Genomic DNA, 41,298 nt, shown 5'->3' on the forward strand with positions numbered 1-41,298 from the left:
ATAGAGATAGGTTGAAAAATCCTATTCCCTAACTTTTATTTACGCGTCCCTCACTGTAAAAAATATATGGAAAATCAATAAATTATTGTTGATATAAAATGCAATGGTGGGCGTGACAGGGATTGAACCTGTGACCCCTACGATGTCAACGTAGTGCTCTCCCGCTGAGCTACACGCCCATTCATTGATGTTGCATACACCATATAGAATGCCAAACGTCAATGCCTAATTTCATTTTCTCTTTCAACAGATGCAAATAACTTTAAAAAATACTTTTTAAGCAGCGATAAGGATTTTTTCAACCTCATTGACGAGTTCACGTAAGTGAAATGGCTTAGAGAGAACCTTTGCATCAGGAGGGGTATCACTATTTGAATTGAGTGCTACCGCTGCAAAACCCGTAATGAACATTACTCGTAAATCAGGGTCAATCTCAGTAGCACGTCGTGCGAGTTCGATTCCGTCCATCTCTGGCATGACAATATCAGTCAGGAGAAGGGAAAATGGCTCTTCTTGTAAACGTTCATATGCGCTAATACCATTATCGAAATCGGCGACTTCGTAGCCTGCACGTTCTAGGGCTTTTACGAGAAAGCGACGCATATCGTTATCATCTTCTGCGAGCAGGATTCGTTTCATGATTATATTCCAATGGCTCCATTTGTCAGAGTTTTGCCGCATCAATTATACAATATAGAGTATTTATAAAAAAGATGGTAAAATGCTCATAATTGAAATGAATGGCAAAATGGTTAATTCTTACATTCTGATTCAAAATACAGCATATTCGTTGTGAGTTGGTTAAATTCGAAATATATGTGATTTTGAAAAAAGAAGGGGTTCTCTAAAACTACTAAGATGATTCATTACTATCTTTTCTTTTAAAGTTACTGATTATTATCAGAATTCCATTAAAAAACTTATGAAAACCGTTATTGTAGGGACTTCCTATATCGAGAAATTAAAAGAATATTATGTTAATTTATTGTTTTTAAAAAGTTCTCCTAAGAAATAGAAATTTTATAGTTATTTGTTTTTATAGAGATTTGTAATAAATATTATAAATGCGCTTTATTTCCAGTTTTTTCCTTAAATAGATGAAAACTATTGTTTTCCTAGATATAATATTAAATTATCACTTAATAACAGATCAAAAATAGTATTTTGATGCTTTATTTGTAAATATGTATCATGTTATATTAAGATAAATTTATTATTTATATAAATAGTTTTTTTATTAAGTTATTTTTTATGATGTAAAATAATATTGTTTAATGTAATGATATACTTTGTATATTATTTTTTTTATTAGAATGCATGGTGAATATTTAGGTCATGGCTTGTCTGTAGAGGCTAGAAAACGAATCATATGAGTGGTTGGAAAGAAAAATCTATTATATTTAAAAGTTTTTGTAGATCCAATGCTCGTAGAAAAATTCTTTTTTGATGGGGCGGAGCGGAAATTAAGGTTTAGTGCTATTTTACAGATACATTATCGGGAATAAATGCATCAAATGCAGCCCAAAATTGCTTTTTATAATCTTCGTTAACCATAATTGTATCCAGTTCAGCGCCTGTAATAGTAATACTTTCTGTTAGACGTGTGTGTTGGCATAATTGCCGCACTTCAATGTTGTTTGCAATATTGTTTTGATTGGCAAGAATAAAGAGTGTTGGGATTCGTAAATCTCCATGAAGTACATTTCTCTTCATAGAATCAATCGCATTAAATACTGAAGCCATCCATTGGGATGTTGGGGGCTTAATGGAAGGGAGCGGCACTTTATGTATGTGTCCCAATTGTATATTTTTTTGTTTTGTCTTGTTTAATTTTTTCCCATCTTTCACTGGTATAAAGCCAAGACCTATATCAGAAAGAAATTGTGTTAATTTATGTTGAAAACTATTCGTTTTATTGCCGAATGGAGCAAAAAGGGGAGAAACACAGAGCAATCTATTAAACTGATGATTAATGAGATCTAATCCGCTAAGTGCTATCAATCCACCTATGCCATAGGCGAGCATAGAATAAGGCGGCGGACAATTAGGATAAACAATACTTTTAAGAAATTTATATAAGTCATTAATATCATTATTTATATCAAAACAATGATGTCGGCTTTGTTTTCTTATCTTGAAGGATGTTTTTTCTTGATCAAAGCAGTCAAATATTGCTGTATGAAAACCGCGTTTAGAAATTTCATTTATTAATAAAAAATATTTTTCTAAAGTATTTGCGTAGCTTTTGAGAATAACAATTGTTCCCTTAGATTTTTCCATCTCAGGATATGTTATAGCAAAACGAATTTCGTGATCTATTGCTATTTTAAGAGTATCATGATGGATATTAAGAAAAGTGGAACCCCAGTCTATGGGATAAAGAGGTGTTTCCAATTGAAATCCTTTACAGTGTATTTGCCGCTTAGTGCTTTGACATTTATGTAATGAAGAAAGAGGATTAAAAAAGGGGTATATTGCTTTTTAGATAGTTTTTATCAATTTAGGTCCCAAAGAGTTGAAATAAAGAAAAACGATTACTAGATAATATAATGCGGTTGCCATGATGGGGCCGCAGGTTCACAAGTAAGTTTGCCATATGGGAACTTTGTGAATTAATTATAAATTATAGTCGCTCTAGAGGAGGGCAATATTATGCGTCAAGTAGATTTTTCACCATTTTATCGTTCCACAGTAGGTTTTGATCATCTTTTTAACTGGTTTGATTCTAGAACACAACCAGACGAAGTTTCTTCTTATCCCCCTTATAATATCGAGCGTTTAACTGAAGATTCTTATAGAATTTCTATGGCTGTTGCTGGTTTTTCTCAAGATGAAATTGATATTGAAACGCATTGTAACCAGCTGATCGTTAAGGGAGACAGAAAGTCTAAAAATGATGATGAAGAGCGAGAATTCCTTTATCGAGGTATTGCTTCGCGCGCTTTTGAACGGCGTTTTCATTTGGCTGATCATGTTAAGGTTATTGGGGCAGAACTTGGAGATGGGCTTCTTCATATTCAGCTTAAAAGGGAAATGCCAGCTGAATTAAAACCCAAAAAGATAACCGTACAGATGTCACCATCCATTACAAAAAATGATAACAGCGACGTTATCGTGTAAAGAAAATTTAGAAAATATGAGATCGGATAATTATAAATTTTTCTGAAAAATAAAAAACGCGAGGCAAAAGGTCTCGCGTTTCGTATGTGTTTTCCTAAGAACGAAGCGCATTTTAATAAAAAAGCTTATCTCGAATTTATGATAAAATATCATTGCACATTATTCTACGTTGAAGAAAAAGTTCATGTGTGTGCAATTGAAATGCATAATGATTCACTTTTTAAGTAAGCTTATTTATAGCATTTTAAAAATGGTCGGAGCGGCGGGATTTGAACCCACGACCCCTTGACCCCCAGTCAAGTGCGCTACCAAGCTGCGCTACGCTCCGAGTTCGTGTAAAACGATTAAATGACTGTTTCTTTAAAGGCAAGAGAAAAAATAAACAGAATAAAATCTAAAATGCTCTTGCACTTAGAGCTTTTGAAAGTAAAAATTTTGGACATCAATATTTTGTTGTTAACTCAAGATAAATAACGAATTTGTAAAATTCTTTGTGATCATTAAATTTTTAGCTCTATAGTTAATAGATGTATGCATTTAATTACTTTTGAGATTGTGAGGAGGGGGGTAAGATTGGTGTAGAGGTATGAATTGGAGCAAATGAGTGCTGAAGGTATATTTTTTTCTTACCTAATCGTTACTTTTCTAAAAAGATAAAGATTTTCAAAAGAAGAGGAGTGAATGTATGGTTTTGAAAAGTTTTCGTTTTTTAGAGTTTTATAGACGAGGTATTTTCATTTTATATGGATAAAAAATTGTAAGTTCTGGATTGTGTAATCACAAATCTCATTTTACGGGTATGTATTTTTATCCAAATAAACAAGATCAGAATGCTTTAATTTATGTTTTGTTGTTTTTTTTTCTAAAATATCAGATAAAATATTATAGAGGAAAAACTTTCAAAGTGTCTATTGAACTAAGAAAAGAGTAAAGGATGAGCCGTTTTTCGGTAATAAATTTGACGCAAGCAGCAGTGGATCGTGTTAAAGCGATTATGGATGCAAAAGATGCACAGGGTATTCTTGTTGGTATCAAAAAAGGTGGTTGTGCAGGGATGGAGTATACAATTACTCTTGTCAAAGAAAAGGGGATAGATGCGGATGTTGTTGAAGTGAAAGGTGCCCGTGTTTTTGTAGCACATGATGCGGTATTATTTTTATTAGGGACGCAGATGGATTATGAAGTGACAACGCTGCGGTCTGGTTTTATCTTTAAAAATCCTAATCAAGTTTCAGCATGCGGGTGTGGCGAATCGGTGGAACTTCGTCCTGCTACGCAGGATCAATATAAAACAAATTGAGCTGAGCTAAATTATAATTTAGTAATTTTAGAGGGGCTTGTTCTTTTAGGTAGAAGAAATCTACTATTTTTTATTGTTCATTTTTAGCTTTCTTCCAAAGTGCTTCCATTTCATTCAAGGATGCGTCAGTGAGTGTTTTAGATTGAGTGGATAGCTTTTCTTCAATATAGGTGAAACGATTTCGAAATTTTATATTCGTTTTTTTTAATGCTTTTTGTGAATCAATCGCTAAGTGGCGCGCGAGGTTAAGGAGTATAAAGTAGAGATCTCCAAACTCTGCTTCTATCTCTGAGTTTTGTTTATTTTTGATGGCTTCTTTGAGCTCTTCCAGTTCTTCTTCTATTTTTTCAAAAACTTTATCACTTTTTTGCCAATCAAAACCTACTTTAGCTGCTGCTTCTTGTAAAGCAAGTGCCTCTTGGTTTGCTGGCTGGATTTGTTTTACTGTTGCGAGTATGCTTATGGAGGAATTGTTGTTTTTTTCTTCGCACATTCTTTTTTGTTCAACCTGTTCTCTTTTTTTTATATATTCCCACTCCTCTTTTATAAATCCTCGTTTTTTTTGCTCGGCATTTCCAAAAACATGAGGATGGCGTCGAATCATTTTTTCCGTGATTGCATAAACAACATCTTCAAAAGTAAAGCTGCCTTCTTCTTGTGCTATGGTAGCATGATAGACAACTTGTAAAAGAAGATCCCCAAGTTCTTCACAGAGATCCTTTCGATTCTTTCGTTCAATGGCATCGATGACTTCGTAAACTTCTTCGAGCATATAGGGTATGAGGGATTCAAAAGTTTGTTTTTTATGCCAGATACAACCATTATCAGAGTTTCGTAATGCAGTGATAATTGCAGTGAGATCTTTGATATCTTTTGAGGCTAACATTTTGCACTTCCTTTGTAAGCAATAGAGCTTATGTTAGATGTCCCAACGTCTATGTAACCACATCCATTGTCCAGGATATTCACGGACCCAAGATTCAACAATATCATTTAATTTTTGCGTAGAAGCAGCTATATCGATATCATTTTTTTCATCACGTGGAAGTTCTACATGTTCATATAACTCTAAACGATGACGTCCACTAGGCAAACGAATACAACGTGCTGGATAAATATCACAGTCATATTGTCGAGCAAGTTTTATAATTAAGGGGTTTGTTTTAAGAGGTCTGTTAAAAAATGTTCCCATGATACCGCGGCGAAATTTTTGATCAACGAGCATACCAACATTTTCACCTTCTTCTAATTTGGCTGCTAATGCCCATGCGGCACCGGCCTTGGAGGGAACAAGATGTCCCATAGAAGTTTGTCGTGCTTTAAGGATTCGTTTGGCAACATAGGGATTATTGGGTGGTCTAAATAATACCGTAACATTAAGATCAAAACTTTGTGCACAAATAGGCAGAAGTTCAAAATTTCCAGTATGTGCGGTGAAAAAAATATGTGGTTTTTTTTCATTTTTTAATCGCTCAAATATTTCAATGCCTTTAACCTCAATGAAACCTGGCTCGTCTGCATGAGGATCAAAATCAAAAATTTTATCAAGAAAAATATATTCGGCTAGGAAACGTCCTATATTTTCCCACATTTCTATTGCAATCGCACGGAGTTCTTGCTCTGTTTTTTCTGGATATGCACTCCTAAGGTTTGCAAGTGTGATTTGATGACGATGTACAAGGGGACCAATTTTTTTTGCTAACCAAGCAAAAAAAGAAATTCCCATTTTGGCTGGAAAACATTTTAGAATAAATAAAGAACCAAAGAGTAGATATGCCCATAACAAGTAGGATATTTTTTTAGCTATAATTTTAATACGATATATGAGATTTTTAAGAGAAAGCTTCATCATGATTTAATCGATTTTAAGGATAATTTTACCAAAAACGTCACGACTCTCCATTCGTTTTAAAGCTGTATCAATTTCATCCAGCCCAACAATTGTATCAATGACAGGGTGTACGGCTTTTTGTGCCATTTTTTGCATGGCATTTTTCATATTTTCCATACGGCAGCCAAATGAACCGAATATCTTAAGCTGTTGCTGGAATAATTGCATGAGATTTATTGATGCTGAAACACCAGAGGTAGAACCGCAAGTCACTAAGCGTGCTCCTTTTTTCATACATAACAGAGAACCGTTCCATGTATCGACACCAACATGCTCAAAAACAACGTCAACACCTTTTTTTTGGGTTAATTTACGCACTACACCTTCAAAACGATCTTTACGATAATTAATCACATGATCTGCCCCAAGAGAGTGCGCTTTTGCAATTTTTTCATCTGAACCTACAGTTGTGATAACTGTACAGCCCATGTGTTTTGCAAGTTGAATGGCTGCAGAACCAATACCTGAGCCACCAGCCTGTACTAGGATTGTTTCTCCTGCTTGTAGTTTTGCGTTATCGAAAAGCATATGTTCTACGGTACCAAAAGTAATTGGAGCAACTGCTGCTTGCAATTCATCACATTGGGGAGGTGATGGAACTAATAAACGTGCTGGCAAATTGACAAGCTCACACGCAAATCCATCAAGGTGAAAACCATAGACTCCCTTTACATTACTGCAAAGATTATCCCGTCCTTCATGACAAGCTTGGCATACTCCGCAGGTTTGTGCACCATAAATTGAGACAATCTGTCCAAGTTGGAGATGTTCAACGCCATCTCCTATTTGTATAACCTCACCAGAGGCTTCTGCACCAATGATGAGTGGCATTTTTCTTTTCGCAAAAGCCATGCCACGCCATCCCCATACATCAATATGATTAAGAGCAACGGCTTTTATCCGCACAGTTACTTCACCTATACTAGGTGAAGATGGCGGGGAAATATTGGTGATTTCAAGCCGACGATCATCGAAGAGTTGCAGTGCACGCATTATCATCCCCCTTAAATATATTATTGGTTAGCGTTATAAAATTTTATTATTACAGGATTATCCTTTATATGCAGTGATAACAAGACTCATATTTTGACCACCAAATCCAAATGAGTTTGACAAAACCGCATTGACACAGGACTTACGGCTATGATGAGGAACAACATCTAAGGGGATAGTAGGGTCAGGATTATCATAATTTATTGTTGGTGGAAGTATTCCCGATTGAATGGTTAAAAGCGAAAAAACCGCTTCTATTGCACCAGCAGCAGTTAATGTATGCCCAATCATTGATTTATTAGAAGAGACAGGAATATGCTCTAAAAGATCACCGAATACTGTTGATAATGCAAGATATTCCATTTTCTCATTTTCAGGTGTTGAAGTTCCGTGGGCATTAATATAGTCAATTTCATTGATGGTTATTTTTGCATCGTCTAAAGCTTTGCGAACGGATTCAATTGCTGGTGATGCATCGGGTTTTGAACGTGTACGGTGAAAGTCATCGGCGGTTTCTCCACAGCCAGCTAAAATTCCTAAAACTGTAGCATTACGGTTTAATGCGCTTTGAAGAGATTCAAGAATAAGAGCGCCTGAGCCTTCTGCCATAACAAAACCATCTCGATCACGGCTAAAGGGTTTTGCTGCTTTTTCTGGAGGCTCATTCTGAGTTGAAAGAGCAGATAGTAGCGAAAAACGAATAAGAGATTCTGCTGAAACCGATCCATCTGTCGCAATTATGAGAGCTCTATTTGTCTCTCTCCGTCTAATAGACTCAACACCTAATTGAATTGCTGTTGCACCAGATGCACAGGCAGTGGAAAGTGTAACAGGAAGTCCTTTTGTGCCAAATGTTTTTTGAAGTTTTTCTGCAATTGCACCAAATTGTGTGGATTCAAAAAGCGTCTCATGGAGTTTATCCTTACAGACTTTAAGAAGATGTGCATAAGAAGGCTCATTATTGAATTCTTTCTCTTGATCAAGACTAAAACGTGCTTTCCATTCAAGTTCAACAGGAGGAGCAGCTAGAAAGAGTGGTCCATTAAAATTTTTTTTATCAATAGCAGCTTGTTCTAAAGCTTCTTCAGCAGAAAGATATGCAAGCTTCTCAGAGAGAGCTGAAGCACCAAGTGTACTTTCTTTAAGAAAATCAATTGTTCCAGCAATATATGTATTTAATCCCTCAACGGGAAAACGTGTTATTTTGTGGATACCACTTACACCACTTGTTAATTTTTGCCAATTTTCATGTTTCCCTTGTCCCAGTGATGTGACAATGCCTGCACCAGTTATTGCTACAAGTGGACGCCCAAAATGATCATGATATTTCACTATAGAAATTCCCCTTCAAACAGCAGTAAGACGCACAATACCTTCAGCTCTTTTTATACCAATCGTTGTAACAAATATTTCACGTACTTCTTTAGAAAAAGGTTTTTCATGAGGACTTAACGCTGGAAAACCGCGTTTTTTTTCAATTGAAAGTGCTGCAAGAGCTAGAGCTAGAGGAAATTGTGCTTCCCGCATATAACCAAATAATGTTGTAATGCCACGGTAAGATAGATCAGCATTATCAAGAGCATTTTGTTCTGCTTTTGTTGCTTCGTGAGCTCCTGAGGCTGCTGAAATGGCTAAGGCAGATTTAGCGCCAGCAGTTTTCAACATTGTTGCAATTGACTCTCTAAGTGGAATTTTGGTTCTATCTGTTTGGTCTGTAATAATTTGGCTAATTTCAGCATAAGCACGTGCGTTGCGTTTTTTGGCATGTTCTCCACTTTCAATAACTAGGAAGATACCACCAGAACCGGCTATGATACCGCCGCCGGGGTGGATTTCACGATCCCACACTGGGCTCCATCCATTATGGGTTAAAAGACCACCAAGCTCATGCGCCAACAACATATCATAACTTTGTGCATTATAGGAACTTCCTACAAGAGCATGGGTGCTTTGACCTGATTTAATACGAGCTACAGCAATTTGAAGTGCAGAAAGACCACTGCCTTCTTCTCCCATAAATGTACGAGATGATCCAGTGACTTTATGAACAATTGAAATGTTTCCTGCCAAAAGGTTTGAAAGTTGTGCTAAAAATAATGTTGGACGAAGTTCAGTTGAAAGAGCAACATTTAACATAGAAGCATGATCGGCAACTGCGCGCGCTTTAGAAAGAATCTGTGTATCAACAGTAATATCACGTTCTCCCCCACTTGCCGCTACGATCATATCCATTGTTGAAGTGAGTTGTTCATTATTTTTCATGCCGGCATCATCAAGAGCAAGACCAGCTGCATAGGTACCAAGACGCTGCCATGTTCCCATTTGCCGTTGATCACTTTTTTTAGGAATTTGTAAACTCCAATCAACTTCGGGCAATTTATGAACCGTGTAAGGTGAAAAAGTTGTATAATCTAGGTTTGGTGTACGGATTGGATCATTTAAGAGTTTCCAATGTTGATCAGTTCCTTCCCCCAGAGAGCTTATGAGACCTATACCAGTGATGAATACAGATTGATCATGCATGGCGAAAAAACTACTCCGCCTGTTTTAAGGCAACGAGATCATCAATTTTTGCACAAAGGTTTTTAAGAACAAAGTATTCTTCTGTTGCAACGGTACCTTCGTTGACTTCTTGTGTCCATTGTTCTAGAGGGACTTTTATTCCGAAAGCTTTATCAATAGCGAAAACAATATCAAGAAAATCAAGACTGTCGATTCCTAAATCGTCAATTGTATGACTCTCAGGTGTAATTGTATTGCGATCAATTTCACTGATTTCTGCAATGATATCAGCAACTTTATCAAACGTGGAAGGCAATGTACGGATTCCTTATTATAGAGTTAGTAAATTCAAAATACATTTAATATTATTCTTCTAGCCTTTTTTCTCTTTAAAAAAAAGACTTAATCCAGAATATAGCTGTCTTTATCTATAGAGAAAAGAGGTTTACAGTACATGAAATACTATATCTCAATATTTAAAAAACTTTGAAATTTTATTACGCATTTATTTTACGAGACTATTTTTTCTATTGGCAGCAAGGACAGCAAGGGCTGTTATATTAACAACTCCCCGGGAAGTTACTGAAGGTGTTAAGATATGGGCGGGACGTGCTGCCCCGATTAGAATAGGACCAACATGGAGTGCATTTGTGAGGCTTTTAACAGTGTTGAGCGTGATATTGGCTGAATCAAGTGTTGGAAAGACAAGCAAATTAGCTTCACTTTTAAGACGAGAATTAGGAAAAACACGATCACGAAAAACTTTGGAAAGGGCAGCATCAGCATGCATTTCACCATCTGCTTCTAAATCAGGGTGTAATTTGGCAAGAATTTCTGTTGCACGTCGCATTTTACGCGCACTTTCTGTGTTTTTAGAACCAAAGTTTGAGTGTGATAATAAGGCTGCTTTTGGTGTTATTCCAAATGCTTCAACTTCTTGAGCTGCCAACACAGTCATTTCAGCGATTTCTTCTGCAGAAGGATTTTCATTGACGTAAGTATCTGTAAGGAAAAGAGTACGTTGTTGAGAGATAAGCAAACTCATAGCAGAAAAACGGTGAACATGAGGATCAAGACCGATAATTTGTTCAATCAATTCAAGTTGGCGTTCAAAGCGTCCTTCTAAGCCGCAAATCATTGCATCTGCTTCTTCACGCATAACGGCAAGGGCAGCAATAGCCGTTGTTGATGTTCTCACTACTGTTTTTGCCATTTCAGGCGTAACTCCACGCCTTCCTGTATAATGAAAAAATAAATTAACATAATCACGAAAACGTGGATCATCTTCAGGGTTTGTTAATTCAAAATCTATACCGGGACGAATTCTTAAACCAAAGCGTTTTAATCTTGCTTCTACGACATGTGGACGGCCGATAAGGAGGGGCGTTGCTGTTTGTTCTTCAATGACAACTTGTGCCGCACGAAGGACGCGTTCATCTTCACCATTGGCATAGATGACGCGTTTACGTTTTGCTGTTTTTGCTGCAGCAAAAACAGGTTTCATTGTTAAACCAGAAAGAAAGACAAATCGATTGAGGATATCATAGTAGGCCTCCATATCTTCAATGGGACGAATGGCGACACCAGTTGTCATTGCTGCTTTAGCAACAGCGGGAGCAATACGCAGTATTAAACGCGGATCAAAAGGAGAGGGGATTAGATAGTCTGGTCCAAAATTGGGTGGTTCTTTCGAGTATGCACGTGCTACAACATCTGAAGTTTCTTCACGTGCAAGGGCAGCAATCGCATGAACAGCGGCCATTTTCATTTCTTCATTAATTGCACTAGCACCTACGTCTAATGCACCACGGAAGATATAGGGAAAACAAAGGACATTATTAACTTGATTGGGATAATCAGAGCGTCCTGTGCAGATCATTGCATCTGGTCGTATAGAGCGTGCTTCTTCAGGCATAATTTCTGGTACTGGATTAGCCAGTGCTAAAATGAGTGGATTTTGAGCCATTCTTTTAAGATATTCAGGCTTTAAAACACCACCTGCAGATAGGCCTAGAAAAATATCCGCATCATCAATAATATCAGATAAAGTTCGTGCGTCCGTTTTTTGTGCGTAATTGATTTTCCAACGATCCATAAGGGTCTTGCGACCTTCATAAACAACTCCCTCTAAGTCACTAAGCCAAATATTTTCAACTTTTGCCCCAAGACGAACCAAAAGATTAAGGCAAGCGAGGGCAGCAGCACCTGCACCTGAGGTAACTATTTTTGCATTTTCAATTTTTTTTCCTGAAAGATTTAAGGCATTTAATACAGCCGCAGAAACAATAATGGCAGTTCCATGTTGGTCATCATGAAAAACTGGAATTTTCATTTTAGCACGAAGCTTTTCTTCGATGTCAAAACATTCAGGAGCCTTAATGTCTTCAAGATTAATACCACCAAATGTAGGTTCTAAAGTCGATACCGTTTGTACCATTTGTTCTATATCGGATGCATCAATTTCAATATCAAAGACATCAATATTCGCAAATTTTTTGAATAAAACGGCTTTACCTTCCATAACTGGCTTTGAAGCAAGAGGGCCAATATTTCCTAAACCAAGAACAGCAGTTCCATTGGATATAACAGCGACTAAATTAGAACGGGAGGTATATTGAGCAGCAAGATTAGGATCTTCATGAATTGCAAGACATGGTGCAGCAACACCTGGAGAATAAGCAAGAGCTAAATCACGTTGGTTATCAAGAGGTTTTGTTGCTTGTATTTCCAATTTTCCAGGTTTAGGGTACTGGTGATAAAAAAGTGCGGCACTGTCAAGTTCAGCTTTTTGTGAACTGCAATCACTATTTCGTTCTCTAGACATTTTTATGATATCCAAGTTAGCGTATGTGTATATGAGATGTTCCATCTACGATAAGGTTTTGTCCACTAATAAATCCTCATTTCTCTGAATATCAAAATGCATGAGTATGAGAAAATTCTTCTGGATCGTAAAACCAGTTTGATGATTCTTTTTGTTTGTGTGCATGAATAATTTCATTGATAGCAGCACGATTAGTTTTTTCTTTCCTTAATAAAACCCGTAAAAATTGATTAGTCTACAAACAAATAAAATATTACTAATAATTACATTACCAAGCCATTATTTTTTTTGCAATGCTTACAACTTAAGGAAAGAAAAGAAGAGTGTTTTCTATTAACTTCATCTTCTTTATTTAAATTTCTATAGGGAGGTAGAAGAAATTTTAAATAACAATTTGCAATTTATAAATTATTTTTGCAGCTATTTAAAAGGAAATTGGAACTTTAAAAATGGGAGTTGTTTTGTTTATTATTCAATTGAACTCTTAATAATGCAAACTTTATAATTTATAATGAATCATCTCGTATGTTGAATGAGAAATTTGAATACAATAAGATTCTTTTAGCTCAAACTTATCTAATATAATAAAAAATATTTACTTACATAATTCAAACGAGAGTAATATGTGGATAAAAAACATTAAAAAAAATAAATAGAAGTGTTTCTATGAGCTATTTTAATACAAAAGCATGAATTTTTTTCACAATTAATAAAAATTTGATAAGCCATTACGCTTCTTTAGGGTTATTGCTTAGGATATCAAAGAAAACCGCATGCCAATTATCCCAACCTTTGAAGTACAAAGCTACAGTTGAAAAAAAAAGCATTCTATGATGAGCCATTAAAACAACTGGAGAGAGAAAGTGGAAAAAATATCTTTTTCCACTTTCTTATTTGTTATTGGATTCGACCACTTGCATGAGCAAGCATAGTATAAACTTTTCCGGTATCTGATATCAAGTACTTGCGAACTGAGTTGGAAGAGCCAGAACTGCGCGATATATCACGTAAGAGCTTTTCGAAATCTGTAACATATTGATTCACTGAACGTTTAAACCCAAAATCGCTCATATATTTTTTCTTAATCATTTCAAATATTTTTTGTCCATTTAAGGTATAAAGGCGTTCTGTTACGATGTTTTTTTGTCCACGTTGATAATGATCCCATAGCTCAACAATGGCATTGTGATTAATAGCTTGCACTATACCAGACGCTAATGAATTAAGAGAGCAGTTTGCAGGAGATGGTTTTGTTTGCACTGATGTTAAAACATCATCACTAGGGGGAGCATCATAAAATGTTTCTTCACGTGAAGCTCTTTCTAAGAGATTTGATACCCATTTATTTGGTCTTTTTTTGCTTTGATCTTGTTGCAAAATAGGCTTAGGTGGCACAATCTTTTTAACAGACTCAGTGGAACTGTCACTTTTTTGATTAAACATTGATGATGTAGGAAATGCTGATATTAGCTGTTTTTGTGCGCTCTTTTGATCATTTTGTATAACACTGACTAAATCTTGTAACGCTGTAATCTGTTCATTCAAAGCTGTGCGAATTGTTTGCGTTGTTTCTTTTGTTTTTTCTGGAAGTTTTTTTACATTTTCATTGATATCATTATTAATCTTTGAAAGCTCTAAACGAACTTCATCAGCGGAGCGACGTATATCTTCTGCTGCTTCTGAAAAACGCGTTGATGCTTCACTAACAAGCTTATTAAGTGATTGTTGGAATGAATTTGTGGAGTTACGCGCATTCTTATCAGAGCGTTCAAGTGCTAAGTTGAAGATTTTTTCATAATGCCCAATCATTTGATTAATTTCATGAGACTTTGAAACAAGAGCATCGCTTAATACAGAAAGCGTATTATGTTTTTCTTCAAGTGTTGCACTAAGTGAATTTTCAGACTGTTCAAGAACATGAATAGTTTGGGAAAGTGTCTTTGCATGTTCACCAAAACTGCTCGTTATATGATTAATTTGTTCAAAGGTACTCTTTGAAAGTCCTTGCAGAATTTCAACATTAGTATTGAGCGCTTGATTTGAGGCTGACAAACGCTCTGCTACTTGGTCCGTGTTGCGGAAAAAATTATTCGTACTCTCATTAAACTGCCCATCAATATTTTGAACAGCCGATAATAAAACATTACTATTTTCGTGAAAATTGTAAATTGATTGATTCAACTGTGTTAAGATGGATGAGACATTATTAACAAGCTCTTCCTTCATAATCGTTATTGTTTGAAGTGTTTCAGAGTTAGCTTTGGTTAAGCTATTCACTAAAGATTCATTATGTGCATAAATTCTTTGTTCAGCATCTTGTGTGGAAAGAGAGAGTTGTTCACCGATATGCTGTGTTAAAGAATCAATTGATTCTGTCGTATTTTGCGCTGCTTGATTTAAGTGATTTGTAAGCTCTGTTATTTTTCCAACATGTTGTGAAATTTGTGTTGTTGTTTGATTTCCAGCATCTTCCAGACGGCTCGTTACATCAGAGAGCTGATATCCTAAATTATTTTTAAGATTTTGCATAGAGTGATGAAGAACATCACAGCGTTCATTAAGAACTTGTTCTATTGCTGTTGTTGATGTGTGAATAGTTTCATTCAATAATGCTTGTGCATTATGGCTGGCTGTTGCGAAAGCTTCGACAGTATGCGCTGTTTGTTCAGACAGAACTGACAGAACTTTTTCACTGGTATCATAAACAGTTTTTTTGACATTTGATACAATGCGATTGCCTGATTCTGAGAGAATATTTTCTGCTTGTGCAGTAACATTTGTAACAGATGAAAGAATTTGTTCACTCGTAGAAGAAAGAATATCAGAAGCTTTTATAATCTTATTATGCAGGTTATCTGTCACTGTATTAACAGAGTCTTCTAAGGTTACACGCATATTGTCAACACTGCTTTCCAGCGCTTGTTGAATTATCTGACTTTGCTCATTACTAATCATGAGAGACGTTTTTAATGTGTCAGAACGTTCCTCAATAACAGATGTTTGCATATCAATGGCTTCACAGATTTGGCTAAATTTTTCAGATAATGTTTCCTCTAGCGTTGTTGTCCGTTCAAAAATTTTGTGTGCACGATCTTCTAGATCTGTATCGAATGATTCCATACGTGTTTCAAGGGTTTCAAAGAAAACACCACTCGATTGAGAGAGAGTATTCTTTAAAATTTCGGCATGGCTTTCAAGGTTTTTGATATGATCTTGAACCGTTTCAGTAATGTTTTTATTATTGGCGACAATTGCACTCTCAACTAAATCTATTTGTTGTTTCAATGCAACATCGACACGTATATCACTTTTTGCAATGAGATTATGGATTGTTTCCATGCGTTGTTCAAGTGTGCGTGCTTGATCGGCAAGAACTTCATTGAGAGAAAAACTATTAATCGCTAAAGAATCGCGCAGAGCATCGGCACGGATATCAATATTTCTCGCTTGTGCTTCTAAAGCATCTTGGGTTGTATTACAACTTTGTACAATGACATCTTGTAACTTTTCAGTGCATTGAATGATGTTTGTAATATGATTTTCAGCTTGTTTATCAACGACTTGAACATTATCAGCCAAAACTTTTTCAATATGAGAAGTATTTTGGGACAAAACATCAATTTGTTTTCTTAATGTATCCGCAATTTTATTTTTCTCGTTATCGAGCATGTCTGCCATAAGAGCTCGTTGATCAGAAAGTTGTACTTTAAAATCTTGTGAACGTTCTTGTATGATATCAACAATGGCATTGTCGACATATTGAATTTCTTCTCTCAGACTTTCCTTACTTTTATCAATTGCAGAAAGAATAGCTTCACGTCCATTTGTAAATGCATGGGTAATGTCTGCTGTTTTTTCTTGGAGGTTCTCATTTATTTTCAAGACATGAGCTTCCAAGAAGTTACCAAGTTTTTCAGCATTATCCTCTAAAGCCTGACTGCGTTCTATAAAGGAATCAATGATGGAATCACTATGTTCTTTAAGAGAAAGATCAACAGTTGCTAAACGTTGTTCAAAGGCTCCAATTGCTTGCGAGGTTACGTTATCAAATTTAGAAGAGAGTTTATGTGCTTGGTCGTCGAGCTTTAAGATCTTCTCATCAAAATTCTGTAGAGATTGATTATTACGATCAATAAGAGCTTTATCCAAGGCTTTAAACTTTTCATCGACAGCGTGCAAAGTTTGATCTGTTACTGCTTGTATATGTGTTGCAATTTTAGCAACATGTACTTCCGCTTTTTCAGCTGTTTCATTAAAGGTTTTTTCTATTTGTTTTTCATTATGATCAAATCGTTTTGCAAAACCATCAAAGTTTTTTCCTAATTCATGAAAAAATTCCGTGTTTTTCTGCTGAATTTGTGTTGTTGTTTTGTTAAATTTTTCAACAAGTTGATTTGTTACGCCATCACCGGCATAGGAAAGTTTTTCAACAAGGTCTTCACCTTGTTTTTGTAAAGTTTGAGAAAGGGTTTGTGCAAGCTTTTCAACATTGGTCACAATGTTAGAGGTAACCAAACCAAATTCATCACTCAGTTGTTCTTGGGTTCCTTTAATTGTTGATTGTACGCGATCTGCGTGATTCAAAATGGCTATGCGTTCATTACTCAATTCTTTGATTAATGTGTGAATGCGTGATTCATTCTCAGCATAGGCTTGTTCTAGATTGTGAACTTCACCTTGTATGATTGCTTCAAGTTCAACAGCACGTCCGAGGGTACGTTCAATACCTTCGTTCATTGCCGCTACTTCTTCACGAATGGTTTGCCCTATAGCAATAGCTTGTTTTTCAGATAGATGTTGTGGTTCACTAAGGCGCTGTGCAGCATTGGTCATAAGAAGCGCAATATTATGCAAGTCGTTTGAACGTTTTGTTAATTGAGCAACGCCCCAAGATATAAGGATAGGAATTGCTGTTCCGGCTGCTACAGCAAGTCCTGTTGGGGATGTAACAAAAGTGCTGATATTGGATAAGGAGCTGAGTCCGGTAGGTGCGAGTTTATGCGCAATAAAAGCTCCTCCCGTTGCCCATAAAGCACTAAGCGCTGTTGTATACCAGTAGACTCGAGAGGAAGAACGTTGCTTGAATGGTCCAAAATTTACAGGGGTTGTTATATCATCATTTGCAGGAAGAAGTTTTGTAGGCAATAATGTATTATGAACAGTTCCACCTGAAATATCAGGTGAAGGTTTTGGAGCAAAAAGCTGTTCAACAACGGATTTATCAACAACAGCTTCATCATGAATATTAGAAACAAAAGTTGACGTACCGTTTTCAGCAAAAAATTCTTCTTCTGCCATTGCAATTTTTTGAATCAGATCATCGACATTAACAACATTTTCAGAATTATTGGATGATATCGTTTCAAATCCTGTGTCATCGAAATCAAAGTTCATAGCTTTTGTGAGGGCTTCTTCAACTTCAACTTCAAATGTTTGCAATTTTGTTCTGCGTGCCATACTCGCCTCGTACTCTTACAGCCGGAAAAGGGATACGTCCTCTTCCACATAATTTCTACATACTAGCTGTTAATTATTTAGAAAGGAATATGCTTAGGGAAAAATTTTAAAAACTTATCAAGATAAAGTTAACGCGGTTTCTTGTACCCTGTTTAAAAATGTTATAAAATATAGTAAAAACAATTTATTATTTAAATCTAACTAAAACAAAAATACTGTTTACAACTTGTGTTTATAGAAAGCTTTATAAGCCGGCAGTCTTTGAAATAAGGACAATTTAATAGCGGTTATATATACAGTAAGGTGCGAATGTCTCTCTTTAATATCGATAATCGTTAATAAATGTTGTTGTCCGCTTACTTTTATTGATTCTAAACGAAGCAGATTCATCATCACATATAGTCTGTAATAGCTTAGGATGTATAAAAGTATGCCTTTGAATTGTAAGCTCATAAAAAAGTAAACGTGGAAAAATTTTTAATTTAATATAGCTTTTCGTAAGTTGTACTTTATTATTGTCTTAAAGAGCTGTTTTTTCTCTAATTTCAGTTGTTTGTTGCTGAATTTTTAAGCTTCTACGTTGACAATTGGATATTTTTCAGTCGATATGCATGCACGAATATTTTATGCAATCTAGATAAAGGTGTAAGAATAATGGCAGAGCGATCACAACACCTGCAAGATGTGTTTTTAAATACGGTGCGTAAGCAAAAAATTTCCCTTACAATTTTTCTTGTCAATGGCGTTAAACTCACGGGTATTGTAACTTCATTTGATAATTTTTGTGTTCTTTTGCGCCGAGATGGACACGCGCAATTGGTTTATAAGCATGCTATTTCTACGATTATGCCTGGACAGCCTGTACAGATGTTTGAGAGTGAAAGTCCTGAGTAAACATATCATTTTAAGATAGACCTCTTATCCCATTTAAAAGTACTTAGATTGCTATGATAAATGAAAATGAGAGATTAGGAGGGGTATTTTCGCAGAATACAGAACAGGTGCGCGCACTTGTTCTGATACCGATTTTTCAAGAAAATAGAAGTGAAAGCTCTTTGAGAGAGTGTTCTATATCTTCTCGTGTTAAAGAATCATTGGGGTTAGCGCGTGCTATAAGGTTAGAAGTTGTTAATTATGAAACGATTAATATTGCAACGCCTCGCTCTGCGACTCTCTTTGGAAAAGGTAAAGTAGATGCGTTAACCTGTTATATAGATGAATATTCTATTGAGCTTGCGATTGTAGATCACTTTTTAACGCCAGTACAGCAGCGTAATTTAGAAAAATTATGGAATTGCAAAGTTATCGATAGAACGGCTTTGATTCTTGAAATTTTTGGGGATCGTGCACGAACAAAAGAAGGAGTTTTGCAAGTAGAGTTAGCGCGTTTGTCCTATCAAAAAGGGAGGCTTGTACGGAGTTGGACGCACTTGGAAAGGCAACGGGGGGGGCGTGGCTTCCTAGGTGGACCTGGTGAGACGCAAATTGAAGCAGATAGGCGTCTTTTACAAGAGAAAATTATTCGTATTCGCCGCGAATTAGAAACGGTTATTAAAACACGTGCACTTCATAGAGCAAAAAGGAAAAAAACATCTTATCCTGTTGTGGCACTGGTAGGATATACGAATACAGGAAAGTCAACTCTTTTTAACCGTTTAAGCGGTGCAGATGTTTTAGCAAAGAATATGTTATTTGCAACGCTTGATCCGACTTTGCGCAAAGTTGTTCTTCCCCATGGAAAAACTGTTCTTTTGTCTGATACTGTAGGGTTTATTTCTAATTTGCCAACGAATTTGATTGCAGCTTTTAGAGCAACCCTTGAAGAAGTGGTTGAAGCAGATCTCATTCTTCATGTAAGAGATATGTCAGATCTTGATCATCGAGCACATGCCCAAGATGTTTTAGAAGTGCTTTCAAGTCTTGATATCGATATTGATGATATGGAGCATATCATAGAAGTTTGGAATAAGATTGATATGTTAGATGAGCAAGCATTGAATGTTTTACAAACAAGTGCAAAGACGCGATTAAATCCTGCTCTCATGGTATCAGCACTTAAGGGGGATGGACTCGATCAATTATTAAAAGCCATTGAAAAGCGAATTTTTGGAGAGGTGCAAAGCATTGAATATCTTTTACAACCTCATGAAATGTCGCTTATTGATTGGTTTTATGAAAACTCTGCGGAAATAGTGCAAGAAGGGCATGATGATGGGTCTATTACCATTAGAGCGGTTGTTACTTCTGAAGCAAAAAAACAACTAGAGAGCCTCAAAAAAATATGAATTAAGTTCTTTAAAGCTATTGTTGAACATTTGTGCTTAAATTTTATATTTTTATTATCCCAAAATAATATGACAGCAAGTTAAGAGGATAGTTACTACTTTCTCTTAATAAAACAATATGAAGAAGTATTTTGCTGGTTAAAATAAAGATGAGTCTTACATGTAATAAAAGACTATTCGTACGTACCGTATGGCGAAGCATTTTGATTGTTTTGCTATTACAAATGCTATGTGTATCTTTGATTTGGTTGTATTATTTTGTCCAGCCCCGTGGTTACCAAGCAACTTTAACATTTTCATTATCTGATTCTGTAGGAAAGGCATTACCAATTAAAAAGCAAGACAATGTTATCGCCTTTTTGTTTTCACAGCCTATGTTCTTCAATGATTCGAATTTTTCTTTAAGTGCTTCTTATAAGAAAAAAAATCATGAAAATATCCGTTTATCGCGTCATGGTGATTTTATCGATCTTACTTTTGAAGCCGAGACACTTGAAGCAGCTCAACGTGGGTTGGAAACTTGGTTTTCCGCATTTTCACAAGCAATCATAAAACAGAAACAATTCTTGTTAAATGATAAATTAGAAGACAAACAATATGATAATATTGCAATCCTTAATATCGTGCAGGAATTTCGTAAATCTATTGATTCTTTTATTCAGCGTGGTGTAAAACAAACAGAGCTTCATGATCTTTCGATGCAATTAATGCAAGCAACTTTAAAGCGTATTCATTTAACAAGTTTGAATTCAACGATTAACATGATGCGTGAAAATGGGCAGTCTTTACTGTCTTTATCGTTTATTGCAGGCAATTCAGCAATTGCTGCTCTGGAATCTAAACGTGATCTCTTGGAAACACAAAGAGCACATATGGCTGTGCAATTAGGGTGGACACATCCTCAAATTAAAGCGATGACTGCAGAATTAGAGACAGTTTCTCATCAATTAAAAAATAAAATTTTACAAATCGTTTATCAAGTTCATTCAGATGAGGTTATTGCAACGGAATTAGAAAAACAGCTCAAAAAAAGAATGAACTTTTTTGTAAAAGATCAATCCCAATCTTTGAATGAAATATTTAACGAGTTTGAAAATAAAATAAAAGCAGCAGTCGATGCCCAAAATGAAGCGATGAGCAAGTCTGCTCAACGAAGAGAAAAAATTATTGATTCATATCGGAGATTGAGTGATGATCCTCTTCTCTTACAAAATACAAATATCCACGTGGTCACGCCAACAACGTTAGCACCAATTTCTTTTATGGCTCTTTATGGAAAAAATATTCTTGTGAGTGCATTGGTCAGCTTCCTTACTCTTTTGCTAGGAATATTGTTATTCTATACGTGCTTTAAAAGGAAAAAAGACCAAATCTCAGAAGAGGATTTGAGATCAAAAGAAAATGATCTTAAGAAGAATGAGAGTATTTTAGTCTCTCAAGAAATGAAAAATTTTGAAGCTTTTATTACGATAGAGGGATTATCTGATGTTTTGAAATGGCGTGCTTCAACCATTATTTCAATCATTGGACCAGAAGCTGCACGGACAGCGGCAAAGCTTTCACTTCATCTCACAAAAGAGAACAAAACAATTTTGTTGGTCGATATTTCTGGTCAACAAATAGAGAAAGTCATTGGCCCACATCGCGGACTGAGTGATATTTTAACGGGCAATGCCAAGTTGCATGATGTTATTTACCGTGATTATGATACGGGGGTTGATATTCTTCCTCAGGGGTTAACAAGTGCTATTTCTGCACAAGATTTTTCAAATGATATTTCTCATATATTACAAGAATTTAAAAAAGAATATGATTTTATCATCCTAGAGATGGCAAGCGAACCAAAATATGGGTTTGAGCAATTTGCAGAGCTAACAGACTATTATATTTGTAATACTGTTCTTAATGAACAAGAATGGATGATGCGTATGGTAGACAGCTTTCCAAAGACTGTTTATCGCGTTGTAGCATCATAAGTTTCGTAAAAAAGAAATATGTATCGCATGTTATAGTGGTACGCTTGTTTTTTGCTAAAGTTGTAGTACATACTAAAATAGACAAAGAGTTAATGTTTAAATTTTAAAATGCATTTTAGTTGGAGAGAAGCGTGGGGCAATCAGAGATGGCAGTAAAGAGATTAAACAATAGCGTTTTAACGCCTGTGCAAAAGGAAAATAGAAAACATATACAGGTGTGGCTTTACTCTATTTTATTGCTTTGTTTGGCAATTGTCTTAGTGGGTGGTGCTACTCGTTTGACGGGATCAGGATTATCTATAACGGAATGGAAGCCAATACACGGCGTTATTCCACCGATTGGTGAGGATCAATGGCAAGAGGAATTTTTAAAATATCAACAAATAGCACAATATAAGCTGCTTAATCCTGATATGACCTTAAGTGCTTTTAAGATTATTTTTTGGTGGGAATGGGCGCATCGTGTTCTTGGGCGTCTTGTTGGTCTTGTCGCTTTATTGGGGCTCATTTGGTTTTGGGCGTCTAAGCGTGTTGAAAAAAATATCTTACTCCCGCTTATTGTTGTACCTATTCTTATCGCCTTTCAAGGCTTTATTGGTTGGTGGATGGTTGCTTCAGGGATTGGGCAAAGTAATTTAACAAGTGTGAGCCAATATCGTTTGGCATTTCATCTTATAACGGCATGTTTTGTTATTGTTTTTGTTACTTATTTATCTCGAGGGCTTGCAGAATATTCAGAAAAACCAGCAAATAAAAAGGTGCAATATTTTGCGGCATGGCTTGTTATTCTCGTCTTGATAGAGATTTATTTCGGAGCTTTGGTTGCAGGGCTTCATGCTGGAAAAGTCTATAATACATGGCCCCTTATGGATGGGCAGATTATTCCTGATGGATTGTTGCAGCATCGTCCTGTTTGGCTCAATTTATTCGAAAATTCCTTAATGGTTCAATTTATTCATCGGTTTTTTGCTTATTTTTTATTGATTGCCTCGGCTATTCATGCTTTCTATGTACAAAAAAATGCTCCACATTCAACTCATTCTCGTCGTGCATTTCTTATCTGTGTTATGATTATTATCCAAGCAGTCTTGGGTATCTTAACACTGTTACATGAGGTTCCGATAAGTTTGGGGCTCATTCATCAAAGTATGGCATTAGTCGTGTTGTGTTTTGTTGTTGCACATTGGCGAGCAACAAAAGGGGCTTATCGCGTTGTTGAATAAAAGTTTGTGGGTAGGGAGGTTTAGTCGCTTGAAAGCATTAAATCGAGGTTTTGGATAGCTGCAGCTGATGCGCCTTTTCCTAAATTATCGAATATGGCGCTGAGATTAAAAATACCTTCACGATCATTTCCAAATACGAACAGTTTCATACCATCTTTATTGGCTAAACACTCTGGATTAAGTCTTTGAAGTGAAGAAGTTTCTTCTTGTGATGCAACTAAAATGGTATTTTGTCCATCGTAATGGTTTGCGAGAATTTCGCGCAAATCAGAACAGTTTGCTGATTTTGTGAATAAATGGCGATGCAGAGGAAGATTCACAATCATTCCTTGGGGAAAACGACCCACACTTGGTATAAAAACTGGGGGTTGATTGATTTGTCCATAGATTTTAATTTCTGGCACATGTTTGTGTTCAAGATTAAGACCATAGATAAAATAATTGTCCTGAATATTTTGTTGAGATTGATTTTCCATTTGTAAAATCAACTGTTTTCCACCACCGGTATAGCCGGAGATTGCATTAATCGAGATGGGATAATCGGCGTCTAGCAGTCCTGCTTCACGGAGTGGGCGAATCAAACTAATGGCACCGGTAGGATAGCATCCGGGATTGGTTATATAATGTGCTGCTTGGATGCGCTTTCTTTGTCCTGCTGTCATTTCAGGAAAACCGTAAACCCAGTCTGGTGCAACACGGTGGGCTGTCGAGCTATCAATAATCCTAATGTTTTTATTTTTTTGAAGCCAATGAACTGTTTCGCGTGCAGCATCATCTGGAAGACACAAAATAGCAATATCGGCTTGATTAAGATAGTCTTGTCGCAGATGAACATTATGGCGATCTTTATGAGCAAGAGAGAGTAGTTTTAAATCTGTACGCCTTTCTAAGCGTTTTTGTATTTGTAGTCCGGTTGTGCCATGTTCACCATCAATAAAAACTTTGGTTAGCATTCTTATTTGCCTTCGTATTAACTTTGCCTATTATATTCAGCTTTTCACATTATAAATTATTTTTAATCATTAAATTATTGAATTTCTTTAGATTATAGATATTTTTTGTAAAAGGTGTAAACAAATAAGAGTGTAAAAAAAGAAATGTAATCTCATTTTTTACTATTCTCGAGAGGAAAGTTTTTCGCTGTTTTTATAACAAAGAATAAGATAAATATTTGCCTCATTATTTTTGAGTGTAAGTAGTTTAAAATGTTTGGTTTGCATGGTTTGCTGTGTTATCGTTCCTTGACTTTATTTTTTTATGTTAGGAATGTGTTTTATGACTCAGCAAGAAAATGACGCACAAAAGCGCTTTTTTAATGATAATTTACAAACTGTTGATGGTGCAATTTTTGACGCAATTAGAGGGGAGTTTGAGCGTCAACAACATGAAATTGAGCTTATTGCTTCAGAGAATATTGTTTCAAGAGCGGTCCTTGAAGCGCAGGGGTCTGTTTTAACCAATAAGTATGCAGAAGGTTATCCAAGAAAGCGCTACTATGGTGGGTGTCAATTTGTTGATGTCGTTGAAGATTTAGCTATTGAAAGGGCAAAACAGCTTTTCGGTGCTGCGTTTGCGAATGTACAGCCTAATTCTGGTAGCCAAATGAATCAAGCTGTCTTTTTAGCTTTACTTCAGCCTGGTGACACATTTATGGGGTTGGATTTAAATGCTGGAGGTCACCTTACGCATGGTTCACCTGTTAATATGTCAGGAAAATGGTTTGATGTTGTTTCCTATGGTGTGCGTCAAGAAGATCAGATTATTGATATGGATGAGGTTGAGCAGCTTGCAAAAGAACGTAAGCCAAAACTTATTATAGCAGGGGGCTCATCTTATCCACGGCTATGGGATTGGGAAAGATTCCGTGAAATTGCAGATGAAATCGGTGCTCATTTACTCGTTGATATGTCTCATATTGCTGGTCTTGTTGCTGGTGGCGTGCATCCTTCACCTGTTCCACATGCGCATATTGTAACAACAACAACACATAAATCGCTTCGAGGTCCCCGGGGTGGTTTAATATTGACAAATGATGAGGCTTTATCCAGAAAAATTAATTCTGCAATTTTTCCTGGTCTTCAAGGTGGTCCTTTAATGCATGTGATTGCCGCAAAGGCTGTTGCGTTTGAGGAGGCTTTGCGTCCCTCTTTCAAGAGTTACAGTGCCAATGTTGTCGCTAATGCGAAAACTTTAGCAAAAACATTACAGGGTAATGGTTTTAATATTGTTTCTGGTGGTACAGATAATCATTTGTTGTTGGTTGATTTACGTTCCAAAAATCTAACAGGTAAACGTGCGGAATTGGCTTTGGGACGCGCTCATATTACCTGCAATAAAAATGGCATTCCTTTTGATTCTGAAACGCCATCTATAACATCGGGAATTCGTTTGGGATCACCTGCTGCCACGACGCGTGGTTTTTTAGAAAAAGAGTTTATTCAAGTTGGTCATCTGATTTCAGAAGTTCTTGATGGTCTTCGGAGTGCAAAAAGTGATGAAGATAATCATGCCGTTGAAATGGCTGTTGAGAAAAAGGTAAAAGATATAACGAATCAATTTCCTCTTTACTCTTATCTTACCACTCGTTAAGGATACAAAGGATGCGCTGTCCTTACTGCCAATATGAGGATACACAGGTCAAAGACTCACGTCCAGCAGAAGAGGGGGCAGTGATTCGCCGCCGCCGTGTGTGTTCTGTTTGTGGTGGTCGTTTTACAACTTTTGAACGTGTTCAGTTGCGTGAGCTCTTGGTTGCTAAAAAAAGTGGACGATGTGAACCCTTCGATCGTGATAAGTTAATGCGATCAGTTGATGTGGCTGTACGTAAGCGCAATATTGATCCTGATCATATTGAACGAGCAATTTCTGGCATTGTACGCCAGCTTGAAAGTTTGGGAGAACCAGAGATTTCTTCAGAAAAAATTGGGCATCTTGTGATGGAAGCATTGAAAAGAATTGATGATATTGCTTATATTCGTTTTGCTTCTGTGTATCGAGATTTTCGTAATGCAAGCGATTTTCACGATGTTATAGATGAATTGTCAAAGGGTATCGCGGATACAGAATCTCGTTTTGATGAATAAAAAAGTGCAAGATGAACGGTTTATGGCTGCAGCTATTCGTTTAGCAGAACGTCATGTCGGTCTTACAGGTGAGAATCCTTCCGTTGGTACGTTAATTGTGCGAAACGATAATGGTGCTGTGGGGGCTTTTATTGTTGGCTATGGCGTAACAGCTATTCATGGGAGTCCTCATGCGGAAGTGCAAGCTTTACACATGGCAGGTTCTTTGGCTCAAGGAGCGACTGCTTATGTTACTTTAGAACCTTGTGCGCATTATGGAAAAACTTCGCCGTGTGTGAATGCGCTTATTAATTCAGGTGTTTCTCGAGTTGTTATTGCGCTGACTGATTGTGACAAGCGTGTTGATGGTCATGGTATTGCTCTTTTGCGAGCGGCGGGTATTGAAGTGGTTGAGGGCATTTTAGCTGAAGAGGCTTTTGAATCCTTATGGACGCATTGGTGCATAAGGAAGATACAACGCTGTGCGGTCACTTTTAAAATGGCAATTTCTGCCGATAATGGTGTTGGAAAAAGAGAGAAGGGCAGCGTAAAAATTAGTGGAACACTTTCTCATGCCCATACGCATATTCTACGTGCTCAAAATAATGCTATCCTCGTTGGTATTGGTACTATATTAGCAGATGATCCACAACTCAATTGCCGCTTGCCAGGGATGGAGATGCGCTCACCAATTCGTATTATTTTGGATGCAGATTTATCTATCCCCCTTGATGCAAAAGTTGTCCAAACAGCCATAAAAATTCCTACATGGGTTATTTGTGATGTGGATATTTCAAAGAAAAGCAAAAAAAATGCATTGGAGCAATATGGTGTGTCTGTTTATTCGGTCGAGATGAACAATGGTTGTGTAGAACCCTTTGCTCTTTTACAGATGCTTTATAAACATGGGATTAATAGTGTTTTATTGGAAGGGGGCGTCAAGACAGGGGAAAAATTTTTGAATGCTGGTTGTGTTGATCATTTGATATGTTTTCATACCCCCATTGTTTTAGGCAAAAATCGTATTGAAGCCCCTCATTTTGGAAATTATCTCTCGCAGTTTCATGAGATTGAGACAAGAATGTTTGGAAATGACCGTTTTTATAAGTGGAGACGTAAGACATTATGTTCACAGGAATTATAACGGATATTGGTTGTGTTGAAGATGTTCAACCTTTAAAGCAGGGGATGCGTTTAAAGATTTCTACCCGCTATGCTATAGAAAGCTTAGCAATTGGCGCGTCAATTGCTTGTTCAGGAATTTGTCTGACAATTGTAGAGCGAGGATTAAAGCAAGAAGATTCCAATTGGTTTGTTGTCGAGGCGTGGGAAGAAACATTACGTTTAACGAATCTTGCACAATGGATAAAAGGAACTTTTGTTAATTTGGAACGTTCGCTTCGATTGGGTGATGAAATGGGAGGACATTTAGTTTCTGGTCATATTGATGGTTTGGCTGAAATCATTGATCAAAAAAATGAAGGGGATGCAATTCGCTTTTATTTAAAAGTTTCAAGACAATTTATGCCTTTCATTGTTAATAAGGGATCTATTGCACTTAATGGGACATCTTTGACTGTTAATGGTGTTGAGGATTGTGTTTTTGATGTTCTTATTATTCGCCATACACTTGAAATGACAACGTGGGGACAAGCTAAAATTGGAGATCGGGTCAATTTGGAAATTGATCAACTTGCTCGTTATGCTGCAAAACTTTTTGCTTTAAAAAGAGAAGATGAATAAGCCAACACTCTATTGATCGTTTTCAGAATTTTATGCTTTATAACTTTGATTTTTTTGATTCGTTTTTTGTGGAATTCCATTATGATGAAAGAGATAGGTAAAAAGCCTCACGTATTGATTGTTGAGGCACGTTTTTATGAGGGGATTTCTGATGCACTTTTGAGAGGTGCAGTGAATACTTTGCAAAAATCTGAAGCAAGTTATGATGTTGTAACGGTTCCTGGAGCATTAGAAATACCAAGTGCAATAGCTTTTGCTGAACAAAACAAGATATCGTATGATGGTTATGTTGCTCTTGGTTGTGTTATTCGGGGTGAAACATATCACTTTGAAATTGTTGCTAATGATTCTTGTCGTGCATTGATGGATTTAACTGTTCATCAGCACTTGGCTATTGGAAATGGGATTTTGACTGTTGAAAACGAAGAACAAGCATGGGTGCGTGCAAAACTAGATGACAAAAATAAAGGTGGTTTTGCGGCTGAAGCTGCTTTATGTATGATCGCTCTAAAAAAGAGATTTGGAGATAATCGTTAAATATGGCTGATATAAAAAGCAGACATTTTCCGCGTTCAGCCAATAAACGTGGAGCAGCAAGACTCGCTGCAGTTCAAGCACTCTATCAAATGGATATCGTGGGTTCGGGGGTGATGGAAACGGCAGCTGAGTATGAGGCTTATCGTTTGGGAAAAGATATTGATGGAGACCAATATCTTGAAGCTGATTTTCAATGGTTTTTGGCTATTATAACGGGTGTTGTAAAAGATCAAAAGCAGCTTGATCCGCTGCTTCATCAACAGCTTTCTGCAGAGTGGTCTCTTTCACGTCTTGATTCTATATTGCGAGCAATTTTACGAGCAGGTTTATGGGAGTTGATCAACCGTAAAGATGTTCCCGTTGCGGTTGTCATGAATGAGTATGTTGACATAGCAAAGGCGTTTTTTGAAGGTGATGAGCCAAAACTTGTTAATGCAGTTCTCGACAGTATGGCAAAAAAAGTCCGCCTCTAAGAGCTACAAATCCCCCCCTATTATAGATCTGATATTATCAGACCTATAATATTGAAACGGTATGCAGACTATATAATTTAGTTATGGGGTGGCAAATTCACAGGGCCTTTTATAATTTGAATTAAGAAAGGATGTTCTTTCGTTACAGTTGGTGTTGTTTGTGTAATAAAATCAAACACTTGACCGTCTTGTAATCCGTAATTTGCAACTTTTGCAACCTGATTATTTTTATTGAAGTAAATGGCTAAAACTTTGCGATCAATAATCTTTGTTTTCATAAACTGCATCCCACGATAACGTGTCTGTGAGATGTAATAAAAAACTTCATTATCATATTTTGTTTTTAATGAAGGGGTCCCTAAAGTTAAAAGAACTTGCTCTTGACTTGAGCCAATAGAGATAGAACTTAGAGCATTTTTATCAAGAACATAGCCCTCTCTATAAATTTGGCTCGAACCTGAAGAATCAAGAAGGCTACACCCCGCAAGCATTCCTATGCTTGCTATTGATAGACCAATCAATAATTTACGTTTGATTAAGGCTATTATGTGAGGCATTTGAAACAATGGTATCTCCTTTTTATACTGAGATGTAGGACAAGAAGGCAACCTCAAGTTTTTTCTAATTTTAACTTAATCTACCGTAGCTTACACTGAGTTTCCCTGTTATAAAGCAAATTATGCCATATAGAATTTCTTTAGAAAAGAAAAAAATGCATAAATACTTGAGATAAATAAAAACATAGTGCTTTACGCGTTTTTATGTTTGGGAGTTGTCAATGAATGTTCAAAATGTTCCTCAAATGACATTTGCTTTGGCTTATCCAATATCTGTACGTTCTCTACCTGCTAAAGGTATAAGGGTTCATTTTTGTGCAAACAAAAAAGAATGTACACATTTAGCCCAGAACCATGATTTAATTGAAGTAAAATCTTGTGAGGGAAAATTCCATATTTTCCCGTGGAAAAAACGCGGAGTGCGTATAAAAGGTCTGTTGCAAGCGCGTATACTACAGTTATGTGTTGTTACATTAGAACCATTAGAAAATATCCTTTGTGAAAATATTGAGGTTGTTTTTGTTCCTGAAGATTCAAATTTGATGAAGCCCCAAATATCAGAGGATACAGGGGAATTGTTTTTAGATGTGGAGGGGCTTGATACTCCTGAAGTGTTTTATGATGATAAAATTGATATTGGCGCAATCATGGAAGAGTTTTTTGAGTTGTCTATTAATCATTATCCACGTAAAGAAGGGATAAAGATGAATATGGGTGAGAATTTAGAAGAAGCAGAGCGAAAATTCTCTCCATTTTCTGTTTTGAAAAATTGGAAGTGATTGTAGAAACATACAAAAAATATCTATTGTATGCTAAACGGTATTTTCTGCGGAGCGATTTTCGCAAGATGTGCTGTGTGAGTATTCAGGAGCCAAAAATCATAATATGTATTTAAAGATGTAAATGAAAAGATGTGGGATATGCAAGCGTGATTAGAATTTCTGTGGATGTCATGGGCGGTGATTACGGTCCAGAAGCAGCTATTGCAGGAGCAGCAATTGTACAAAAATATTTATCAAATATTTATTTTCTATTTTATGGAGTAGAGGAGGCTGTTCGTCCGGTTTTAAAAAAATATCCCTGTTTGGATTCTGTATCGCGCTTTTGCCCTACAGAAAGTTATACACGCATGGATGAAAAGCCAAGCCAAGCACTTCGTAATGGACGTGGTAAATCATCAATGTGGTACGCCATTGAAGCGGTAAAAAATGGTGAAGCTGATGCTTGCATTTCTGCTGGTAATACGGGTGCACTCATGGCCATGTCTTACTTTTGTTTGAAAATGCTTGCAGAGGCTGAACGTCCTGGTATTGCGGGTATCTGGCCAACACTGCGCAGTGAGAGTATTGTTTTAGATATTGGAGCAACAATTGGTGCCTCTGCTAGTCAGTTGGTTGATTTGGCGGTTATGGGAGCAGGTATGTTTCGCGCTTTATATCACACTGAAAGACCAAGTGTTGGGCTTTTAAATGTGGGGGTGGAAGAGGTTAAAGGACTTTATGAAATAAAAAAAGCAGGAATGATATTGCGTGAAGTGCAATTAGAAGGATTGGAATATAAAGGATTTGTTGAGGGCAATGACATTGGAAAAGGAACAGTCGATGTTGTTGTGACAGAGGGGTTTTCTGGTAATATTGCTTTAAAAACCGCAGAAGGAACCGCGCGACAGATAGGAGAGATTTTAAACTCTGCAATGCGCAGTTCTTTTTTAACATCTCTTGGTTATTTTTTATCACGGGGTGCTTTTCGTATACTGAAACATAAAATGGATCCTGATAGGGTGAATGGAGGAGTTCTTTTAGGTTTGAATGGTGTTGTTATAAAAAGTCATGGCAGTGCTAATGCTAATGGCTTTGCTTCTGCTATCCGCGTTGGTTATAAAATGGTTAATAATGGACTTTTACAAAAAATAACGGCTGATTTACGGCGATTTCATGAAAATAAAGCAACACTTTTTGACCAAGAAGATGAAGCGGTGATGAATGGAGAGTCCTTATGATAAGCTCTTATAATAGAAATAAAAAATTTGAAGAAAAGGTAAGAGCTGAATGATTCGGTCAATTATACGTGGTGTAGGAAGTGCTTTGCCGAAAAGAAGTTTATCAAATGATGAGATTGCAAAGTTTGTTGAAACGTCAGATTCATGGATTGTTCAGCGTACAGGAATACGCCAACGTTATATTGCCAGTGAAAATGAAACAACTGTTTCTTTAGGAGTTGAGGCTGCGCAAGCAGCACTTACAAATGCTGGTTTAACAATAAAAGACATCGATTGTATTATTTTAGCAACGTCTACCCCGAATCGTACTTTTCCTGCTTCTGCTGTTGAAATTCAGCATGCTTTGGGAATGAGCCATGGATTTGCTTTTGATATTCAAGCTGTTTGTTCTGGTTTTATTTTTGCTTTAACAACAGGAGATTCTTATTTACGATGTGGAGCGGCTAAAAGAATTTTAGTTATTGGATCCGATACATTTTCTCGAATTTTAGATTGGGAAGATCGTACGACATGTGTTTTATTTGGTGATGGTGCTGGTGCTGTTATTTTGGAAGCACTAGAAACTGAGGGGGGTATTGCTTTTGAGCGGCGTGGTATATTGTCTGCGAAATTGCGCTCTAATGGTGCTTATATAGATAAGCTATATGTTGATGGTGGACCTTCAACAACACAAACGACAGGCTATTTGCGTATGGAAGGACGAGAAGTTTTTAAATATGCTGTTGGTATGATAACGGATGTGGTTGATGATTGTTTTGCAGCTGCAGGTATGGATTCTTCACAACTAGATTGGTTTGTACCTCATCAGGCTAATAAGCGCATTATTGAAGCATCTGCTAAAAAGCTGGGAATTTCACTAGATAAAGTTGTGATTACCGTTGATCAACATGGTAATACGTCTGCTGCATCAGTTCCGTTGGCTTTAACAACAGCTGTTTGCGATGGAAAAATAAAAGAAGGAGATCTTATCATGTTAGAAGCCATGGGAGGTGGATTTACATGGGGAGCAATTCTTATTCGTTGGTAAATTATGGCTACTTGACCATATTTCAAGAAAACGTATAAGTCATTTTGTAATTTTTAATATTTTAATAGGTGGTTATAATGACAAGTAAGACAGTAACGCGTGCAGATTTAGCGAGCGTAGTTTGTAAAAGAGTGGGCTTGTCACATACTGAATCAGCAGCTTTAGTCGAATTGGTTTTGGATGAGATTTGCAACTCACTTGTAAGAGGTGAAGCGGTTAAATTATCTTCTTTTGCAACTTTTCAGGTTCGCAGTAAAAATGAACGTGTTGGACGCAATCCAAAAACAGGTGTTGAAGCACCGATTCCGCCGCGACGTGTTGTGACGTTTAAGGCTGCCAATGTCCTTAAACAGAGAATTTTAGATTCGCATCGTGCAAAACAGAAAAAATGATATCTCATAAATAAATGCCATGGTATGTTTGGTATTTGTTAAAGAAATGTATAAAATAAGGGTCTTTATTTTTTAGAAAAAGACTGGTGAGTAAGGTATCAATGATGGTCTTATTTTTGACTAATCTTGTTGAGAAATTGAGACAGAATGAGCCATTGTGAAGTAATTTATTTTGTTTTAAATAAGGTGTTACAAAATGGATAAAAGCTCTGATGCTTTTCGCACAATTAGCGAAGTAGCGGAGTTATTGGAGCTTCCGCAGCATGTCTTAAGATTTTGGGAAACACGTTTTAGGCAGATTAAACCAATGAAACGTGGGGGAGGAAGGCGCTATTATCGTCCGGTCGATGTTGATTTGCTCAATGGTATTAAGCAGTTACTATATGATCAGGGTTATACTATAAAAGGTGTGCAACGCCTTTTGAAAGAAAATGGTGTTGCTTTTGTGACTGCATTGGGTAATGGTGATCTTGATGCTATGAATGTGGTCATAGAGAAGAAACATGCAGGACAAACTTCTGAAAATGCTAGCAATAAGCCTAAGAAATCTTCTTTTGGGCTTTTGAGTTTCATGAGGAATGAGGGAGAAACATCTGTCGGTTCTGTGAATCTTTACAAAGATAAAACTGATAAAGCATTGTTACAAGAAATTCTGTTTGAACTCATTGAATGTAAGCGTGTTCTTGATAGAGCACGATAATAATATTTTTTTTTATTTTATATGTGTTTCGTAGATATTTAGATGTTTTATGGATGTACACAGAATTTAATACGTTCAACGAGTGGTCATGTATCGTATGTGTATATTTAACGAGTTTTTTATAAGAGTTTTTCATTTGGTAAAATATGAAGAAGGGAAAGAGTAAATGCTGAGCTTTGCCATTTTTTTTGATTTGGCTTTATAAAAATTAAGGCAATATCTCATCAGTGTAGATTGCGGGATGTAGAATGCCATTAGCTTACCAATTCATGTGCTTGTTTTAAAGAGATGTTTCTTAAGGCTTCTTAATCTTATTTTACCATAATGCCTCGTGAATGATTAATGGTAAACTCGTTGAGTACCGCTATTTTTATACTTATGAAGGTTCAAGTCGGCATCATCATTATAATTATAGCTTGTTCTCAATGACTGCAACAATTCTTAGCACTTTAGGCGGTTCATTGTAGGCATTTTAAAAGTCCTTTCTCAATAATTTTTATCCACACACTCATTCCGCTTGTTTCGTGCAAGCAAATGATTTTGATAGATTCAACATAAACATATTAAAAATAAGAGAAGCCTATGATATTCGAAACCTTATTTAATATGAATAACGATATATTATCATTATAAATCAATATCTTGTCCTTTTTATAAGGGCTTATCTTACGAATAAGAAATATCATTGTTCAGCTAATTTTACATATTTTTTATTAATAAATATAATCTTGTTTTCAGTTTTCTTGCTTGATGTTGCTATAATTATTGTAATGATCTATCCATGATAATAGCAGCATCTTTTCATTATAAAGGTAAAAGATTAATGTTATTATTAATATTCAATTGTCTATGATTTTTGCAATTTAAACAGCTCATAGCTTACATTCAACTTTTTCACCAATCTACCTTGTAGAGGAAGAGCACGTTATTCTTTCTGGTGATAGGTCATTGTGCATGAAACAAAAACACACTACAATATCAAATTATTTTATTTTGTACAAAAACTGAAGATTTATAGTAAAAAATTAACGTATTACCATCTTCTGTGGTATTATGCATTTATTACACGTTGCAAATCTGGAGGTGTTGCTTCATTTGAGAGTTGTTTAATCACATCTTCTACAGATAAAAGGGTTTGATTTGTACTTCCTAAGCGGCGCATATTTACGCTGTTTGTTTCAGCTTCACGTTTGCCACATACCAAAATTACGGGGACTTTTTGTAAAGAATGTTCTCGTATTTTATAGTTAATTTTTTCATTGCGGAGATCTATTGTTGCGGAAAGCCCAACAGCTTTAAGTTTTGCTGTTATTTTTTTGGCATATTCATTTGCTTCGGATGTAATTGTTGCAACAACAATTTGTTCAGGAGCAAGCCAAAGTGGCATATGTCCAGCAAAATTTTCAATTAATATACCAAGAAAACGCTCCATTGATCCAAAAATAGCACGGTGGATCATAACAGGTTGACGTTTTTCTGAATCTTTATCAATATAGAATGCACCAAAACGTTCAGGGAGATTAAAGTCTATTTGTGTTGTTCCACATTGCCATTCACGACCGATAGCATCCTTTAATGTATATTCAAATTTTGGACCATAAAATGCTCCTTCACCTGGAAGGATGCTTGTTTTGATTTGTCCTGCAAATTTTGTTTCAATCGTTTTAAGGACAGATTCCATGATACTTTCTGCATGATCCCATAATGCATCAGATCCAACTCGTTTTTCTGGACGTGTTGAAAGCTTAAGACTAATTTCTTTAAAACCAAAATCAGCATAAGTTGATAAAATAAGATCATTAATACTGAGACATTCATCGGCTAATTGTTCATCAGTACAAAAAATATGCGCATCATCTTGTGTAAAACCACGCACACGCATAAGACCATGTAAAGAGCCTGAAGGCTCATAACGATGAACAAGTCCAAATTCAGCAAGTCTAATAGGCAAATCACGATAAGATTTTAAACCATGTTTAAAAATTTGCACATGACCAGGGCAATTCATTGGTTTAAGGGCATAAACATTCCCATGATCTGAATCTTCTTCTGCTGAAATTACTTTGAACATATTCTCCTTATACCAACCCCAATGGCCAGATATTTCCCAGAGTGACCTATCGAGAACTTGTGGTGCATTAACTTCAGCATATTGATGATCATCAAGGCGTCTACGCATATAGCTGATCAAATTTTGGAACATTTTCCAACCTTTTTTGTGCCAAAAAATCATTCCTGGCCCTTCTTCTTGAAAGTGAAATAAGTCCATTTCACGTCCCAAGCGGCGATGATCACGTTTTTCAGCTTCTTCTAGCATATGGAGGTAGGCTTTTAAGTCATTTTCATTTGCAAATGCTGTTCCATAAATTCTCGTGAGCATTGGATTATTGGCATCGCCACGCCAATAAGCTCCTGCAACTTTCATTAATTTGAAAGCATTCCCAATTTGCCCTGTAGATTGCATGTGCGGTCCGCGACAAAGATCAAACCACTCCCCTTGATAATAGATTTTTAAATCTTGATTTTCAGGAATGCTATCAATAAGTTCAACTTTATAAAATTCCTTTTTCTCAGAAAAAACTTTTCTTGCTTTTTCACGAGACCAAATTTCTTTTCTAAAAGGTTTATTGCGTTGGATAATTTCACGCATTTTCTTTTCAATGACGGTGAGATCATCTAATGTGAAAGGTTGTTGGCGTGCAAAATCATAATAGAATCCGTTCTCAATGACAGGACCTATTGTTACTTGCGTTTCAGGAAAAAGCTCTTGCACTGCTTCAGCAAGGACATGGGCGCAATCATGCCTTATGAGCTCAAGAGCGCGTGAATCTTCTCGGGTAATAATCTCTACTTGACCAGATTGTCCCAATGGATCCGATAAGTCTCGCGTGATACCATCAAGACTATAGGCGACTGCTTTTTTTGCAAGTGATTTAGAAATAGATTCTGCTAATTCCAAGCCTGTCATTTCGGCGGGGTAATTACGTTTTGAACCATCGGGAAAAAAAAGAGAAATAGAGCAAGACATAAAAACACCCTTTTAATCCAATTCCGCTAACGATTGCGGATGGTTTCGTGAAAATTGAGTAAAAAGCTTATAGACTAATTTTTTATCAATACATGTGAAAAAAGAAAAGGATTATTTGTTGTGTTTGTCAGAAATTTTCCAGTAACGCCAAGGTTTATAAAAACAGCAAGAATTTCCAAGCGATGGAGGGACTGGATCAAAGCCATCTGTTCCAAAGGGCCCACAACGCATGATACGAAAGAGTCCCATCCATGCACCAGCCCAAAGCCCATGGCGTGCAATCGCTTCATATGTATATTCTGAACAAGTCGGGGCATGGCGACATTGATTGCCTATAAGGCTCGAAAGTGTTATTTGATAGAACCGTATTAAGAAAATACCCAATAATCGTCCGGGTGTTTTTTGCCAAGTGCCTGTGTAATTCCGAGTCAACTTTTTTTGTCTAGATTGTGATTTGAACATTTATTTTTCTTCAATTTTTTGAATGCAGTCTATCGTTGCATCAAAGGGTAGTAGTGTTGCTGCATGGCGCACTTTATAGTCTTTAATGGGCTGTAAGCAAGAAAAATCCTCAAATGGAGCTTGAGGAGAAGGACCATTTTGCGTTAGCATTTGGTAGATAACTTCACGCAATATTTTAAGATCTTGAGTTGTTTGTCCGATGATATGAGATGCTAAAAGTGAAGCTGAAGCTTGCCCTAGCACACATGCATGTATTTCGTGAGCAAAATCGGTAATAATACCATTTTCCACTTTTAAATCTACAGTGATTGTCGAACCACAAAGGTGTGCATGTTTTCTTGATGTTGCATCAGGATTATTAAGACGCCCAATTTTGCCTATATGTGCAGCATATTTAAGTATTTTATCATTATAGATATTATCAATCATGCGCTATTGCCTGAAATTTTGAGAGTCGTGATTGTTTAAACTTTTAATTCGCTTATATAGAGATTATACAAAATGAGATAGGTATGGAGCAAATGCTTTGTATAGAGTAAGCTTGGAGTTTTTGAATGCGTAATGTTGTTAAAGAAGACGCAAATTTATCTGAAGAAAAGCGTCCGAGTATTGAAAAGGTGGAAGAAGCGATTCGTACATTACTCTTATGGATAGGGGAAAATCCAAATAGAGAAGGGCTTTTAGATACTCCAAAACGTATAGCCAAGGCATATCGCGAGCTTTTTAATGGTTATAGTCAATCGGTTAAAGAAACCTTAGGTACAGTTTTTGAAGAGGTTTCAGGATACAATGAAGCCGTAATCGTAAAGAATATACCTTTTTATTCACACTGTGAGCATCACATGATCCCAATTATTGGGAAAGCACATATAGCATATCTTCCTAATGCAAAAATTGTTGGTCTTTCAAAAATTGTACGTGTTGTAGATATTTTTTCTCGTCGTTTACAAACTCAAGAAGCTATGACAGCGCAAGTGGCTCACGCGTTAAAAACGTATCTGAAGCCTCATGGTGTAGCAGTATTGATTGAGGCTGAGCACATGTGTATGGCTATGAGAGGAATCCAAAAACAGGGCTCTACAACAATTACAAAAAACTTTCATGGTTATTATGAAAAAGATCAAGCGGCACAAGCACATTTTATGATGATGATTCAAAGGTCATAGTAAAGCCCATATTTCTCGTAATCTCTATTAAGTTATAAAGCATCCGGATAAAATAAATTATGAGAAAAAGAAAATTGGCTTGTACCTTTCTTTATGATTTGTTAAAGGCTAAAAACCAAGATTTTTTCTTTCCACGTGCGGTCGTGGCGGAATTGGTAGACGCGCAGCGTTGAGGTCGCTGTGGGGCAACCCGTGGAAGTTCGAGTCTTCTCGACCGCACCAGTTAGCAGTGAGTCTCTCCATAATGAGATGAAGTTATGTTAGAGAGAGGGGATTTATAGGCATTATAGAGAAATCTTTTTTGTATGTTATTTGTTGGTGTGTTGCCAATAATGTTTCGTTTTTTATTACTTTATCTATGCATTTGAAATGTTATATTTTTATAAGGTGGGGTGAAGTTGCAGTGAGAAGTATAATGATTCTGAGATATTTAACACTTCTTATTTGTATTTCTTTATTATCAGCGTGTAGTGATTCACGTGCTGTACTTTGGCATGGGGTGCATGCAACACCTTCTATGACTGCCGTAGAAAGGGAAGTTGAAGGGAAACCAGTTTCTCCAAAAGCCATCGTTCCAGTGTATGTTGCAACAAGTCGTATGATGCAAAATAATTACGCTCAACCTTATGGTGCAGAGCGATCAAATAAAGTTCATTATAATCGTGTTGACGTAGGAATTCCTCAGCAACATGTAAAGGGAGTTGTTGAAATAAATGCCTATAAACCTACGCATGATAAGTATTTTTCAGCAGTAGCATTGCAAAAATACGATAATAAAGAACAGTTTAAACAGCAATTAAATGCTGCTTTAGCAAAAAAGCCAAAAGGAAAAAGAGAAATTTTTCTTTTTATCCATGGGTATAATAATAATTTTGCAGATGGTACATTTCGTACAGCACAGTTTACACACGATTATTCTTTAAATGTTGTCGCTGTGCATTATTCTTGGCCTTCGGCCGGATCAGTTCCTCTTTATATTTATGATCGTGACAGTGCTAATTTTGCCCGTGACGGATTGATAGAGCTTTTAACACTTATTAGTGAAACCAATGCTGATCAAATTTCGGTTATTGCACATTCTATGGGCAATTTTGTTATAATGGAAGCATTTAGAACGTTAGCGTTACAGGAAAAATATAGGCCTATTCGTCGTATTACAAGTTTATTAATGGCTGCACCAGATATTGATGTTGATGTATTTGAGCGCCAACTTAATGATATAAAAAAACTCCCGCAGCCAACCGCTATTTTAGTATCCAGAGCAGATAAAGCTCTTGCGGTTTCAGGACGTCTTACGGGTGGACATCATCGTGTGGGCGATGGCTCAGATATTGAAATGTTGCGTAAAAATGGAATAGCTGTTCTTGATTTTTCTCATGTGGATGGGGGAGCACACAATGTCTTTGCATCTTCGCCAACGTTGATGGCTCTTTCTCGAGAAGGTTCTTTGGCTTCCACAATTATGCAAGGTACAGAATTGTCACCTAGTCAAGCCCTTCTTGCTGATGGCAGTAGTGTGTTGGAAAAAACAACACATCTTATCCTTTATACACCTGTACGTTTTCTCTCTCCACGGATTCCACGTTGATCGTGAAAAGAGAGAAGGGGCTCCATCGAATAATGTATTGGAGGTAATATTTTTTAGCACTTTCTTTAGAATGGTCTTGTAAAATGAAAAATAAATAGCGGGATGAATGTAAAAAACAGTCATTAGGTGAGTTTGTGATGATTGCACGGAAACGCTATGTTAATACGCCTACAGTTGTTGATTATTTATCTCATTCCGCAATTAAGTTATTAAACATTCATGCTATGCTTGTGAAGGTGAGAAAAGGTGATATGGGGGAAAAACCAAATTTATTGCGTCAAATTGATTCTACAAAAAAACAGTTAGATGAGATAAGCCATGCTCTTATTTTAGAATATCGTAAACGCCAAGAAAATGAGCGTTTTTTAAAACAAATTCTGCTATCCATTTCTGATCAACTTTTTGCACTTAATAATGGTTTTAAGGAAACAGGACGTCTTTTTTTTCAAGAAGTTAGAATACTTCAATCTCAGATGCAATGTTTGTATGAGGGAAAGGAGAGGCTGCATTTGTTGAATAGCCAAGAATCTTTTTGTTCTCCATCAAAGATTGATGAAGTCATTAAACAGTTACAAAAAGCACGAGAAAAGCTTATTCTTGAAAGCCCACATCTCTTTGAAAAAAGCACAAAAGCTAAACAATAAAAGTTCTTTAGTTGAGCAGATAGATAATTTGAATTTTACAGCAAAAACGCTGTTAGATAGAAGGCTATAACCTTTTTAAAGAAAAGAATTTGCTTTAATAAATGAAACACATGCCTTATATCTTTGCTAAAGTTAAGGCTGATGAATTAGGTGGCTTTATTGAAAAAAAATGTTTGTGGAAAGAATTTTACAAAAAACTTTCTGATTCTTTTAATAATAGCCCGCCGGATAATTTTACCAATGTCATAAAGTTGTTAGTATATTCATTAGGCAAATAAAAAGCAAGTAAAATAAAATAGTTATGTCTAATATAAGGGAATAGGTGAATCTTGATTCTATTGAGTTTTTT

35 protein-coding genes and 3 tRNA genes are annotated in these 41,298 nt (G+C 36.4%); 21 read left to right on the forward strand and 17 right to left on the reverse strand.

The genetic code is table 11. The annotated features are described in order from the left end of the window. Nucleotides 1–104: 104 nt before the first annotated feature. The 3 genes from ACFIMG_RS05310 to ACFIMG_RS05320 form a co-directional block, all read right to left on the reverse strand. Nucleotides 105–179: transfer RNA gene (locus ACFIMG_RS05310), tRNA-Val, on the reverse strand. Between the two features lie 97 nt (nt 180–276). Next, entirely contained in the window at nt 277–639 is a 363-nt protein-coding gene (cpdR, locus tag ACFIMG_RS05315) for a cell cycle two-component system response regulator CpdR (RefSeq protein ID WP_375613077.1), read from the reverse strand. A gap of 837 nt (nt 640–1,476) precedes the next feature. After that, nucleotides 1,477–2,394: a serine aminopeptidase domain-containing protein gene (locus tag ACFIMG_RS05320; RefSeq protein WP_375679319.1), complete on the reverse strand. Its 918-nt coding sequence runs from the start codon at nt 2,392–2,394 to the stop codon at nt 1,477–1,479. Between the two features lie 258 nt (nt 2,395–2,652). On the opposite strand from ACFIMG_RS05320, the gene ACFIMG_RS05325 reads away from it, so the two are divergent. Beyond that, nucleotides 2,653–3,120, forward strand: a complete 468-nt coding sequence (locus ACFIMG_RS05325) for an Hsp20 family protein (RefSeq protein ID WP_375613075.1) — start codon at nt 2,653–2,655, stop codon at nt 3,118–3,120. Between the two features lie 251 nt (nt 3,121–3,371). Here ACFIMG_RS05325 and ACFIMG_RS05330 read toward each other — a convergent pair. After that, nucleotides 3,372–3,448: transfer RNA gene (locus ACFIMG_RS05330), tRNA-Pro, on the reverse strand. A 606-nt stretch (nt 3,449–4,054) separates the two neighbouring features. Here ACFIMG_RS05330 and ACFIMG_RS05335 point away from each other — a divergent pair. Then, on the forward strand, nt 4,055–4,420 hold the full coding sequence (locus tag ACFIMG_RS05335) for an iron-sulfur cluster assembly accessory protein (RefSeq protein WP_375679318.1): 366 nt from the start codon (nt 4,055–4,057) through the stop codon (nt 4,418–4,420). A 70-nt stretch (nt 4,421–4,490) separates the two neighbouring features. On the opposite strand, the gene mazG is transcribed toward ACFIMG_RS05335, so the two are convergent. The 8 genes from mazG to ACFIMG_RS05375 all read right to left on the reverse strand — a co-directional run bounded on the left by mazG (nt 4,491) and on the right by ACFIMG_RS05375 (nt 18,087). Then, a complete protein-coding gene (mazG, locus tag ACFIMG_RS05340) occupies nt 4,491–5,306 on the reverse strand; it encodes a nucleoside triphosphate pyrophosphohydrolase (RefSeq protein WP_375679317.1) in 816 nt (271 codons plus the stop codon). Nucleotides 5,307–5,339: 33 nt separating this feature from the next. Further along, complete coding sequence (locus ACFIMG_RS05345) at nt 5,340–6,269, reverse strand: lipid A biosynthesis lauroyl acyltransferase (RefSeq protein ID WP_273791402.1); 930 nt, start codon at nt 6,267–6,269, stop codon at nt 5,340–5,342. A 6-nt stretch (nt 6,270–6,275) separates the two neighbouring features. Continuing rightward, nucleotides 6,276–7,304, reverse strand: coding sequence for a zinc-binding dehydrogenase (locus tag ACFIMG_RS05350; protein ID WP_375679316.1), 1,029 nt, complete (start codon nt 7,302–7,304; stop codon nt 6,276–6,278). Nucleotides 7,305–7,361: 57 nt separating this feature from the next. After that, entirely contained in the window at nt 7,362–8,636 is a 1,275-nt protein-coding gene (locus ACFIMG_RS05355; protein WP_375679315.1) for a beta-ketoacyl-ACP synthase, read from the reverse strand. Nucleotides 8,637–8,651: 15 nt separating this feature from the next. Continuing rightward, on the reverse strand, nt 8,652–9,827 hold the full coding sequence (locus ACFIMG_RS05360) for a beta-ketoacyl-ACP synthase (RefSeq protein WP_375679313.1): 1,176 nt from the start codon (nt 9,825–9,827) through the stop codon (nt 8,652–8,654). Nucleotides 9,828–9,837: 10 nt separating this feature from the next. Beyond that, complete coding sequence (locus ACFIMG_RS05365) at nt 9,838–10,122, reverse strand: acyl carrier protein (RefSeq protein ID WP_005773457.1); 285 nt, start codon at nt 10,120–10,122, stop codon at nt 9,838–9,840. 189 nt (nt 10,123–10,311) lie between these two features. Next, nucleotides 10,312–12,630, reverse strand: a complete 2,319-nt coding sequence (locus ACFIMG_RS05370) for an NADP-dependent malic enzyme (RefSeq protein ID WP_375679312.1) — start codon at nt 12,628–12,630, stop codon at nt 10,312–10,314. Nucleotides 12,631–13,527: 897 nt separating this feature from the next. Further along, nucleotides 13,528–18,087 carry a hypothetical protein gene (locus tag ACFIMG_RS05375; protein ID WP_375679311.1) on the reverse strand — a complete coding sequence of 1,520 codons (4,560 nt, stop codon included), beginning with the start codon at nt 18,085–18,087 and terminating at the stop codon, nt 13,528–13,530. A gap of 654 nt (nt 18,088–18,741) precedes the next feature. Between ACFIMG_RS05375 and hfq the strand changes: the two genes are divergently transcribed. The 4 genes from hfq (at nt 18,742) to ACFIMG_RS05395 (ending at nt 23,571) form a co-directional block, all read left to right on the forward strand. Beyond that, nucleotides 18,742–18,981 (forward strand): RNA chaperone Hfq, encoded by a 240-nt coding sequence (gene hfq / locus ACFIMG_RS05380; protein ID WP_375677158.1) that lies wholly within the window; start codon nt 18,742–18,744, stop codon nt 18,979–18,981. A gap of 53 nt (nt 18,982–19,034) precedes the next feature. After that, nucleotides 19,035–20,372, forward strand: a complete 1,338-nt coding sequence (gene hflX / locus ACFIMG_RS05385; protein ID WP_375679310.1) for a GTPase HflX — start codon at nt 19,035–19,037, stop codon at nt 20,370–20,372. 149 nt (nt 20,373–20,521) lie between these two features. Then, nucleotides 20,522–22,348 carry a hypothetical protein gene (locus ACFIMG_RS05390; RefSeq protein ID WP_375679309.1) on the forward strand — a complete coding sequence of 609 codons (1,827 nt, stop codon included), beginning with the start codon at nt 20,522–20,524 and terminating at the stop codon, nt 22,346–22,348. 146 nt (nt 22,349–22,494) lie between these two features. Further along, complete coding sequence (locus ACFIMG_RS05395) at nt 22,495–23,571, forward strand: COX15/CtaA family protein (protein WP_375679320.1); 1,077 nt, start codon at nt 22,495–22,497, stop codon at nt 23,569–23,571. A 20-nt stretch (nt 23,572–23,591) separates the two neighbouring features. On the opposite strand, the gene argC is transcribed toward ACFIMG_RS05395, so the two are convergent. Then, nucleotides 23,592–24,524, reverse strand: a complete 933-nt coding sequence (gene argC, locus ACFIMG_RS05400) for an N-acetyl-gamma-glutamyl-phosphate reductase (protein WP_375679308.1) — start codon at nt 24,522–24,524, stop codon at nt 23,592–23,594. Nucleotides 24,525–24,846: 322 nt separating this feature from the next. Here argC and glyA point away from each other — a divergent pair, with 322 nt between their 5' ends. From glyA to nusB, 6 genes are all read left to right on the forward strand, one after another. Beyond that, nucleotides 24,847–26,160: a serine hydroxymethyltransferase gene (gene glyA, locus ACFIMG_RS05405; protein ID WP_375611569.1), complete on the forward strand. Its 1,314-nt coding sequence runs from the start codon at nt 24,847–24,849 to the stop codon at nt 26,158–26,160. Nucleotides 26,161–26,171: 11 nt separating this feature from the next. Beyond that, nucleotides 26,172–26,654 carry a transcriptional regulator NrdR gene (gene nrdR, locus ACFIMG_RS05410; RefSeq protein WP_375611570.1) on the forward strand — a complete coding sequence of 161 codons (483 nt, stop codon included), beginning with the start codon at nt 26,172–26,174 and terminating at the stop codon, nt 26,652–26,654. Beyond that, nucleotides 26,647–27,777 (forward strand): bifunctional diaminohydroxyphosphoribosylaminopyrimidine deaminase/5-amino-6-(5-phosphoribosylamino)uracil reductase RibD, encoded by a 1,131-nt coding sequence (ribD, locus tag ACFIMG_RS05415; protein ID WP_375679307.1) that lies wholly within the window; start codon nt 26,647–26,649, stop codon nt 27,775–27,777. Before nrdR ends, ribD begins: the two co-directional genes overlap by 8 nt. Then, on the forward strand, nt 27,759–28,376 hold the full coding sequence (locus ACFIMG_RS05420; protein WP_375613061.1) for a riboflavin synthase: 618 nt from the start codon (nt 27,759–27,761) through the stop codon (nt 28,374–28,376). Before ribD ends, ACFIMG_RS05420 begins: the two co-directional genes overlap by 19 nt. An 81-nt stretch (nt 28,377–28,457) precedes the next feature. Beyond that, nucleotides 28,458–28,913 carry a 6,7-dimethyl-8-ribityllumazine synthase gene (locus ACFIMG_RS05425; RefSeq protein WP_375679306.1) on the forward strand — a complete coding sequence of 152 codons (456 nt, stop codon included), beginning with the start codon at nt 28,458–28,460 and terminating at the stop codon, nt 28,911–28,913. 2 nt (nt 28,914–28,915) lie between these two features. Next, nucleotides 28,916–29,386 carry a transcription antitermination factor NusB gene (nusB, locus tag ACFIMG_RS05430; protein ID WP_015856452.1) on the forward strand — a complete coding sequence of 157 codons (471 nt, stop codon included), beginning with the start codon at nt 28,916–28,918 and terminating at the stop codon, nt 29,384–29,386. Nucleotides 29,387–29,463: 77 nt separating this feature from the next. Here the strand turns inward: nusB and ACFIMG_RS05435 are convergent, their stop codons facing one another. Next, nucleotides 29,464–29,943, reverse strand: coding sequence for an outer membrane protein assembly factor BamE (locus ACFIMG_RS05435; RefSeq protein WP_375611591.1), 480 nt, complete (start codon nt 29,941–29,943; stop codon nt 29,464–29,466). A gap of 221 nt (nt 29,944–30,164) precedes the next feature. Here ACFIMG_RS05435 and ACFIMG_RS05440 point away from each other — a divergent pair, with 221 nt between their 5' ends. The 5 genes from ACFIMG_RS05440 to ACFIMG_RS05460 all read left to right on the forward strand — a co-directional run bounded on the left by ACFIMG_RS05440 (nt 30,165) and on the right by ACFIMG_RS05460 (nt 34,061). Then, a complete protein-coding gene (locus ACFIMG_RS05440) occupies nt 30,165–30,722 on the forward strand; it encodes a DUF177 domain-containing protein (RefSeq protein ID WP_375679305.1) in 558 nt (185 codons plus the stop codon). A 149-nt stretch (nt 30,723–30,871) separates the two neighbouring features. Beyond that, a complete protein-coding gene (gene plsX / locus ACFIMG_RS05445; RefSeq protein WP_375613059.1) occupies nt 30,872–31,942 on the forward strand; it encodes a phosphate acyltransferase PlsX in 1,071 nt (356 codons plus the stop codon). A 49-nt stretch (nt 31,943–31,991) separates the two neighbouring features. Then, on the forward strand, nt 31,992–32,969 hold the full coding sequence (locus ACFIMG_RS05450) for a beta-ketoacyl-ACP synthase III (protein ID WP_375679304.1): 978 nt from the start codon (nt 31,992–31,994) through the stop codon (nt 32,967–32,969). Nucleotides 32,970–33,046: 77 nt separating this feature from the next. After that, nucleotides 33,047–33,361, forward strand: coding sequence for an integration host factor subunit alpha (locus ACFIMG_RS05455; protein WP_273791377.1), 315 nt, complete (start codon nt 33,047–33,049; stop codon nt 33,359–33,361). 196 nt (nt 33,362–33,557) lie between these two features. Continuing rightward, the gene (locus ACFIMG_RS05460) at nt 33,558–34,061 is read left to right on the forward strand and encodes a MerR family transcriptional regulator (protein ID WP_375607116.1); all 504 of its coding nucleotides are present in this window, start codon (nt 33,558–33,560) and stop codon (nt 34,059–34,061) included. 1,051 nt (nt 34,062–35,112) lie between these two features. Here the strand turns inward: ACFIMG_RS05460 and thrS are convergent. The 3 genes from thrS to ACFIMG_RS05475 form a co-directional block, all read right to left on the reverse strand. Then, nucleotides 35,113–37,089: a threonine--tRNA ligase gene (thrS, locus tag ACFIMG_RS05465; RefSeq protein ID WP_375679303.1), complete on the reverse strand. Its 1,977-nt coding sequence runs from the start codon at nt 37,087–37,089 to the stop codon at nt 35,113–35,115. 111 nt (nt 37,090–37,200) lie between these two features. Further along, a complete protein-coding gene (gene yidD, locus ACFIMG_RS05470; RefSeq protein ID WP_375607118.1) occupies nt 37,201–37,551 on the reverse strand; it encodes a membrane protein insertion efficiency factor YidD in 351 nt (116 codons plus the stop codon). After that, complete coding sequence (locus tag ACFIMG_RS05475; RefSeq protein ID WP_375679302.1) at nt 37,552–37,980, reverse strand: iron-sulfur cluster assembly scaffold protein; 429 nt, start codon at nt 37,978–37,980, stop codon at nt 37,552–37,554. Nucleotides 37,981–38,105: 125 nt separating this feature from the next. Here ACFIMG_RS05475 and folE point away from each other — a divergent pair, with 125 nt between their 5' ends. The 4 genes from folE (at nt 38,106) to ACFIMG_RS05495 (ending at nt 40,949) form a co-directional block, all read left to right on the forward strand. Then, on the forward strand, nt 38,106–38,717 hold the full coding sequence (gene folE, locus ACFIMG_RS05480) for a GTP cyclohydrolase I FolE (protein WP_375679301.1): 612 nt from the start codon (nt 38,106–38,108) through the stop codon (nt 38,715–38,717). A 137-nt stretch (nt 38,718–38,854) separates the two neighbouring features. Further along, nucleotides 38,855–38,939 (forward strand) — tRNA-Leu (locus tag ACFIMG_RS05485). Between the two features lie 193 nt (nt 38,940–39,132). After that, a complete protein-coding gene (locus tag ACFIMG_RS05490; RefSeq protein WP_375679300.1) occupies nt 39,133–40,305 on the forward strand; it encodes an alpha/beta hydrolase in 1,173 nt (390 codons plus the stop codon). 137 nt (nt 40,306–40,442) lie between these two features. After that, nucleotides 40,443–40,949 carry a hypothetical protein gene (locus ACFIMG_RS05495; RefSeq protein ID WP_375679299.1) on the forward strand — a complete coding sequence of 169 codons (507 nt, stop codon included), beginning with the start codon at nt 40,443–40,445 and terminating at the stop codon, nt 40,947–40,949. The last annotated feature ends 349 nt before the right edge of the window (nt 40,950–41,298 follow it).

It is taken from the genome of Bartonella sp. AP11XZML, assembly GCF_042196445.1.
Lineage (GTDB): Bacteria > Pseudomonadota > Alphaproteobacteria > Rhizobiales > Rhizobiaceae > Bartonella.

Bases quoted from the DNA above. Each gene is read 5' to 3' on its own strand.
- cpdR (WP_375613077.1), bottom strand. From the start codon at position 639: ATGAAACGAATCCTGCTCGCAGAAGATGATAACGATATGCGTCGCTTT.
- ACFIMG_RS05325 (WP_375613075.1), top strand. From the start codon at position 2,653: ATGCGTCAAGTAGATTTTTCACCATTTTATCGTTCCACAGTAGGTTTT.
- ACFIMG_RS05335 (WP_375679318.1), top strand. From the start codon at position 4,055: ATGAGCCGTTTTTCGGTAATAAATTTGACGCAAGCAGCAGTGGATCGT.
- mazG (WP_375679317.1), bottom strand. From the start codon at position 5,306: ATGTTAGCCTCAAAAGATATCAAAGATCTCACTGCAATTATCACTGCA.
- ACFIMG_RS05345 (WP_273791402.1), bottom strand. From the start codon at position 6,269: ATGAAGCTTTCTCTTAAAAATCTCATATATCGTATTAAAATTATAGCT.
- ACFIMG_RS05350 (WP_375679316.1), bottom strand. From the start codon at position 7,304: ATGCGTGCACTGCAACTCTTCGATGATCGTCGGCTTGAAATCACCAAT.
- ACFIMG_RS05360 (WP_375679313.1), bottom strand. From the start codon at position 9,827: ATGCATGATCAATCTGTATTCATCACTGGTATAGGTCTCATAAGCTCT.
- ACFIMG_RS05370 (WP_375679312.1), bottom strand. From the start codon at position 12,630: ATGTCTAGAGAACGAAATAGTGATTGCAGTTCACAAAAAGCTGAACTT.
- ACFIMG_RS05375 (WP_375679311.1), bottom strand. From the start codon at position 18,087: ATGGCACGCAGAACAAAATTGCAAACATTTGAAGTTGAAGTTGAAGAA.
- hfq (WP_375677158.1), top strand. From the start codon at position 18,742: ATGGCAGAGCGATCACAACACCTGCAAGATGTGTTTTTAAATACGGTG.
- hflX (WP_375679310.1), top strand. From the start codon at position 19,035: ATGATAAATGAAAATGAGAGATTAGGAGGGGTATTTTCGCAGAATACA.
- ACFIMG_RS05390 (WP_375679309.1), top strand. From the start codon at position 20,522: ATGAGTCTTACATGTAATAAAAGACTATTCGTACGTACCGTATGGCGA.
- ACFIMG_RS05395 (WP_375679320.1), top strand. From the start codon at position 22,495: ATGGCAGTAAAGAGATTAAACAATAGCGTTTTAACGCCTGTGCAAAAG.
- argC (WP_375679308.1), bottom strand. From the start codon at position 24,524: ATGCTAACCAAAGTTTTTATTGATGGTGAACATGGCACAACCGGACTA.
- glyA (WP_375611569.1), top strand. From the start codon at position 24,847: ATGACTCAGCAAGAAAATGACGCACAAAAGCGCTTTTTTAATGATAAT.
- nrdR (WP_375611570.1), top strand. From the start codon at position 26,172: ATGCGCTGTCCTTACTGCCAATATGAGGATACACAGGTCAAAGACTCA.
- ribD (WP_375679307.1), top strand. From the start codon at position 26,647: ATGAATAAAAAAGTGCAAGATGAACGGTTTATGGCTGCAGCTATTCGT.
- ACFIMG_RS05420 (WP_375613061.1), top strand. From the start codon at position 27,759: ATGTTCACAGGAATTATAACGGATATTGGTTGTGTTGAAGATGTTCAA.
- ACFIMG_RS05425 (WP_375679306.1), top strand. From the start codon at position 28,458: ATGATGAAAGAGATAGGTAAAAAGCCTCACGTATTGATTGTTGAGGCA.
- nusB (WP_015856452.1), top strand. From the start codon at position 28,916: ATGGCTGATATAAAAAGCAGACATTTTCCGCGTTCAGCCAATAAACGT.
- ACFIMG_RS05435 (WP_375611591.1), bottom strand. From the start codon at position 29,943: ATGCCTCACATAATAGCCTTAATCAAACGTAAATTATTGATTGGTCTA.
- ACFIMG_RS05440 (WP_375679305.1), top strand. From the start codon at position 30,165: ATGAATGTTCAAAATGTTCCTCAAATGACATTTGCTTTGGCTTATCCA.
- ACFIMG_RS05450 (WP_375679304.1), top strand. From the start codon at position 31,992: ATGATTCGGTCAATTATACGTGGTGTAGGAAGTGCTTTGCCGAAAAGA.
- ACFIMG_RS05455 (WP_273791377.1), top strand. From the start codon at position 33,047: ATGACAAGTAAGACAGTAACGCGTGCAGATTTAGCGAGCGTAGTTTGT.
- ACFIMG_RS05460 (WP_375607116.1), top strand. From the start codon at position 33,558: ATGGATAAAAGCTCTGATGCTTTTCGCACAATTAGCGAAGTAGCGGAG.
- thrS (WP_375679303.1), bottom strand. From the start codon at position 37,089: ATGTCTTGCTCTATTTCTCTTTTTTTTCCCGATGGTTCAAAACGTAAT.
- yidD (WP_375607118.1), bottom strand. From the start codon at position 37,551: ATGTTCAAATCACAATCTAGACAAAAAAAGTTGACTCGGAATTACACA.
- ACFIMG_RS05475 (WP_375679302.1), bottom strand. From the start codon at position 37,980: ATGATTGATAATATCTATAATGATAAAATACTTAAATATGCTGCACAT.
- folE (WP_375679301.1), top strand. From the start codon at position 38,106: ATGCGTAATGTTGTTAAAGAAGACGCAAATTTATCTGAAGAAAAGCGT.
- ACFIMG_RS05490 (WP_375679300.1), top strand. From the start codon at position 39,133: ATGATTCTGAGATATTTAACACTTCTTATTTGTATTTCTTTATTATCA.
- ACFIMG_RS05495 (WP_375679299.1), top strand. From the start codon at position 40,443: ATGATTGCACGGAAACGCTATGTTAATACGCCTACAGTTGTTGATTAT.